Here is a 57,671-nt window from a genome sequence, read left to right on the forward strand (position 1 = left end):
TAGAGGTGGTCCTGAGACCACCTGATTATCGAGTGTCAGATAAATCCCATAGTGACACCAGCCAGCATAAAGGCGGCGACCAGCCAGACGATATGGAGCTTCAGGTGTTTAAGCAGATAAAAGCCGGCCAGCACCACTACAATATCTTGTGCAGAGTTTGCTGAGCTGGTAAATACCGGGTGATAGAGGGTGGCTACCAGTAATCCAACCACGGCGGCATTGACACCATTCAATGCGCCCGCCACACGAGGTCGGCTGGCGAGCAGTTGCCAGTTTTTTAGCACCCCCAGCAGCAGTAAAAAGCCGGGTAAAAATACCGCCAGGGTTGCAATCAAAGCGCCTGCGATGGGGTTTGCCGGCATCAATGCATAGCCCAGATAAGTGGCAAACGTAAACATCGGGCCGGGCACAGCCTGAGCGGCGGCGTAGCCAGTCAAAAAGGTATCCTGAGCGAGGCTGTCACCGACAATATTTTGCAGCAGCGGCAGCACCACATGGCCGCCTCCGAACACCAGGCTACCAGCCTGATAAAAGTCATTGAACAGGGTCACTGAAGGTGCAAGGTGGGCGACAAAAGGCAGGGCAATTAATAAGCCAATGAATACCAGCAAAGGCAGCCAGCTTGCCTTAAATGGGGGGATTGTTTGGCTTGGCTGTGGTTGTCCTTTCAGGTAAAACATGCCGATCAGGGCCGCCAATAGCAGCACCGTCATTTGGGTGCCAATACCTGGCAACAGCAGCAGGGCAGTCGCCGTGATGACGCACAGAGCGGCGGTAAGGCGACTTTGACAAAAGTTCTTGTACATCCCCCAGGCGGCATCTGCGACAACCACAATGGCCAATAATTTCAGCCCATGCACCATGCTTTGAAAGACACTGGTATCGGTCACCTGGCTGGCCATCAGCGCGAGGGCCACCATGATAATGACTGAGGGTAAAGTGAAGCCGACAAAGGCCGCGCAAGCGCCACTCAGCCCCCCGCGCTTATAGCCGAGTGCAAAACCAACCTGGCTCGACCCGGGGCCGGGTAAAAACTGGCTCAGCGCCACCAGTTGGGCATAGTCTGCATCATCCAGCCACTTGCGCTTTTCCACAAAGGTTTGCCGAAAATAGCCGATGTGCGCAGCCGGGCCGCCAAAGCTAATCCAGCCCAGCAAAAAGAAGGTTTTAAAAATAGCAAACATAGTATCGATGCTCTGTTATCACGACTGCCGCTAGGGTAAAAAATGACGTAGAATGATTCAAATTAATAGTTTTGATTGTAACTATGAATAATATAGGATTTGCGTGATGCGCTTTGATGATGTGCCGTGGCGGCAGATAGATTTAAATTTACTGGTGGCCTTTGCCTATCTGTATCGTTGTCGCAGTGTCAGTGTGGCGGCCGAGCAGGCGTGTGTCAGTCAGTCAGCAATGAGCCATTCGCTGGCGCGACTTCGCCGGTTACTGGACGATGTGCTGTTTGAGCGCAAGGGGCACAGCATGGAACCCACCGATTACGCAAACCAGGTTGCGCCTGTGATAGAGCAGCTGCTGGATATGGTGTCGGACAACTTACTGCACACGCCACAATTTGTCCCTGCCCAGTACCAGGGAGTGTGTCGCATCGGCCTGACAGATTATGCCGAGCTCAACTTCGCTCCTTTGATTTACGACCGCATTCGCGCCGAGGCGCCCCATGCTCAGGTCAGCTTTGTGAATGTAAATCGCAGCAACTATATAGCGCTGAGCGAGCAGGAAAAGCTGGATCTGGTGATTGGCAGTATCACAGAACCCGGTGCTGCATTTAGCAGTCAGGTTCTGTATACAGAACGCCATGTTTGTCTGGTCGACCCAGCTGTGTTTGCCACTGAGCTTCCCCTGAGCCTGGCTGCGTTTGCTCAGACCGAACAGGCGCTGGTGAGCCCGGACGGTCGACTCACGACTCAGGTGGATCAGTTACTTGCCAGCACCGGGCTGACGCGTCGGGTCACGGTTGCAAGTCGCAATTTCCTGACGATACAGCGCCTGCTCAGTGGGCGCCGTCTGGTGGCCATAGTGCCGTTAAAAATGGCCCAGCTGGCATGCGATGAGGCTGGCCTGACATACTTTGCACCACCGCTGCCGGTGCCGGACTTTGATATTGCTATGCTGTGGTTGAATAAACGCACCAGTGAAGAGAAAAATATCTGGCTCAGAGCGCTGGTGCAGACTGCTTTGTCCTCACCGGCCGGGCAGGCAGAGAGTGAATCATCACTGTGAATCGCGGCTAATCCAAGCCGGATGTGCCCCGACAAGCCTCCAGTAAATGCTCACTGAACAGCCCGGTTGCTATCACCACTTCTGAGCTGTGTTGTTGAATGCTGTGCAGTCGTGTCACTAATTGCTGCACTTTGGTGGCTGATATGGACGTTCGCACAGTACAGCTTCGGATCACTGACAGACTAATTTCATTAATATTGCGGGCCTGATCTAACATTGTAGCAAGTTTGTTCAGTGCAGGTGCTTGCGACAGCAGAGGAGCTAACTGGCGATAGTCTGCCTGCCAGCCTTTCAGCGTGTTTGCTATACGCTGCAACATGCTGCGGTTTCCCTGTCTGAATTGTGTTAATTGTTGATAGAGCTGGATCAGTGCCGGACTTTCTACCGGCAGAAAGTCGGCCAGTTGGGTCAATGGCGCGTTCTGATGATATAGCCCTTGCTGATATTTTATATGGTGGCGCGTGTAATAGCTGGCCGGTTCAAGTTGCTCGGCAAAGCGCAGCAGTAAAGCCAGGTTGTTCGGACTGTTGTGTTGTGCCAGTAGTTTTCTGAGCCCCTGTCTGAACTGCTTTTTATGATGCAGACCAATGGCATCGGCAAAATCAGAGACGGGTAACAACCTGTGGTACATGTGCTCTGCGTCTGTACGAGCACGCTCAGACCAAAGTCGCTCTGCGATGGCAAACAAACGTGGCCAGCTGCGTACATCCAGGTTGTGTTCAGTCACCAGCTCACTCCAGAGGGTCGCTTCGCCACCGAGAATATTGCGCTGCGCCTGTGCACTCATCGCGCTTAGAAACGGCATACTGGTCAAGTCAGTATGGGTAAAGTGCGGATCCAACTGCCCCGTTACGGGATAGACGGCATTACCGATGAGGATCCGGCCCGATAATCCTGACTCAGGACTCAGTGCGAGCTGTGCCCGGGTCGGACCCATCCAGCTGTCAATGGTGGCGTTGAGCCGCGACATACCGGCATCATAGGGTATTAAGTGGTTATCGAGTTGCGCCTGCTTAAATGGCTGGTCGTTGAGTTGGATATAGGCATGGCGCAGCGTTTTTTGCTCAGACACCAGCACCAGTTTGCCTGTCACTGCACTGCCTTTGAGCCGGGGCATAGTGAAATCCCAGGCCTGAATGCTCTCACTCTCTTCAAGCGGATGCGCGCGCTGCAAATCGGTATCAAACGGCTCATTGCGATAATGGTAGTCAGTCGGCTGTGGCTGGTCGATGTAAAAACCGGCTGACAACAGCGCTGGATAGCCTTGGGCGGCAATCTGGCTCAGGCTGGCCTTGCCGCGCCACGACTGGATCATCACATCTTTGTCCAGTGCCGGGTGGAAAATCTCATCCCAGCCCATCATTTTTTTGTCATGGCGGCGCAAGATAGCCTGCACCTTAGCGTTGAAATGTGCTTGTAAGTCGGCGCTTGTGGCGAGCTGATGTTTGCCCATATAGGCCTGCACCCGTTTGCTGTCCTGTCAGTGTTTTGGGTGGACTTCGTCTCCGCCTATGTGCAAGTAAGGGTCCGGAAAAAGCGTGGCAAGCTCAGCAACTATGGCGTCGATAAAGTCATAAACTTCGGGTTTGCTTGGGTCGAGCAAGGGTTCAAACACCCCCCAGCCATCTTCCATCTGGTAAGGCTTAACCTGAGTCATTAACTCCGGATAGGCAACCGCAATGGCAGAGGCATGTCCGGGCACATCAAACTCCGGCACCACCCGGATCCCCAGATGACTGGCGTACTGAACCACCTCTTTGATCTCTGCCTGCGTATAATACTGACCATCCGACGCAAGCTGGTGTAGTTTGGGGTACGCTTTTGAGGCGAAGCGCCAGCCCTGATCGTCTGTCAGGTGCCAGTGAAACACATTCAGCTTGGCCGCAGCCATGCCGCGCAACTGGCGTTTAATCGCCGCGACGGAAATAAAATGGCGGACGCTGTCGAGCAGCAGTCCACGCCAGGGAAATCGGGGGTTATCTTCTATCTGCAACAGAGCCAGTTCTCGGCTGTCGCGGGCGAAATACAATAACTGGCTGAGTGTTGCCAGCGCATGGAGTGCACCAAACTCAGTGGGTGCGCTGATAATAATGCCTGTTTTGCTGATACTCAGCTGATAGCGTTCATTTTGATTGAGCTGTGGATGATACGAAGAAGGGGCTTGTGACTCTCCGGCGGTGACAATTATGGGTAACGCCGCTTCAGCGGTGACAGACGGCACCTGATAACCAAAATCAGAGAATTGTTGCTGATAGTAAGCCAGAGCAAACGCGCTACGCACAGGCGACAACCCGTTGAGCGAGAGTGTCAGCGGCTTATCTAATGCCAGGGTTTGCGCCGACTGCACCAAGGAGGTGGGCATAGGCATCAAAATGGGCGTCTGGTCAAATGGTTGCGCCTGGCCGGCAGGGATCACCAGTAAGCTGATAAACACGCCGTACAGCAAAGTCTTGAGTTGAGCCATCATAGTGATCATTTCATTAAAGATAGCGCTATAAAATCGTGTTTATGGGAACAGTGCAAATGAGAGATTTTCAATCAGGTGTGTTCAGTCGCGGCTCCGGCGCTGCGATCAAGGGGAATATGCAGAACAGGCTGAAGCCCGTCTTTTCAATGGACAGAGCATCAGTCTATTCCTGAAAATTAAGGGCTATTGCATACGCTCGATTTCAATCATACCTATGTGGGCACCTGACTCGCGATGCACACCTGCCGAAAAGTCGCTGTCAGCGGGGTCACTGGTGAGCAGCATTATCGGCTCTGCAGGGCTGGTAGCTTGATTGGCCGAGCCAAAGCGTGACCCGCTGTCACTGCCTGCATCATAAACCTTGAGCTGAATGGTTTGACTCTCCAGCCACTGATTATCTGTAAATAAAGGCACGCTTTGCAGGGCGATAAACCAGTCGGGGCTTGGGGCAACCATAGACACCACGCTAAGCAGCGGAAATTGCTGACTGGCTTCGAAAGTAAAGGTAATGCTTTTGGCACTGTTTGGGACTCCCGATTCGTCAATCAGGTAATTTGAATGGCCGGCATTCTGGATGGTGCTGATCTCGTCTTTAAGCAGAGACTTGGAGCCGGTTTCGGCCATGCTGATCATACCTGCGGAGGCGGGGGTATCGGATTTAAAAATCATGCCGTCTGCATTATGGGTGAGTCCAACCAGGGGAGAGAAGTGAGAATTCGCCGGGAAGTTAGTGGCAAAGTTGTCAGCTTCCCAGGTGCGGGTAAAGGTCAGCTGATAGGTCGCAGTGTCCTCTGCCTGCTCATTGGTTGTAGTGTCAGTGTTGGTATCCGTATTTGTATCAGTGCTGGATGTCTCTGTACTTGTTTCACTGTTTGTATTGTTGCTGACATTCGCCTGGGTTGTCTCCCCACCGCCTCCGCCTCCGCAGGCCGTCAGCATAAACAGAATAAGTGCGCAAAGTGATGTGTTAGCTGTGCTCATATTAGCCTCGTGTCAGTGAGTCAGGGTCTGGTAACAAGACCTGAGCAATGGCCGTGCTATTTCACGGTTAGTGCAAAAAACATACAAAGCATGCTCGGTTCTGTGTACTTGGATAATGCAAACCGTGGTGTACCGACTTGAGAGATCCTCAACTGTTTTTCCATCTCAGATATGTAAGACTCGTAAAGACATGACGTTATTCAAGGAATTTATATGAAATCTCTGATCTTAACCGCATTAATCAGTGGCACGGCGTTGGCCAATCCACTACTGGGCAGTTGGGAATTTGTCGAAGGACAGTACGCTACAGAAGAAGGCATTGTGTCTGCCAAAGCGCCGCAGTTAACCTCGGTTAAATTGATCACCCCGACACACCATAGTTATATCACCCAGAGTCAGGGCAAGTTTAAATATGCGGGAGGTGGCACTTATGTGTTAATGGGCGACCAGTTTATCGAAACCTATGAATACGGTAACGTCACGTCATTGCTGGGCAGAACGATGGCCTTTAGCTACAAAGTAGAAGGCGATTTATGGCACCATGAGCTGTACGAAAATGGTCAGTTTGTCGAACGGGAGATCTGGAAGAAAGTCCGCTAATCTTATATCAAGGTAGGCATAGACTGTTTTGTAATTTGCAATAATCGGGTGAGCCCCTAAACTAACAGTGGGGCGCGTGTGGTACCGGGGGCGTTGTGAAACTGTGTTTACTCTTGTGTATGGTGTTGTGGCTCGCCACCGCACGGCCTGCCAGTGGCACAACCATTCAGGTCGTGACTGAGTATCTTTACCCCTACCAAATCAAAAATGACGATGGTTCATTGGGCGGCTTTATGACCGAAGTCGTCTATGCCCTGTGTCAGCAGGTGGGCGACACGCCCGACATTAGGGTGATGCCCTGGGCGCGGGCTTATCAGACCGCTGTGACGACCGAAAACGTGCTCATCTATTCTATCGTGCATACTCAGGTGCGAAGCCCACTTTTTCACTGGATAGGCGAAGTACAAACCGAGCCAATCTTCTTATGGGGACTGAAACGGCGTTTTCCCGTACAATCAGATTCTCTGATGCTGCTCAAACAGCAAAGGGTAGCCGTGTTGAGAGGCTCCAACGTGGCCCATTATCTGGCAAAGCAACAGTTTTCCGATCTGAAGCCGCTCAGTTATGAAGAGCAGTTATTACAAATGCTGGAAAAAGATCGTCTGGATCTGGTGGTTGGCACTGAAGAAACCATCTGGCAGCGCGCCAATAAGGCGGGTGTGGATTTCAATGCGCTGAGTAAGGTTGCCGAGCTCAAGGAGCTCAACACCAACCTCAGTATTGCCTTTAACATCCAGTCAGATCCTAACCTGGTAGAGCGCTATCGAGCGGCGTTTTTAGAGATAAGCGCTAACGGCCAGCTGGCAGCAATACAGCAAAAATGGTTTAACTATGTTCAGGTCGTAAAACAGTGATCCTGACCCGGCAGGTTGCCGGGTCACGGGGATTACTTCAGTGTTTCGCCTAAAGAAACCGGGGCGCTGGTCTGGGCTTTAATCGCATCGAGTACACCTACCAGCGTTGCGTGCTGGCTATCCGGGTGAGCACGCAGACTAATACTGGTGATATCTCCCTGTGCACCCAGGCGGGCGACGTTAATACTCACACTGTCGAGATCGATTTGCCGATTGTTCAGGTAGACCTGATTTTTGGCATCGATTGAAAATACCGGTGTCAGGTTAGGCATAACCGAAGTCACAGCTTGCTCGGTTCGATTGAGCGGCAGCGCGGTTTCTCGCATAAAGCTGGCCGTGACAATAAAAAAGATCAGCAAAATAAATACAATATCCAGCATGGGGTTCATATCGACTGTGACGTCAGAAGGTATACGTTGATGTGCAGTTTTTATCATAATGATAGGTCCTTTTTTATTGTTTCTCTTAGAGCCTAGACCGCAGTTGTTAGTTTAGATTTAATGTCCCGTTAATGTTTACAAACTTTTACTTTGGGCGTGCAAAGTCGGGTGTCAGCGTTGCAGCTTAGGTGTTATCGGATGGTGCCCCCTGACGCTGCACATTGCGCTCAAGTATTGCCGTCATCGGTCGATGACTTATTGAAAGTACAGCACTTTATTCGTTAGAGTGTCTTTAAACCGTACATGCCAGATATCTATAAGGAAAATAGGATGAAGGTGACTACACCCAGCAGTGGGAGAGCAAGCGCGCAGCTTGATGTGCAAAACAAGGTGTCGACCAGTACCAACCTCAAGGTGGCCAAACAGGCCGATACACCGACCGCCAACAATGACGGGCGAACGTTAGCCAAAGACGTATACCACGGTGCGCAAGCGCCATCACCGGCACTGGTTTATGAGCGGCCCTTAGCTATCACCGCTTCTGATGAGCAGGAAACGCCAGAGCAATATAGTGAGCGTATGGATGCTGCCACCGGGCTGCTGTTTGCCGTTGCTATTCCTAAAATTGCCGAGGACATGAGTGCCGAGTTTGCCAAAGTAAAGCAAGAGATAGACCAGCTCGCCCCGGGATTGAACGACAAAGCATGGGGGTTTTCCGTCAATGAGGCGGGGGCCTTGGTTGTTAGTGGTGATGATCTGACAGACAGTGAAAAGCAATTACTCGAACACAAGCTCAATGAAAGTCAGGAACTGGTGGCTCTGGCACAGACCTTTCAGGACACCATGATGGAAGGGGTTGAGCTGCTAAATGGGCCCAATGAGCGGGGAGACTATTGGGCTAAATACGATATTAACCGCAGCAATTTTGCCGACATCATTGATTTTAAAGCCCTGATAGAACAAAGCAGCCAGGATAACGAGCAAGTCAGGCTGGGTGAGGCCAGGCTCAATCAGTTTACGCTGGTGGATAACATTGGCGAGCAGTTACAGTGCAATGCCAGGCAGCGATAACGTGTGACAATCTGCTCTGCTGTGTGAAAAGGAATACATTCTAAATAGCCGGTTGAGTAACAACCGGCGGTATTATCTATATCGCTTAGCGCTTTTTCTTCTTACCCTGAACCGCTTTAAAGCGAGGGTTATCTTTGCAGATCACATATACCCGGCCACGGCGTTTAACCACCTGGCAACCCGGGCGAGATTTGGCACTTTTCAGTGAGCTGAGTACTTTCATGGTGATTATCCTTTTTTACCGGCCAGATTTTTAAAGCGGCGGTTAAACTGTGCCACCCGACCATCGCTGGCAACCAGTTTTTGCTTACCGGTATAGAAAGGGTGAGACTCGCTCGATACATCGATAGGTACGTATGGATAAGTCACGCCGTCCACCTCTACCGTGCGGTCGGTCTTGATGGTGGAGCCCACAATAAAATACTTGTCTACTGAGGTGTCGTGAAAGGCAACTAAGTGGTAATCAGGATGGATATCTGGCTTCATTTTCTTCTCCAATTCATTGAATGCGTGTGTTATATCATAACAAAATCGTAATGAAAACAGTAAATGAAAATAATTCGCAATAGTGTCTTTGTAGTTGGGGTAGGATTGGGCGGGTTGCAGCAGTGCCGGATCGGCACTACTACAACCTCTAAGGATGTTGCGTGTTAACGGGTCAGCTTTCGGGCGCGGAAATTACGGCCTTTCATTTTTCCTTCGCTGATCACCTTCACCGCCTGATTGGCGTACTTGCGCTCCACCGCAACATAGGAAGACATGGCGGTGACTTTAATCTTGCCAATCTGATCGCCGCGCATGGCCTGATTGGCCGTAAGCGCACCCAAAATGTCGCCAGGACGCAGCTTGGCCTTTTTCCCGCCGTCAATTTGTATTGTGACCATAGGCGCGCGATGCACCTGGTTCGAAAGTACCTGCTCGCCTGGCAGCGGCGTCGGCTCGATACGCAGGTTCAGGTAGTCTTCCAGCATATTCACTTTGTGAGATTCTTTATAGCTCATCAGTGAGCAGGCTACGCCGGTTTTACCTGCCCGGCCGGTGCGGCCGATACGATGGACGTGCACTTCCGGGTCGTGGGCAATGTGATAATTGATCACCATATCAACATGGTCGACGTCTATTCCCCGCGCAGCCACATCTGTTGCAACCAGCACAGTTAAACTGCGATTAGCAAAACGTACCAGGGTCTTATCCCGGTCTTTTTGGTCCAGATCGCCATGCAGTGCCGCACAGTCAAAGCCATGGTCTTGCAGCATGTCGCTGACATCCTGACATTGTGCCTTGGTATTACAAAATACTACGGCGGCATCGGGTTGATGCTGGCACAGCAATTTGTGCAGTGTGGCGTCTCGCTCGTCATTGTCGGCCACTTCAAAAAAGTGCTGCTCTATGGTGCTGTGAGCATGTTGTGCCACCACTTCAATTTTGACCGGATCGCGCATAATGTGGCCGACCAGCTGCTCTATTTTGGCCGGGTAGGTGGCGCTAAATAACAGGTTTTGTCGACGCTCAGGGCAGTGCGACACGATGCATTCAAGCGCTTCTTCAAAGCCCATTTCCAGCATCCGGTCGGCTTCATCCAGCACAAAGGTATTGACCTCGTCTAAACACAGACGACCTTTGCGCAGGTGTTCTTCAATGCGCCCGGGTGTACCCACAACGATATGGGCACCATGCTCCAGAGAGCCAATTTGAGGGCCCATTGGAGCACCGCCGCACAAGGTCAACACTTTGATGTTATGGATAGCCCGAGCCAGCTTACGGATCTCGACGGCCACCTGATCTGCCAGTTCTCGGGTGGGACAGACAACCAGTGCCTGAACCCGAAAACGTTTCACCCTCAGGTTATGGAGCAGGCCAAGCGCAAATGCGGCAGTTTTGCCTGAGCCGGTTTTTCCCTGACCGATAACGTCTTTACCGGCCAGGATCTGTGGCAGAGTCTGTGCCTGAATATCGGTCATGGTGTGATAACCAAGAGATGTCAGGTTTTCAAGTAAAGCACTAGATAGCTGAGTATCAGAAAAAGGGGTCGAATTGGGGCTGCTGGTCATAACACACTTCATATCTGGATAAAAAACCATTTTATCACGATACGGCGTCTCAAGGTGTTTTTTAGTTGGGGATCTGTTGCTACACGGCAGGCACTGTATATGTACTTGTTACGCTTATAAAGTGTATGAAGAGGCCCAGCTACACGCCAAGGGCCCCGCTGTTGCTAGGCATTAATAGTGATATTAGTTCTCACACTACCCGCATAAAGGACCGCCTTGTCTGGTGGGACAATGATGTGTCTCACAGTTCAATGCAGTGCAATACCTTGCGGATTGACAAAATTGAGGGTGGCTTTGACAGTTGTCTGTTTCTGGTTCAAACCAGCCGCCAGCAACCTGGACAGTACGTTTTGCATCGAGGGTGTTTTTGTCTTTAGACAGGTTTTTCAGTTTGGTTTTTTGTATCTGTAATTTCATGGTTAGTCCTTTGGTTTTGTATACATATTTGATACTCAATTTCCCCCAAAAAGGGAATCTCAACGTATAGCAAGCAAAGGGTGTTGTCAACTTGTAGGATTGGGTTAGCGAAATGAAACAAGCTGTGGGCGGCTGTGTAACATTACCAGCCCACAGTGTCTTATTTTTATTGTGCTTTGCGAGGGGCCGGGCGTCTTCTGCGGCGCTTTGGCGCACCTTGCTTGTCATTGCCGGATTGCGGTTTTTGGCCGTTTTTTGGCTTGTTTGCCGGTTTGTTGTGTCCCGCCTGCTCAGTGGCCGAAGTTTTCGGTTTCTTTGGCTTTTTGGGTTTTTTCGGCTTAATGGGACGCATATCCAGTTTAGACTCCGGTACCGGGTTTTGTGGCTCAAAGCCTGGCTCAACCACGCGCGGGATCACTTGTTGAATAAGTCGCTCAATGCCAAACAAGTCGCCGGCAACGTCTTCGCTGACAAAAGAAACCGCTTCGCCAGTTGCGCCGGCACGGCCTGTTCGGCCAATTCGGTGTACATAGTCTTCATAGACATTAGGCAAGTCAAAATTGACAACATGGGGGAGTTCCTGAATATCCAGGCCGCGTGCGACTATGTCAGTGGCGACCAGTACCCGTAACTCGCCACTCTTAAAACCGGCAAGTGCCTTCATGCGTGCGCTCTGGCTTTTATTGCCATGGATGGCTGCGGCGTTGATCTTACCCTTTTCCAGGTCGCGCACCAGTCGGTTAGCGCCGTGTTTGGTGCGGGTAAAGACCAGTACCTGTTGCCAGCCATGGCTTGTCAGCAGGTGTTTGAGCAAGGTGGTGCGACGACTTTTATCGACCGGATATACCCATTGGGTGACGCTTTTGGCGGTGCTGTTTGCCGGGGCGACTGAAATTTCGACCGGATCCTGGATAAGCCCTTTCGCCAGTGCACGAATGTCATCAGAGAAGGTGGCCGAAAACAGCAGGTTCTGACGGCGCTGAGGCAGCAGTTTGATCAGACGTTTGATGTCGTGGATAAACCCCATGTCCAGCATTCGGTCTGCTTCATCGAGTACAAAAAACTCCAGCTGGTCGAATTTTACCGCGTTTTGCTGGTACAGGTCGAGCAGTCGGCCTGGCGTTGCAACGAGTACATCGGCACCTTTACGCAGCTTCATCATTTGCGGGTTGATTTTCACCCCGCCATAAACAACCTGACAAGATAAAGTCAGGTGTTTACTGTACAGCTCAACACTTTGCCAGACCTGATCGGCCAGTTCGCGCGTGGGTGTCAGGATCAAAGCTCTGACTTGATTGGCCTGAACTTTGGGCTTGTTACTCAACAGCTCCAGCATTGGCAGGGTAAAGCCTGCCGTTTTCCCTGTGCCCGTTTGGGCTGCTGCCATAATATCTCGCCCCTGCAGGATGGCGGGAATGGCTTGCTCCTGAATAGGGGTTGGCGTTGAGTAGCCCTGATCGACTACGGCTTGATTAATTTCGGGAGATAAGCCAAGACTGCTGAAGCTCATGATTGTGTACTCTGAAGAATGCGGGCCGGAAGAGTACAAGATTTGCCCCAATATAGCAATTTTTGTCAGTGCCTGAATTGTGTTGACTGACGTGGATTTGCAGGCGAGCGCAAGTCTGAGTGTCGCTAACCGGATTGTTCACTGAGCAGCTCGGCAACTGGGATCTGATAAAAGCGTGCCAGATCGCCGGCGGTACGATAGTACACGCGGCTGCCGCACTCGGCCCGTTTAAGTGTCGCAATTGACACGCACAATGCCTGGTCCTGGCATGCACAGGCCAGTTTTTCCTGACTCAAACCCAGGCTTTTTCTAAGTTCCTTGAGGCGATGACAATTGAGTTTTACTCTGCCGTCCATTGACGTACTCCTGACTGAATTTGAGATCAAAGGCTAGCAGCCATCGACGTCTTTTGCCAAATGGTGCAGGTCACTTTAAGTGTTCATTTTTTGCTACGCACTGTCAGCATTTTTTCACCCTATTGTCTTAGATTTAGGGGCGGAAAAACTGATACCAAACTGATACTGAACTGATACTAACAAGCGTGTCATTCGCATCTACACTGAGTGCCAGTTGAATAAGCCCCGCATGGTGCGGGATTACTGGAAATAATAAGGAAACAATTATGTCTCAGACAGTTCATAACCTGGGTGCCTATGGTTCAGTGGTACTGGCAAAAGATTTCAGCAAAGACTTTATCAATGCGTTTGAGCACATTAATCAGCGCGATGGTGTAAAAATCACCCCACTGGCTGGTCAGTCTCAGGTGGTTAATGGCATTAACTATGCGTTCTATTGTTTGGTTGAGCCGGTTGTTGCACCGGATGTGGCAAAAGTGAACAAGTTAGAGCTTATCGTGATCCATGCACTGGATGACACGTACACTGAAACCGCAGAGCGCGTGTTAAGCCGCCCTGTATTGGTGCCACCTATCGGTTCATTCGATGGCGTTGCACTGCGTGATGAGTTCACAGAAGCAGAGCAAGCAGCAGCGGAGCAAATCGAATCGCTGATCGGTGTACATTATGACATTCTGGCTGCACAGCAGCAGGTTGTTGCGGGTCTTAACTTTGTGTTCTACTCAGTGGTTACGCCTGCGACACGCAACGGCCAGGCGTTCTTCGCTGAGATTGAAGCATTCCGCAATCTCGACGGCAGACTGGAGAACTTTAATCTTATTCCGGTTAAGCCATAACCGGTAATTGTTTGGCAACGTTGATAATTAGCCGCTCAGCTTAGTCTGCGCGGCTTTTTATGTTCCGCTTACTGAGCCTCTCGGGGCCAGCTCGGCAGTTTCAAATTATAAAGCGCATATTCGCTTTGTTATTCAGCTCTGTTTGTACCCGGGTATCTTGACCACCGCTTGCTATACTCAGTGGAAACACTGGAAGGAAGCTGACAATGAATGTGATTCTGCTATTGACCACTTTGCTATTTACCTCCCTGGCATCAGCCAATGAGAAGCAAGCGCCGCCACTGAACCCGGCATACAAGGGAGAGCATGGTATGGCACTAATGAACCGGGGGTCACGTATTTACGCAACCAACTTTCCTTCGTATGGATTACCCAACGATATTCATGTTGTTTACCGGCTTGAGAACCCGGATGTGGCTTTTCTCAGCCTGGTGCGTGACTCAAAACTGATCACCATTAAGCCAGAGCCGTTTAATTTACAGCGACTGGAACGCGGCGAAGAAGTGACGATTATGGCTGATGTGTATGAAGGCCATTACGCGCGTGGCGGCAGTCTGGTGTATCCGCAGCGACAGTTGGTGCTCAGTGATAAATTATTTGCCCGCAAGCTCAGTAAACTGGAACCCGCTTCGCAGTGGCACGAGTATGACGTCATTGAAATCAATAAAACGGAGCGAATCTACGTTCACAAAATACAACAAAGACCCAGTTTTAACCATCTAATCTTTGTTGATTTAACGGGTGCCTGCCTGCAAAAGTTCCGGGCTTCTAAACGGGTGCCCAGTGAAGGAGAGTTAGCCTATAAGTTTATCAACTGCGGCACACTGAAACCACTTTTCTATGACGCCGAGAGTTATATGTGACAAGGCAGCATAAAGCCGCCCGCAAATCGACAGTGGTGGATATTATGCTACTTTGAGGTGTACTGTTTAGGGAGCTGTGTAGCTCTGTTGCTCAGAACCATCGCCTGACGCGAGTACAGTAATCCTTGTAGTGCTCAGAAAATTTATTGTGCATGACCCTTTCTTCATGGCGAATGTACCACAGGTCGACGACCACAATAAATAACAGCGTCAACCCGAGTGACCAGAGCGTTGCGCCACAGAGTAGCGCACAGCCCAATAGTGTGGTACTTAAACCCAGATACATGGGATTACGTGAATAAGCAAAGAGGCCCTGGGTGATCAGTTTATCCGGCTCGTTAAACGTCATGATGTTTGTGTTAGCCTGCTTAAAGGTGCTTTTGGCGGATTGCGCCAGCATCAGACCACCAAGCAAGAAAGGCAGTCCGAGCAGGTTGTAGGGGGTGAGCAGAAGGTGTGCCAGTTCGCTGTACCAGCAGCCGACTATCATGATTGTTATAAAAAGTATCAGTAATATCGGGGGCAGTAATCGCTGCATTGTGAGTCTCCTTTTATTGTGAGGGCAGAGGCACTCTAGCAAGCGATTTGCAAAACGGCCTTAACCTAGGTTAAGCCCATCTGGTTTCTTATTCTGGACAAAGCAACATCCGTGATCCCCAGATACATGGCAACCTGACGCAGCGGGATTTGGTGGCAGGTTTCACTGAATTCGAGCAAAAACGTCTGATAGCGTTCAGTGGCACTTTGCATCAAAAAAGCAGCTTCGCGTTTTTCTTTTTTTATCACCAGGCGCTCATACAGACGCCGGACAAAAGTGGCTAGTTCGATGTGTTGCTCAGACAATTCGATCAGTGTGCTGTAATGGACCGACGCAGTGCTGCAGTGGGTGATGGCTTGCGTTGTAAATGGGCTGGGGCAACCGGTCACTAATGAGCTGACGCTGGTAAACGCGCCGCCTGGCTGGACCAGAGATTTATTACGCTCGTTACCTTGACGATCCAGGTAGAAATAGCGGCCAATACCGTCAAGTAAAAAAGAGACGGTCTTAACTTTGTCACCACAGGCAAAAATCGTGGCGTTAGGTGGGTAATGCTGTATGTGCATGGCGTGAGCCACGCGGCTTGTCAATGCCTGGTCGAGCGGGGAGATTTGGTTCAAAATCGTGTGTAGTAAAGCAAAATGAGGCATATCCATCGTATTTCTTATTCCATTGTTCTTAAGAGTTATTCCGCACACAAAAGTCGGCCTGGCAGATCATAGGCAGACTAGTGCGAATCGCTTTTACTATTAGAGCGCTCATTAAATTTTATGCATGTTGATGGTGAAAGCACAAGGCAAACCAGGACCATGCGGCAACCCTTTGCCCATGGCGCGGGTTGGGTCGGCGATCCGCCCCGGTGTAACGGATTTTTTACTGCCTGGCTTTCGGGCCGATAGCGCGCAGTACCGGCTATCAATGGCCTATGCCTAAGTGCGGATGAATTTTTAACAGCACGATTATTTCGTGGTCCGAAATTTGCTACGCCAAGGTAGTTTACGTTTTTACTGCGTGTGGTTAAGGGGGCGTATCCATGTGGTTAAAACGGACAAGATGAAACCTCAAAAGGAGCTGAATTGTGCAACTATCTCATTCTCACAGCATACCGGAGCAATACCATAAGCGCACTCAGGCTGGCAAGTCTGCGCAACCGAGCCAAGATGGCAGTGAAGTATCGGCAGACAAGTCTTTATCCATACGGTTAGAAGGTAAACAAAACCTGACGTACTTACTCAAGAGCGGTCACATCAGAGTTGCCAGTGAAGAAGAGATGAACAGGCTGAACCAGGATATGCATGGGCTAACTTTGGGTGCAAAAGACCTCGCGGTGCATTATCAAAGACAAGGTCAACAGCAAGACATGAGGGCAATGATCAAAATTGACGGTCAGGTCATGGCGTACCTGAGAGATGATGGTTCTTTTGCAGGCCACAAAGGCGTAGAGGATTTATTTCGACAAGCCGGCGGGGATATTAAAAAGTTGCAGTCACTGGTTGAACAGCAATACCCAAGAAGCGGTGAGGTTGAGGTTTTCGAATCAGGAGAAGGGCCGACTAATGCAGAGGTGTTTGAGCTGTTTAATGGACGTTCTTTTCAGGTTTTTATCAAAGAGCAGGTCGCAAGCCGAAAAGAGACAGAATATACTCAGCAGCTGGCGCAGGACGAGGCATACCGGCGTAAACTGATGTTCGATCAGAGCCCTCAAACGGCGGTGTTCCGTGTTGGCGGTGTAGTCGTTGGTAGCATGGATGAGAAGGGCTTCGCTGATGTTGGCCAGGCCCTGACGGCACTTGCCGATGAGCGCGGGGTTGAGCGAGCACAGCTGAAATCACTGTTCACGCTAGACTTTGACAGAACGCCGGATGAATACAAAGCCCTGCTCAGCGATGTATTTGGTGATGATGTACAGCTCGACACTTTCACTGTTGAGCAGGCGCCAAGCCGTGCTGAGGTGCGCCGTTTAAGCCAGTGAGCCCGGTAATTTTAATATGGCCCGCCTTTAGTTGACCTTATGACCGGAATTGACTCAGTGTTGAGCATCTACCGATAATATAAAAGGGCAGCTGTGGGCTGCCCTTTTATATTTGGTACGTGATTTCCATTTGGGTTACTGGCACACCTGGTGTGCCAGTAACGGTTTTGCAGGTTAGCGATAATAGGCCACTGAACACATGTCGCCAGTACAGGTTACGCCACGGTCGATGATCAATGTAAATAGTTGCTCAATGGTACTGACATCGATGTGTGACAAGGCGTTGTCGTACAAGTAGAGGTAGCTCAACTGACTGTTATTGGTTAAATCGAGAGACGTGATCCGGTTACTAGCCAGGTTTAAATCCACTAATGCATTATTACTTGAAGTGTCCAGCCCTGTTAGCTGGTTGTTTTCGGCCATCAGGGTATGCAATGCAGCACTTTGGGCGATATTAAGCTGAGCGATACTATTCTCTCTCACATCAGCGTAGGTGAGTGCAGTTTGACCTGAGACATCTAACGTACTTAGCTGGTTTTTGTAAACCGACAGGCTTTGTAAGGCCGAGTTGGCTGCCAGATTAAGCCGGGTCAACTGGTTGTAGTTGGCACTCATTGACTCGATTGCCGGATTTGCAGTGGTATCCAGTTGCGTCAGCAGGTTGCCGTCTACTTCCAGGGTAATGAGTGCCGGGGTCGATGAAAGATTAAGTTCTTTCAGCTGATTGTATACTGCCCGCAGCTCCGTGAGTGCATCATGACTGCCCAGCGTCACAGAGGACAATTGATTGTAGTTTACAAGCACTGAGCTAAGTGCAGGGTTGTTACTCAGGTCCAGTGTCGTGAGTTGGTTTGAACTTGCGCTCAATTCTTCCAGTGCTGATAACTCAGATAAGTCCAGCGATTTGAATTGATTTGAACTTATGTCTAATTCTTCCAGCTCTGACAGCTTTGATAGCTCCAGCATTGTGAGTTGGTTTGCACTTACATCCAATTTTTGTAGTTTTGAAAGCGCAGATAGATCCAGCTCTTTGAATTGATTGTTGTATATAACGAGGCTTTCGAGCGCCTCGATACCTGATAAGTTAAGCGATGTGAGCTGGTTACCGGAGGCGTAAAGCTCAGAAAGCGAGGGTGTGTTTGTAACTGATAGTGTTGTGAGCGAATTGTCTCTCAGATATAGGCCCTGCAATTCGGGTAGATCTGCAATACGTAATGTTGCCAGCTGGTTATTGCTCGCACTCAGCGTATTCAGCCTGGGATTGTTAGTAATGTCCAGCTGGGTGAGTTGATTATCAGATAAATAGGCGAATTCTAATAGCGCATTGGCAGATAAATCGATGTTGCTCAGTGGGGTTAGGCTGACGTCCAGATTGCGCAGCTTGGTATTATGTGAAAGGTCAAGGCTGGTAAGTTGTGCCCACCAGATAGACAGTTCTTCTAATTCAGGTACGCCTGACAGGTTCAAGCTGCGAAGCGGTACTTCCTGAAACCATACGTCAATGAGTTTAGGGTTAGTGGACAAATCCAGCGTTGTGATTGGCACTGAGCTCAACCCCAGAAGCTCCAGTTGTGGCAATTTGGATAGGGCCAGGTTGTCTAGGTAATAACTGCTTACCTTGAGCTCTTTTAGGTTGGGAGTGACAGAGACATCCAGCTGAGGTAGTTGCCCTGCATACACGGTCAGATGTTCAAGCTGTGTGTTATTGGATAAATCGAGCGCGTTAAGCTGCTCACTTTTAACCGACAACTTTTTAAGTAGCGGATTATGACCAATATCCAGGTTTTGTATGTCCCACGCCGTGACTTGCAGCTCTGTCAGCGAAGTCTGTTTAGAGATATCCAGAGTATCGAGTTGTGAGTCATATATTTTCAGTGTTTGCAGTGCCGTGTTGTTGCTTACGTCCAGTGCTGTGAGGGTGTTGCTTTCGATTTCAAAGTGAGTCAGCGCGGTGTTTTTTGATACATCCAGGTTCTGCAAATTATCTGCGAACACCGTGAGTGCTTGTAGGCCTGTATTTTGCTCTAGTGTAATGCTTGTCAGCTGGGCGCCCGACACCGATAGCTTTGTCAGTGCTTTGAGGTTTGAAAAATCCAGCTGGGTAAAACCATCACCAGAGACAGACAGTTCGATCAGTGCATCATTCACAGGAAAGCTCAGTTGTGTTAGCTGATTGTTTGACAGGTGAAGTGCGCCAAGCATGGGGTTGTGTGAGATATCTAACTCACGCAGCTGGTTGCCTTGTACATCGAGCTCAATGAGGTCAGGCAATCCAGACAAGTCCAGGGTGGAGAGTTGATTAAAAGCAAGCTGTAAATGGGTCAGAGCTGTATTATTGGACAGATCAATAGTGGTTAATGCATTGCCCTGCAGGTCCAGTGATTGCAGGTTCGGATTATTATTCAAATTAATGTGTGTTAGTGCATTGTCGCTAAGGGTTAGTGAGCGTAAAAGCGGGTTATTGCTCAAATTAATCTGTGTTAGTGCATTGCGCTGAAGGTCCAGTGACTGCAAGTGTGGGTTATTATTCAAACTAATGCTTTTTAGCGCGTTACCGGCCAGGATGATGCTTTCCAGCGCGGTATTTTTGCTGAGGTCAATTTCAGTAAGTTGATTATTGGTTACCCATAAATAGGTCAGTTGTGTTGCATCAGTGAGATCCAGGCTGGTCAGTGGGACGCTGATAAGAGAGAGCTCACGCAGCGCTGGGTTGTGCGACAAGTCGAGTTGACTAACTGCCACACTGCCTAGCCACAGATAGTTCAGCTTGGCATGGTCAGAGAGATCCAGGGTTGTTATTAACGTATTACTAAGACTCAAACCTTCAAGGTTTATATTCGTACTGAGATCGAGATTCGATAGCTCCTGACTGGTTACTGACAGAAAGGTTAGGTCCGGGTTGTTAGACACATCCAGCGCTTGCAATTGAGCAGAGTGCACTGATAGATCAGAAAGTTGCTCGCTCTTAGAGATATCCAGTACTTTAAGTTGCTCACTGGTTACTCTTAGATTTCTCAGAGCAAGGTTTTTGGATATATCTAATGACTGAAGTTGACTATCGTTTACGTGCAGGAATTCAAGTTTTGTGTTGTTTGATACATCAAGTGCCTCAAGCAGTGGGCTTGTGATTATTAATGTATGTAACGCTAAATTTTCTGAGATATCCAGATTTGTCAAACTGTCGCTAGACACGTCTAAAGACTGAAGCTTTCTAAAGTGCTTGATAGTGCCAGCGTTACTGATGGGTTGGTCACAGTATAAATTAGTCACTTCGTCAGCGTACTGATGGTCATTCTCGCGTGCTAAACATTGCGCAAGTGCCGGGTCCATATCCAGCTCGCTGAGTTTAAGACGGGGCTTAAACTGAATGTCAACAGTACAGGCAGCCTGCATGTTTTCAATGATATAGAGATTGCCATCCAGTGTGCCGCCACATCCGGTGGCTGAGTCTGTGTAATAGCCTTCGTCAGGTTCGAGCATTAAATTGATATAATCACCTTTGCGTACCGATTGTGTCGCGGGAGTGACTTTGCCAGAACCGCTAACATTGGTAGTCAGAGCAAGGGATTCAGCAGGTGTAGTGGGTGTTGGTTGGTTTGTGTTATCTGCGCTGTTACTGCCACCGCCACACCCACTCAAAATAAGGGAGAGTAGGGCGGCCGCAGGGAAAGTTCGTCTGTATGTCACTGGGTGCTCCAAAGACTTTTGTTGGTAAGTTGCCGCTTCACAGCTATCTGTAGGGCGCTGGTTTGGCAGTGTTTTTTGCTTATTGTAAGCGTGTCCCTGAAAATAAGATACCGTAAATGTAACGGTTTTGGGGTGTTGATTGGCTAATTGTTGGTTTCAGGGCGCTTTAGTGTAACATTTCTGGTTGGCTGGCTGCTCTAATGCCTACATACCATGCATTTGCAGTAAATCTCGCAGCTGAGATATCGCGTGCTGGCTAAACACTTTAATGCCGCTACGCGCCAGTAACGCTGCGGTTACCCCTGCGCCATTGGTTTTGACACCACTAAATGTACCGTCGTAAATTTGTGTACTGCCGCAAGAAGGGCTTCCCTGAGCAAGTACCGCATATTTTATTTGCTGCTGCTGGCACAGCGCCAATGCGTTTTCTGCCCCCTTAATAAACGGCGCTGTGACATCACTTCCATTACTTTCAACGACTCTGGCTGAGCCGTTGAGCACGTCCAGGCCTTGCCCTGTGATGATCTCCGCCGGGGCTCTTGGCGTGGGTAACCCTGCCGATACTTCGGGGCAAAGCACAACCAGCTTCATATTGGACTGCAGCCAATGTAAATCGGATTCGGGGATCGACAAACAACTGGCATTGTAGCGAACTTTGTTACCAAGCAGGCAGGCACTAACGAGTACTTTTTCCATCGGGGATTCCTTTTAAAACAGTCAGCGCAATATATGAATTTGGTAGGTTTTTTGTGTTGTATTGCAGTTAAAAATGCCCGACCGGTGCGAGCTTTTAAATGGCTTAGGGGTGTACGCTGGCTCCACCAAATTCTTCTGCCAGATAGTTGATTATCTCTATGGGATCAGTAATCGTATTGTCTTTGTCCAAAACCAATACAGGCAACCACTGCCTCTGTTCACCCAAGATCGCAACAACTTCACTACGCGGTTTTGGAAAGTCGATACGATGAATATCGATAGCACTTTCCCAATGCGGATTGACCGATAGCGCACCTTCTATTAACGCACAATGGGAACAAACCCACATTTTCCCGGGTCCATCCTCGAACGGCATTTTCAGCACAAATAATTTTGCTTTCATTGACTTAAATCGCATTGACACAAGTAATCATGGGGTAATCCTAACATGCTGATAAAACCAATAAAACAGCTGGTCGAAAAGCCCGATATTGATTAGCGTAGCTCACGGTTGCTTTGTTTCGCAGGGAGAATTAAATCAGTGAGCCCACAGATTATGTGGGCTCATCGTTTTGCATAAGAATGATAGATTGCCCTCAAGCAGGTTCACAGTGGAATTTTTTGTAATATCAGGTTGTACAGGTAATGATTTTCTCGCTCAGTTCGTCTGACCGTCATCAGCGCCTGCTCTTGTGCGCTTTTACGCGTAAACAGACCATCTTTTTGATTTAATGGATGATCCGGAAAGTACAACTGAGTCAGTAAGGAGTCGTAACCCAGCTTGGTAGCTTTCAGGTGAATGTGGGGCGTGCGCTGGCTACGGGCATTGAGCGGGTAGGCGCCGGGAAATACGGTTTTGAAGCGAAATCGCCCTTGTTTACCACTTTGAATTATGGCCCATGCCTGGAAGTGCTCATCGACAGGGGCTTCGCTGGTATCGTGAGGATGATGGTACTTTCCAAAGGTATTGGCTTGCCACAGGTCTAACGTGACATCTTCAATGGTATTTCCCTCATGATCAAATACTTGTCCGGCAATTTCAATATGCGTACCCTGAGCTACACCCGTTTTTCCCGCCACCCGGGTCAGGTCGGCATCTTGGTCTTTTTGTGGGGTTATGGGGTAGTAGGGTCCCTCCATTTCTCTGGGAGTCAGTATCGTTTGCGCTTGTGCAGCGCCTGCAAATGCACCTGCCAGCGTGCCCGTGGCAAGGTTTTTAATAAAGTGACGTCTGGAGTTATGCGACATAAAACACCTGAGTTTGCGTTGTTATTTACTAATCAGCATAGAGTGCTGCGAACAGAGGTGTCTTATCAAAAAGCTATTTTTACTTAAAATAGATTTATATTTGGAGTAGATCTGACAATAACAAATTGTAATATATAGTTTTATTTTTTAACTATGCTATTTGTACGAACGACTGAGTCTGAGAGTCAGTTTAGGTTTTGCCTCAATAAAATGTACTTTTCTATGTGTTTTTGTCCTTAACGTATCCACAGTTCAGGCTTTTTCGGCTACCAGATAAGTGTGAACCTCTGGATATTGGTCGAACTCTAAATGTCTGATAATGCAGCCTATGTCTATGAGCAATTGTAAGAATCCAGTGACGCCAAGCGACGAATAGTAAACCTCTGGCCCCATAGCATTATTTGTGTGACAACCTACTTGTGTTGTGCCACCAAATGAAAATATAAACACGCCTCCAGGGTTGAGACTGTCTACTATCTTAGTCAGCACCTGCCTCTGCGCCGACAAAGGTATATGCCAGATACTGTCCCATGCTGTTATAAAATCATATTTATGTGGCAACATGTAGGTGCAAATATCACCCTGGACAAAAGAAATATCTGGATGCTTACGCCTTGCCAGAGCGAGCATCTCTTCTGAAATATCTAACCCAGTTGGCTTAAAGCCTTCATTGATCAGTAACTCGATAAAACGACCTGTGCAACCGCAGCCAATATCCAGCGCGTTGCCGCGATGTTTAACAAAACTAATCGCCCTTTTATGTTGTGCAATGCCATTGTTCATATCAAACTCCTCACGCTCCCAGAGGTGGGTTATTTGATTGTAGGCTTTTCCTATTTCTTTTGGTTTCATGGCTGGTTTCCTGAAAATAAAACGACCTATTAAAGAACACAGGTTTAGTTGTAATTGCTTCAAAGAAGTCAAAACAACTAATCAGGTGCCTCCAAATCCGCCTATAACAAGCTGTGACGAGGGCTGAAATACCGTCAGGAAGGACGGTGTTTGTTGTGGTCTTTGTCAGAGATAAGAACCCATAATGAGATTTCACAACTAAGTTGGCAACACTTTAGCGTATCGATAGTGACTTAGCCTGGCTCGGTCGTTTCTTGTCTCAAGCACCCGGAATCCAGCTTACCCTGCGGGCTAATTACACAACGCACGGCAATAAACAAGCATACGGTAATAGACACACTCATCATGACCCAGACGGCTATCATGATCATCACTTGGTATTTGATGGCGACCATGGGGCTGGCGCCGCCGAGGATCTGGCCGGTCATCATGCCGGGTAACGACACCAGGCCGGTGGTGGCCATGGTCGCCAGAATGGGCGCAAGTGCCTTTTGCAGCGCGTTTTGTACAAAGGGTAAAGTGGCATCGCGTACCTGTGCCCCCAGCGACAGTGCAGCCTCATATTCAGGCCAGCGGGTTTTAAAGGCGTCGAAAAAATGTTGCAGGCAAACGATGTTGGCATTAAGACTGTTGCCCAGCAACATGCCCGCCAGCGGGATCAGGTACTGAGCATGGTAATAGGGCGTTGGCTGGATAATCACCAGAGTGACAAAGCTTAACAGGGGTAAGAGTCCGGCACACAATCCGGTAAACACGGCCACAAATAACGGACGCCTGGGCAGGCGGGCTTTACTGAGAATAGCGCTACTGCCGATGAGCAGCATCACCAATAACCAGATGAGGTTCACCCAGAGATTATTGAGGGTAAACAGGTATTCCAGATACAGGCCGACCAGTAATAACTGAACGACCATGCGGATCAGTCCAATAACGGCTTCTTTGCCATTATTGAGCTGATACAGCGCGTTGATGGCAAAGGGCAGCAGCAGGGTCAGGCTAAACAAGCCCAGCTGCCACCACTGAATGTCGATTACCTGTTGCATCTGGGTGTCTGGCTATTATAAGTGTTTTTATTACAGTCGATTATTACACAGACAGCCATTTAAAATCATCCAGTGACTTTGCTTGCTAAAACCACGGTACGCGCTGTTATTGCAAATCACTCTGCCAGTAGCCTGCTTACCCGGGCATGCTCGGCTTTCGCTTCAGCCATGATTCGGTCGATCAAGACCTCAACGGGTTCGATGTCGCGGATCATCCCCTGTGACTGGCCAATAAACTGGACGCCGTGTTTCAGGTCGCCCCTGATGGTGGCGGCTTCCAGCTTTTCGGTGGCGGCGCCAAAGAGGGTCAGCATACGGATTTTGTCGAACTGCGCCAGTAAGCCCAGTAGTAATTTCCACAGCGGCATATCGACCATTTTTGAGGCTTTAAAGGACTTAAAAACGGCCACTATGGGATTCATCGGGCGGCGGGTGGCTGTTTCTGCCATCGGGGTTTTCATTACCCGGGCGTAGAGGCCATCGAAGTTTTTAGAGTAAATGGTGTCGGCGACCTTTTTATCGACCACCGCCTGTTTAACATTCTGGTGCACCGGGCTTTGTGTGCTGGTTGCCAGACGGGAGCCCATGGCAACGGCATCGGCCCCCAGTGCCAGAGCAGCCAGCAAGCCTTTGCCATCGGAAAATCCACCTGCTGCAATCACCGGAATATCGACCAGCTCAACAATGTTGGGTACCAGGCACAGGGATGTGACTTCACCCCCATGTGCGGCGGCTTCGTGGCCAGTTACCAGCAGGGCATCTGCGCCACTTTTTTGCGCGGCCAGCGCATGCTTTTCGGTCACGACGGTGGCGATGGTTTTGCCGCCATAGCGTTTTACGCCTTCCACTATCCAGTCGCCTTTACCCAGCGAAAAGTTAATCACCGGCACTTGCTCTGCCAGCGCGACTTTGGCGTTTTCTTTTGCGCCGGGCATCAACAAAGTGATCCCAACGCCAAAGGGCTTATCGGTGAGGGTGCGAATTTTGGCAATGGCCTGACGGGTTTGTTCCTGGGTCAGTGGCCCGGTGGCTAAGATCCCCAGGCCACCGGCGTTCGAAACTGCTGCAACAAGTTCAGGGACTGAGATCCAGCTCATGCCGGGTAAGATGATGGGTTTGTTTATGCCCAGTAGGTCGGTAATACGTGTGTTCATGTTGATGACTTAAACTGGTCTGATGTGTTGTAAGCATACCGGGAAAATCGTTTGGAATAAAAGCGAATAATGTGCCAAAGCGCACATTTAATGGCTAGGGCGTTTTCTCTTGCACAGATAGTTGTCTTTCTTTTTGAGTATCCGCCTTTTTCTTTCGCTTCTTTTTTAGCCGTTTGAGCTCGGCTTTCTTTACATGTTTTGCAATCCATTTCGTCATTTTTCCCATCAGCATGGGCGGAAAGTCATGACCCAATCCTTCAACCACTTTAAGCCGTGCTTTGCGGATCTCTGCAGCAGTTTGCTCTCCTGCTGTGAGCGGAAAAATCGGGTCGTGGGTACCGTGGATCACTAAGGTGGGCGCTTTAATCCGGGTCAGCAGATGACGTCGGTCGCCACTGGCGGTGATGGCGGCCAGCTGGCGTTTAAATCCCGCCGGATTGTGGGCCCGGTTGATATGCATAGTTGCCTGTTCACGCAGGGTGTGTTCATCGCGCGGATAGGCCGGACTGCCAATCAGCTGGTTGAGCCTGACATTATAAGAAATCGCAGCCTGCCGGCAGTTGTTGCGAGGTGTAATACGTGCCAGTTTAACCAGTACGCCCAGGCTCTTACCGGAGATTAACTGGTTGTTGGAATTAGACATAATCGAGGTCAGGCTGAGTATTTTTTTGCGGTGTTTGGCGGCCAGGATCTGCGCAATCATTCCCCCCATTGAAGCGCCGACCAGATGGGCCTTTTTGATTTTCAGTGCTTTCATCAGTGCCAGCACATCGTTCGCCATATCTTCGAGCGAGTAGGGGGCTTGTTTACCAAAGGGAACCTTGCGGCGCAGCCAGGTTTTAAACAGATTAGGGGTGCCGAAGTCGTCAAGGTGACTCGATAACCCGCTGTCGCGGTTATCGAAGCGGATCACTCTGAAGCCTTTGTCTGCCAGGCCAAAATACAGTTCATCGGGCCACACCGTCATTTGTGCACCCAGCCCCATTATCAGAATAATGGCTGGCGCATGTCGGTTACCACAGTCCTGATAGCTCAGGGTCAGGCCGGTTGACGTTTTAATGCTGCGCATAACGTTTTTAGTGCGACTCTATAGTTAAGAAAAAAGTATAGCCCATAGAGAGTTACAATCTTTAGCTGAAAGCGAAATGAACAGAAAATTTTTTACTTAAAAAGTAAAAAATAGACTTGCGTAGGACAGAGAATACATCAATAATCAGCGCGCCACAATTGGTGGTTATTTAAACTAATATCAGGAGTAAAAAAAGTATGGCAAGCAAGCGCAGCCAGTCGCACGAACATCTGCGTGGCGACATTAAAGACAATGCCTTAAAAGCATTGGTAACCAGCCCACTGTTTAAAAGTAAAGTAGAGAAGAGCAAAAAGGGTAAAGGCAGCTACCGCCGTAAAGACAAACATCAGGGCCGAGAGCCTTACCTTATGGCAGCTTAGGCGAGCAATAAGATAAGGCTTTCGACAAACGAGCGTTATGTGACTAAGCTTGTGGCTGACTAAATAATAAGGAGCAACCAGATGGGATTATTAAGTGGGTTATTAGGCAATGCCAGCGAAGTTGATAGCGACGAGTTGGATAAGCTACTCAACGATACCCTGATTGACGGGGAAAACGTGGCACAAGCGTATAAAGTGATCCGGGATATGTTTGTGTTTACTAACAAACGCCTGATCCTTATCGACAAACAGGGGGTCACTGGCTCTAAGGTCGAGATGCTGAGTATTCCGTACGGTAAAATCACCAAGTTCAGTAAAGAGTCGGCGGGCCATTTCGACCTGGATGCGGAGCTAAAAATTTGGATAGGTTCTGAGCCCGAGCCGCTGACTAAAGAGTTCAAAGCCGGTGATAACATTAATCAGGTTTATAAAATTATTTCACAATATTGTTTGTGACATGCCAACAGTTTATTGGCAGGCCGCTATGCTAAGGCAGAAGATCTGCTGTACTGTCATAAACTCATCGCTAAGTACGACACTCTCTCCAAATTAAGCAGCCAGCATCATTTTCTCAAAAACTGAAGTTGGCTGCATAAATATCAATCGCTGTATTTGGCTTATGGTGTGTACATAATACCAATTGCACTTAACATCTGTTCAATTTTAAGGAGCAAATATGACGCTAACGGCGTTAAAAATTTCGCATTTAGAACAACTAAATAGCAAAATTTTCTCCTGGTTAGCGACGATATTTTCTCGCCTCAAAATAGAACACTCAATTAAGCAAATTGGTATAACATTGCCAGACCAGTATCAGCCCTCGTTTATTGCTTTCTATATCTTGTCTCAGTAAAGACGTAGCGTAAATCTTAGCATGCACTTGGCTGAGTGACCTGTATGTAATTAAAGCTTATATATGGGCGCCGGTTATGAGCAAGCAGGCGGAACGACTCACCTGAATTAAAGCGAATACCGTCATCGCTGTGGCCATGATGATAGAACAACAGCTGAAGTGGCAGACCACACACCCTTCATCAGATCCATGTGGACATTTTGGTGGTGAAATTTTAGTCAAAAATTGCGGCTGAATGTTTGTAATTGGGCCGAAATAGACTAATACTTTAGTTGTTCTTAAATTGCTTATTTTTGTTAAAAAGAGGATAGTTGAGCGATGCAGATATCAGGTGGAAATTAATTTTCTTTTTATTTCATTGGTTTACATTTTTTATTGTATCTGTGGCTAATTTTAATTGCGATATTGTAATTGAGTATTGATAAAGGATGTAGATTAATTTACATTGGTAGGGATAACTTGATTATTGTTAATTGTACAGTTTTTGTCAATTATGTTGTTGATATTTGAGGAAAAATATGGAAAACCTTGCGCTCGAGAGCATATTGGTCTCTGAGTTGAGCACTCATGGTGGTTCTGAAGTCTTAAAACGGGATGACTTCGAGTATAAAACGCTGTTCTTAAACTCGATCGAAATGGATCCTGAGAATCCTCGTTATTTACCCGTTAAGTTAATTTCAGATCATCACGCTAAGAGTTACTTGAAGCGCATGCTTAGTAAGGCAAACTTGATTGAAATATATAAGCCCAGGGAACAGGTTTTAGTTGGCTATGGTTGCTTGGTGAACTGCATTGAAAGCGGCACTTATGAACACAGCCTGGCGCATAAAAACTTTAAGTCTATTGCCGATTTGGCGGACAATATTCAACGTTCAGAAGTGATCCAGGTGCCAACTGTCTATCCCCACAAAGATGTGTATCGGATTTTAACTGGGCACCGGCGGTTTCTGGCCATGGTCTACAGCCAGGGCATTGAAGGTGTTGGCCAGTTTAAAGTTTATGACTCTGAACCATTATTTAAAAAGGTTAAGCAATTTCAGGAGAATACCAGTCGGGAAGATCTGGATGCCTATGGTAAATTGAGTGCTTATATCGATGCAAAACTTGAGTTGGATACCTTATCTCAGGCGCGTCTGAAAGTCGGTGAGAAAGCGCTTACGGTCAGAAGTCAGGTTGCAATGCTAGGCGTTTCAGCTGGCAAGTTTGATAATTACAATGTACTAACCAGGTACCCATGCGTTGTTTCGCTTTATCAAAAAGGGTTAAGCAAATCCTTTAAAGCAGTAAAAAAAGTCGTACTGAGAATTGAAGAAGAGTATCGCGCTAAGTCTGGTTTTGATAAGAAAGTGTTCAACAAAACCGAGAAAGACGAAATAAATGATTTGATTTACAGCGCACTGACTGGTAGTAAGTCAACGCAAAGAAATATCATTCGAACAAAACCCATTCATTCTCCCTTAGTGGTTAAGCAGTTACTACAATCGGATATTACCGCCATGGACATGGGGGTCGACTGGTCCCAGGTGAATTGGCACTGCTCTCAGGAAGTTGATGATGTACTTGGGAAAGTTATTAAGAAACTTGAGCAGCTGCAACTAACAGTCGAATAAGATAGGGAGCAGGTCTGATTTCAGACGGCTTCAGTATGACATTCAGGGGTTTTCATAAAAGAACAGCGCCACGACTCACGGCGTGACGTTTTCCTGTCAAGGAGAACACATGCCATGAGGTTTCTGTTGTCAAGCGGTGGCGAAAGGTACCAGGTGTCGCATCTTGGATGGCAGGACACGCTCTCAGTACCTGCCAGGTATGTCATATGCCATCGCTTGACCATTTCACCTTGTTATCGCTGTGGTTTGATCTTCTCCAGATTGGCTACTGAATTAAGTGGTTCAGGATAAGAGTCGAACGATACACCCGCAGCGAAGCATTTTCGGTTTACACATTTACCTTTGCCTCGTCAGCGAATAAATTTTTCCGTACATGCTCATAGACTTCAATGTCAAGAGCCTGCCAAGCCTTCATATCAAGCAACGCATTGAGCTGCAAGAGAACTTGTAAAGTCACAACCAAAACGCTTGGTCAAGAAGTGTTTCGGTTGTGAGAGTTCATGGAATTTGAAACGGTCATGTATGCCTTCTTTAGGGCGATGTGTTGGACCTCAGACAAGCCCGAAGTGCGGATCGAGCTTTGCGGCTAAATTTTCAGTTCACCTGCTAACACGGTAATACTCATGAAATAAAAAAGGTACAGTATTACCTTACATATTAGACGAATCAAGGTTTCGAAATCACCACACTGATGTCATGTGTGGTGCTGCATTTCGAGGGAAAAGCTCCGCTGAGCAGAGAGATAGTTGCCAAATTTAGCGGGCTCGTTGTTGCCTTCTAAGTGTGAAAGAAACAATGATATACGAAAATTACTATTGGCCAAAAGTCTAATATTGGTTGCTTTGTTTTGTCGGTAGAGTGTTTTTCAGACAATTATTTGCAATATGCGGCCCGTCATCAAAATTTAATAGAGTACAGGATGTGAGTTCTTACTAAGGCGGAAAGCGTATGATTACTAGGTATTACCTAGTCAATTGTTACTTAATGTTTGCATTAGATGTTCTTTGTGTAAATAGTATTTGCAATAATGTGTTGGCATGTTTATATTACTTTGGTAGTATCGTTTCAGGGAATTTTTTGATGTTACTGCTAATAAACGCAACGCGATTCCCATTGGTATGTTCGAAAATATTCATCAAACATTAGCAAAGGAAGTGTGTCATGAATAAAGATTGTATGTATCAGTTATTGAAAATGGCATACGAGTTTGGCTATTTGGATTGTGAGAATGGCAACATGTTAAGCTCTGGTCTGTTAGTAGAACATTTCCTGGAATGTGCTCACGACATAAATGAAATTGAACATTTAGAAACACAACTACAGCAATTAAAGAGTACAAGTATGTCTCACCGGTGAGACAAATCTAGATAATGCAAATGCTGAGTCATTCTACCTCAGGGATGTTGCAGGGGACCATAAGTCGTCAAGACAATAAATGCATCACGTGATCTGAACAATGGGATTTAGGTTGAGATGTGACTTGTTGGTTATCCATTTATGTTCTGTCAGGAATTGATTGATGAGTCAAGAAGGATACGAATTGTGAAAAATGAAAAAGTGCAACCCCTTCATCTGGCTTCTGTTTTATTGGAGCGTGTTAGGCATCGGGAACGGAATGATAGCCCTTTGTTTATTGATGATAATAATGAGATATCAGGTGCAGCATTTGTTGGGAATCTTAACCTTTTAACCACGAGCTGTTTAGCTGACACAGCAGACCATCGAGTCGTGATTTGTATGAATGACTCAATTGCACTGGCGTTAAGTTTTTATGGCGTAATGCTGGCCGGTGGTATCCCCATTGTGATTAACCCCAGGCTTAGAGCTGAATCTATATCTTATATTCTCGCGGACAGCGACGCCAGATTGATTATTTCTGATGAAGAGTATCGTGAAAAATTTGAAAATATGCAGCATAGCTCAGCTTTGTTGCTACACAAAGAAAATAACTTCTTTCGACACTCACAATTAATATTTTCATTGGACTGTCAATTAAACGCAACACAAAATCCAATAAATGGAGTTGTTTCGACACAAGGACATTGCTTTTGGCAGTATACCTCGGGAACTTCCGGAGACCCTAAAGCCGTGATGCACACGCATGAGGGGATACTGGATATGTGTGAGCAATTTGCAGGTCACTATTTACAAATAAATGAAGAAGATATCATCTATTCCATACCTAAAACGTTTTTTGGGTATGGAATGGGAAATAGCCTGATATTTCCACTTTATGGAAATTGTACAGCCTTACTTACTCAGCAATGGCCTTCTGTTGATAAGATCCTTTCCAATATTAAACAGCATAAGCCTTCATTGCTTTTTGGCGGTCCGGCGATATATAAAATGATGTTGGATGATCCCAGAACTGCCGAAGTTGTCAATATTCCAAGGTTATTTTACTCTGCAGGTTCGCCATTATTAAAACAATTGCACGAAGAGTGGTTTGCAAAATATGATAAATATATTATAGATGGCATTGGTGCAACTGAAGTTGGACATGTATTTATTGGAAACGATATCAGTAGTCCAAAATTTGGTAAAGTGGGTAAATGTTTACCTGGATATGAGTGTAAGTTATTGGCAATAGAAGGTTACCCAAAGCATACTGGGATTCTGTGTGTTAAAGGCGGATCTGTTGCGGCGGGGTACTGGAACAAAGCCGATAAGCAGGAGGAAAAGTTTTCTGACGGTTGGTATATAACAGGAGATATTTTTTCGGTTGATGAAGAGGGAAATTATGAATTTATTGGTCGTGAAGATGATTTATTCAAAGTTAAAGGAAGATGGGTTGAACCCGTAAAGATAGAAAACTGGTTGTTGAGTAAATATTCATGTATTTCGGAAGCGGCTGTTGTACCTTTCCATGAAAATTATGATGTTCAGTGTGCTCTATTTATTGTACTGGGTGAGAGTGCGATTTGTAGCACTCAATTTGAGTCCGAGTTGAGGGGAGATTTGTCAAACGGACTGCACTCATTTGAAGTCCCGAGACAAATACATTTCTTAGAGTCACTCACAAAAAATGACAATGGAAAATTAGAACGCAAGAAGTTAATTGAAAAAATAACTCTACATAATTAATGACTAACACGGTGATATCAGAAAATGTTATTTGAAGAAAATAAAATAAAAACAATTCAAAGTGATGACTCGATTGGTGCGGGTAACTTTATACACAAACTATTGGAGTACAGCACCGATCCGGACGCTACTTGTATTTATCAAGACAAAGCAATACTTGATCATAACGGCAAATTGAAATCAGAATTTTCCTTAAATGAAATTGTAGAGAACGCCAACTATTGGTCGAACCTATATTACTCTCAGGGGATCAAGAAAAGAGAACCTGTGTGTTTATATTTGAACGATAACTTCAACTACTTTATTCATTATTTAGCATTAAATCAGATTGGTGCCATCCCTGTTTGCATTAATCACAATCTAAGTACAGAAGTGACAGCTGAATTTATAAAGAGAATTGGCTCAAAGGTATTAATTACCGAGCAGTCGATCAATGAGCAAGCTGAATCTATTAGACATGAAATAGGCACAGATTTTAAAGTGCTCAGATTGGAACTCTTGCTTATCGGTGAATCAATTGACTTTAAAACCGAGTTTAATCATAACGATGATGATGTAGTCCTCTTAGCTCACACTTCAGGTACAACCGGAATTCCAAAAGGTGTTATCTTTACACATAATAGCTTGTATTTTGGAGTCAAAGAGCAGCTGCATAAACAGGTAGGTACCAGAATATTAAGTAGTTTGCCGCATTCACATAGCTCTGCGATTTCAGTGTTGATGTCGAGCCTAATGCGTGGCGCTACCGTCTATATTCAAAGCAAGAGAGAGCCAAAGGAAATTGAATCCAGCGTGGCAAGCTTTAAGCCTGATATGGTAGTTGCTTTTCCAAAAACTTTTGTAGACCTATGCCGGGTAGAGTTGAATGCAGAGAATTTTGATTCTGTATCATACTGGTTAAGTACTGGTGATGCGAATCATGAGCCACATATTCGTAAGTTAGTTGCCTTGGGAAATTGTACGATAAAGGGTGAAAAACTAGCGGGTTCCATTTTTATTGACAACCTGGGCTCGTCCGAATTTGGTTTCGCCATGTTTAGAAATATTCACACGCCAAAGTCTAATAATTATAAGCGTTATATTGGTAAGCCATTTGACTGGGTGCAGGCTGAAGTGCTGGATGAGCATGGTAATGCACTAGAGCCAAATGAAGTGGGTATGTTGGGCGTATTGTCTGAAAGTGTGACTGTGGGATACTGGAATAATCACTTGCTTACCGAGCAAAATAAGGTAAATGGCTATTGGCTTACAGGCGATTATGTCTATAAAAACAAAGTGGGTGAGTTTTTTCATGTGGACAGAATATCTGATAAGTTAGAAACCCGTGAAGGTCCAATGTACAGTTGTCAGGTTGAAGAGCTAATTCTGGGGCAATATGACTGCATTTTTGAGTGTAGTATTATAGGTGTACCTGATGGTGGTCAATACCAAAAGGCTGTCTTATTGGTTGAACCCAAATCCGGTTGTAGTTTGAGAGATACTTTACTACAAGAATTGAATGAAATGCTGGTCAAGGAAAATATTCCGACTTTGAGTGCGATTAAGCTGGAACCCGGCTACGAGAATATAGGTGCGACCGGCAAAAAGCTAAAGCGTGTACTAAGAGAATCAGTATCAATATGAATGCCGTTCTCGAAGCCAATACCCAATATACATTAGTTAACTTTAATATATGTCCCTACGGGCAACGTGTATTACTGGGACTAGCGTTAAGTGGTGTTTCCTATAAGCACATCAGTTTGCATATCTATGAAGAGAAACCTGATTGGTTTATAGATAAAGTGAAGTGTGGAAAAGTACCGGCTTTATTTGTAGAGAGTCAAAATGGAAAAGATACGGATAAGAGTGCATTTACAATTTCTGAATCACTTGCGATTTTGTATTATTTGATGGAGTTGACACAATGCACTTGGTTTCCAGGTAGGCTGGAGCAAGATTGCAAGCACAGAGAACTGATATTTTTTGCCGATGATATTCACTCGAGTCTAAAGTCTTTTTTTACGGCTGAAGAGAGTCAGCGAAAATCACAGTTAGATAAAGTGCATCGTCAACTCTCAACTCTTGAAAATGTTTTTACCGATTTATCAAATTATGAACCATGGATGATGATAGACATTGTATATGCGCCACTGTTCAATTTGATAAAAGAGTTAGAAGAAATTTTTAATGTTGAGATGCTAGCTCAGTATCCGGAACTTGAACACTGGTCAAACAATTTGTTAATGAGTGAAGTTTTTAACTCTATATCTGATGTAAGCTTTTCTCAAAACTTACGCGGGTTTATCTCAAATTGTAGGGCGTAAAATATGACAGGGCGTGATGGAAAATATGCAAGTTAACATAATAGAAAAACAAGACATTTCCAGTGTCGAACCCGAAAACCTTTCGGATTATAAGGAGTATGGCGAGCTACTTAATTCTTCTTCTAAACTGGTAGAGTCATTAGTTAGTAATGCTGAGTGTGCAAAGTTAGAAATATTAGCGAAGAGCGATCAGGAACTAGAAGAAGCCGTTATAAAAATAGCACAAGGGGTTGCTGAGTTATCCGAAGAATTTGTCAATGAAGAGTATCAGCAGTCAAAAATCGGTAATATTGTAGATAAGACTCATAAACTCTCAATAGTCACTGATTTAGCAAGTAAAGATTTGTTGGGTATTAAAACTTTTGGCGCGATCTCTGAGCAAGATGGAGTCACTGAGTATGCCAGTCCTGTGGGTGTCATATTTGCGATAGTACCTTTGACGAATCCGATCCCCAATTCGCTGTACAAGATACTTAATGCTATCAGGACAAGAAACTCAATCATTATCAGCTATCCCAAGAAAACGGTTTCTATCGGTTTACGGCTTATTAAGCTCGTTAACTCGATTTTGTCCAACCTGAACTTCCCGAAAGACCTGGTTCAGGCATTACCTTTAACTTCAAGTCGAGAGCTTGTGCAACAGGTGATGTCTCACCCTGGTATTGATTTAATTCTTGCAACGGGAGGCTCTTCTTTGGTCAAAGCGGTTTTAAGTTCTGGTAATCCAGCCTATACCGTAGGACCGGGAAATGTCCCAGCCTTGATTTTCGACGATGCAGACTTAGGCCATGCCAGTCGCTGTATTGTAAAAAGTAAAGCGTATGATAATGGCATTATATGTGGTTCAGAAAGTAACTTGATTGTTGATAGCCGAGTGTATACGGCATTAATAAAGGAACTTGAACAGAGCGGGGCAGCGGTACTTTCTGAATCTGAAAAAGAAAGAGCAACGCAAATGTGGTTTGAGGAGCAAGGCGGGTTGAAAACCTCTATGGTTGGAAAGCCTGCGCAATATCTCGCTGTGATTGCGGGCATTGAACGTGATTATCTGATCAGAACATTGGTTATTCCATGCCGGGCGAAGGAAGTGGAATATTACTGCTGGGAAAAGCTTGCGCCAGTTATGTCGATATTAAATGTTCATCAATCACAGTTAATCAGTGTCGCCGAGAAATTGTTGTCTATGGATGGTGAAGGCCATACCGCTGCGATCCACACGATGAATAAAGAGACCGAGTTAGAGTGCGCTGAAAGGTTGTCGGCAGGAAGAATATTGGTCAACTGCCCTGCAACATTCGGAATGATGGGTGTCACGAGTCACTTACCCATTTCGTTTATGCTGGGGAGCGGCACTTGGGGAAGTTGTATTTCAACTGATGCGATTACTTGGCGTCATTTATTAAATATTAAGCGTCTTTCTCACTATAAAGAAAATCCGATTGTAAACTTATATTAATACGAGAGAAAATAACAATGGAATCCGTACAAGCACTTAATAAGATAAATCGCATTGCATTTAGTTTCTATACGGCAGGTACATTTGCTGCTGCAAGTAACTTAAAAGTATTTGAGCACCTTGCAAAGCCTGGTTTGAGGCCAACTGAACTCAGTGAGAAAGTGAATATTCACCCACAAGCTGCTCAATATCTGCTGAGTGCGTTAGAGTCACTTGAGTTAGTAGAACAGGCTGACGGGGTATATTCAAATTCAAAATTCGGTCAATATTTACATTCACAATCTGAAGTTCCCATGTCATTTGCCCAACATGACTATTATTTTTATCGTATGTGGGAAAACTTACCTGATGCACTGAGAGAGTTTAGTCCTCGTCACGAGCAGACATGGGGAAAAAGCGCGTCAGACCTTTATAAGTCTATATATGGTGATGAAGAAAAACTTAGAGACTTTTTTAAGTTGCTTGACTCATATAACGTTCCAATTGGCCGGCTAGCAGCTGAACGCATTGACTTTAGCAAATATAACAAAATTCTCGATTTAGCTGGGGGGACTGGCTCTTTCTCCGCGGAAGTTGTTAAGCACTATGAGAACTTGTCAGGAGTGGTATTGGATTTGGAACCAGTACGCATGTTGTCAGAGGAGCTAATTGAGCGGAATGAATTACAGGGACGATTTGAATTTACTGTAGGCGATATGTTCAATGGTGAATATCCACAGGGCGTCGATGTGATATTCCTCAGTTATATCTTACATAACTGGGATGATGAAAAGTGTGTTGAACTATTGAAACACTGTTATAACAATTTACCTGAAAACGGCATATTAGTTATCAGTGAAAAAGTGCTTAACAATGATCACTCCGGAGATTGGTGGGGTGTGATGATGTCCTTACAAATGCTGATTGCCTTTGAACCTGGTGCAAAAGAACGCACATTAGAAGAATACCAAGATTTGCTCCAACAGGCAGGTTTTAAACATTCAGAGCTGGTTCAATTGGATGCGCCTAGAGATCTACTAATTATTTATAAATCAATATAGGAATAGGAAACGACAATGAGTAGTCAACCAAAATTGAGCCGTATTGGCGTACCATTTGATATGAAACCTGAAGATGAAGGGGTATTGCTTCCTTGGTCTCGAGCCAGCGAACAGCTAAACGAATCGGTTATTTACTGGGTATGCACAAGTCGCAAAGATGGACGTCCACTAGCGGTCCCTGTTTGGGGCGTATGGAAAGATGAAACCTTTTATATGCGCATGAACCCCTATACCCGGACAAGAACTAATCTGGATGAAAATCCGAATGTCGTTGTCCATCTTGAAAGTGGCGAAGATGCCGTGATTTTTGAGTCTGTTGCGGAAAAAATCACGGATGAAGAACTACGAACCAAGGTCGCAGAAGCATTCGATGAAAAGTATGACTTCCCACAACCTAGTGCTGTGTTTTATCAGGCAAAACCAATTACAGCGATGTGCCAGCTATGTCATGGTGTCGGAGAGACCGCAGCAAATGAATACAGAGCCTCAGGTACTAAGTATCGCTGGGAATCTGGTGAAGATCGCACATAATCATACTGGGAATGAGAACGAATGAATAAACTAATCGATTTTGCCATTAATTACCCAAAGCGAATTTTTTTGCTTATGGGACTAATTATTTTTGGTATTGCTGCAACAGGTACAAATCTGGTCATTGATACCGACCCTGAAAACATGTTACCTGAAGACAATTATGCGCGTGTTATGCATAACACAGTCAAAAAAGAGTTTGATATTCATGACGTAATTGTCGTAGGTGTTGTCAATAAAACACACCAAAATGGTATTTATAACCCAGAGACGCTGAAGAAAATAGAGCATTTGACACGCAACATTGAAAAGATCGAGGGTGTTGTTAGAAAAGATGTGATGTCTCTATCTACTTCAGATAATGTCACACAGGGAGCCAATAAAGAACTGGTCTTTAAGTGGTTGATGAAAACAGCACCCGTCACAAATGATGATGTTGCTGCATTAAAACGCTATGTCGACCGCCTGCCTTTGGCAAGAAACACCATAGTATCTGGCGATGATAAAGCGGCAGGGATATTCGTTCCTATTGTTGCGAAGAAAGAAAGTTATCGTATATCTCAAGAAATTCAGGCAATTATCGAAGAGCTAAGCGGTGGTAACGAAGAGTTCTACTTCACTGGTATACCTGTTGCCCAAGACACGTTTGGCGTTGAAATGTTTGAAGAAATGGCGGTAGCAGTACCCGTTACTTCTGTTTTACTGGTACTGGCCATGTTCATCTTCTTCAGAAACATAACGCTTGTATCTGGCCCGGTATTAATGGCTCATGGTGTTGTAATTGCAACGATGAGTTTATTAGTTGCAACGGGTAACACGGTTGCGATTATGAGTTCACTGATCCCGATCTTCCTAATTCCAATAACGATTGTTGATTCTGTTCATATTATTTCCGAGTTTTCTGACCGTTATGATCCTCAGAAAAAAGTGAAAGAAGTTATCGGCAAAGTGGTTAAAGAACTCTTCCGTCCTATGCTATTTACTTCGCTGACTTCAGCTGTTGGTTTCGCATCACTGGTGTTTACACCTATTCCTCCAATTCAGGTATTCGGAATCTTCGTTGCCTTCGGTATTATGCTGGCCTTTATTTTTTCCGTGACTTTCATTCCTGCATTCATTGTGAATATGAAGGAAGAGAGCCTACAAAAAATGGTGCAGAAACGCCGCGAGCAAGGTAATAAAGTTGGCATCATCGGTGGAGTATCTCGGAATATCGGTAATCTAAGTGCTGGCATGCCGAAGTTTTTGCTTGTAACCATTTTGGCGTTAGTTGGTATCAGTGTGGTGGGTATTCAAAAGATTCAGGTTAATGATAACCCTGTTCACCAGTTTGGTCCTGAGCACAAAATACGTATAGCTGATAGAGTGTTAAATGAGCACTTTTCAGGCACCTATAATGCGTTCATGGTACTGCGTAAGCCAGTAAGCAAAGATGTTGAACAAGCGTATCTGACTTCCGCTTCTAACATTGCTCAATCCGCTCAAATCGGTAGCCAGTGGCAGCAAGTTTTAGATCAGGCTAAAAATGAAGATGGCCAGCTATATGCGGCTAACTTACTGCCATTGATCGAAAACCAACTGGACACTGCCAATGGTACTGCACAAGGCTGGGAGCGTATCCTGGATCTGACGGAGACGTATGTCATTGAGACAAGCTACTTTAAGGATCCGGAACTATTAAAATATGTAGAGAATCTTCAGGCTGGCCTGATGGAAAGTGGTTTGATCGGAAAGATCAATTCTCTGCCTGACTTGGTGAAAACGGTTAACCGTGAACTAAACTCTGGCGCACAACAAGACTTTAAACTTCCAGCAACGGCGCAGGGTGTAGCGCAAACGCTGGTAAGTTTTCAAAGTTCGCACAGACCTTATGACTTATGGCACATGGTGACACAGGATTATCAGTCTACTATGTTGTGGCTGCAGCTGAAAAGCGGTGAGAATAAAGACATGGAACAAGTACTTGCTTATGTTGATGAGTACTTGATTAAGCATCCTTTACCTCAGGGAGTTGTGGTTGACTGGGGTGGTCTGGCTTACCTGAATGTGGTGTGGCAAAACGCGATGGTTGACGGAATGCTGGACAGCCTTAAAACTGCATATGTTGTGGTCTTCCTGATGATGGTCTTCCTTTTCCGTTCATTGAAGTTCGGTATTCTGGCGATGTTACCACTGACAATCACGATTGTTTTAATTTATGGATTAGTAGGATTAACCGGTCGAAACTATGATGCACCTGTAGCCATTTTATCTTCACTTATCCTCGGGTTAACGGTTGACTTCGCTATCCACTTCATTGACAGGGTCAGAGAATATAAAGAGCGTACAGGTTCTTGGGTGCTAGCTTTACAAAACATGTTTGAAGAGCCAAGCAGGGCCATTATCCGTAATGCATTGGTAATTTGTTTAGGTTTCGCACCATTGTTTACATCTGTACTGACTCCTTATCAGACGGTGGGGCTATTCTTATCCTCAATCATGTTGTTATCTTGTCTGGTGACGCTGGTATTTGTTCCTGTAGTGATTAGGCTCTTCTTTAAGTCAAAAGAAGCTGAGAGTGATAGTGACGGAGCGATAGTAAATGCCGGTTAATGACCTAGTTAAAAAGGTATCTACTGGTATTCAACTGGTAGCGGGCTTGTGCCTGCTATCGGTTGGTACAGCTGGATATGCAAACACCCCACTCGATGCTCAGTCTATTGTAAATAAAAGCAATCTGGTTGCTTTTTACCCGGGACAGGACGGTCGAGGGTCGGTAAAAATGCTGATCGTTGACGAGCGAGGTAAAAAACAACGTCGTCAGTTTTCTATGGTTCGAAGAAACGCCTCAGAGCCTGGAGAGTTTGGTGGAGAGCAGCAGTTTTTTGTTAAGTTCTCTCGCCCCAGAGATATCAAAAATACCACTTTTAGGGTGGAGAAGCATATTGATCAAGATGATGACCGGTGGCTATACCTACCAGCTTTAGATTTAGTGAAAAGGATATCAGCTGGTGATAAACGTACCAGTTTTATGGGAACTCACTTGTTTTATGAAGATCTGACTGGGCGATCACCCAAAGAAGATGTACATGTTATTTTGGAGGATGGTAAATCATTTTACAAAATCAAGAGCACTCCCAAAGAACCCAAGCAAGTTGAATTTACGCATTACCATGTTTGGGTAGACAAGAAAACGTTCATGCCAACAAAGTTTGAATATTTTGATAATACCAACCAGGTGTATAGAACTATTGAAAACGTCAAGTTTGAGAACATTGAAGGATATGTAACGGTTACAAATCAGAAAGTATCTGACTTAAGAAATGGTGGATATACATTGATTAAGTTCCAGGATATTGATTACGACGTTGGTGTTCCAAGTGCTGTTTTCTCAGAAAAGTCACTTAGAAGCCCATCTGTTAAGTGGTTCTAGCTTAGTTTTCTGTTTTTATTAGGTGCTCAATGTTACTCAAAGAATATCGTTATTTAATGGCTTTTTTGTTCTTATTCTGTTGTTTTGAATCTCTAGCCAATGAGGTTGATGATGAATTTTCTGAATGGGATGAGTTTGAATCAGCAGAAGAGCAGAATGATTTAGAGTTGTATGGATTCTTAGAATTTCTTGGTAGCCGGTTTCTAGATCCTGAAGATCGATATAGCTATAAGGACTATGGAATATATACAGCGAGGGTGTCAGGGGATTTTACATTTGATGAGTCTCTGTTCAAATTGAAAGCTGATGTTAGTTATAACGACAGGTTTCAGGAAACTGATTTTGAGTTAAGAGAAGCTTACTATCAAAAGTATGTCCTGGATAACCTTCAGGTTAAGTTAGGTAGGCAGGTTATTTCTTGGGGAACAGGGGATCAAGTCTTCTTAAATGATCTCTTTCCAAAAAATTGGAGAGCACTTTTACTTAGTCAAGATATCGACTACTTAAAGAAACCGATAAATGCACTCAGATTGGATGGCGGTTTTAGTTACTTCAATCTAGATCTGGTTGCTATTGAGAGTTTCGAACCAGACGATTATATCAATGGTGAATACTTTAGTTATTTTAATTCTGAAAAATCAGATGTCGTTGGCGAAAATGATATCTTGCATGCTGAAGTAAACGATAAGAGAGAATATGCGGCAAGGATTTATGGGAATCAAGGTTCAGTTGAATGGTCGCTGTACTTTCATGACGGATACTTAAAGCAGCCATTTGGTACTGAGTTAAGCACCTCTGAGCGCTTTTTTCCAGCGCTAAATAGCTTTGGAGCCAGCATTAGAGCGCCTTTATTTGGGGGCCTGGCTAATATTGAAGTAAGTGACTACTCCGTTTCTGATACAGAAAATCAGAACAAGATCCATATGATTAACTCTCAGTTAAGGGCATTGGCTGGTTATGAGTTTGAGATTTTTCCGGAGGTTAACTTTGCAACTCAGCTCTATGTAGAGAAGGACAGTGGGAGTGAGGTGATCGATAGGCTGGGGCTTGATATTGATAAAACACGGAGTCAGGTCTCTTTTAAATTGTCATTTGGAGGGTTAAATGATGAATATAGTGGTTATATATTTATTCAGGCATCTCCAAATCAAGATGATGCATATTTACAAGGGAATTTGCAGGTTAGAGTCAATGATAGATTGAGAGGTGTGTTAGGTTTTAATGTTTTTGATGGCGAGCGTAATAACACTAAGTTTTCTCAGTTTGATTATAATGACAATATTTATCTTAGAGTTCGTTATTACTGGTGATTTATGGATGTTTTAATACCAATTAAGAATCTTAAATTTGTAAAATCTAGATTGTCATCTCATCTCTCATTAGGTGAGCGGAGAAGAATCGTCATCGGTATGCTCGATGGGCTTGTCAACGAGTTAAAAAAGTTAGATGCAATAAATGATATCTATATAGTGAGCGATGATGGCTTTGTTATTGAGATGTGCAGAAAAATCAATGTGAGTTATATAGAGAGTAATGTGTTTCAAGGGCTTAATGAGTCAATTGAATATGCGCTATCTGTTTTGTCTAAACGTAAGGTTAGTGAAATTATCATATTACCAGGTGATCTACCTTTGGTTAATGAATTTGATGTGCTGTCATTGGTTAATTATTACTTATTTAATAATAATGATGTAATAGTTGTTCCGGATAATAAAAAAATAGGCACCAATGCTCTGGTTTTGTCTCTTCCTACAAAAATGAAAATGAGATTTGGAATTGATAGCTTTGCTAAGCATGTTGATTTTGCTAGAAGTAATGGTGTTAAAGTTGGTGTTTTTGAAAATTATAATATCTCCATGGATTTAGATAATGTAAGTGATATTGAATTCATTATGAATGGGGGTGTTTTGAATGACGAAGTTGGGCTTGTTTTATCCGAGGTTGTTAGTAGGGAAATGGTTTTCTAAAATTCTTTTTTAATTATAACTATATAAATAGAAGTGCTAAGAGGTTCATATGCAAGGGCAGGGAATTGAGTTGTGGCAGCAAGAATTGTCATGTGAAGAGTTAAATAAATATCTGCAAGATGATAATTTTGAAGAATTACTCAATCGCTCTCAGCAACTGAGAGATCTTAACTATAGAAATGTAATTACTTATTCAAAGAAGGTATTTTTACCTTTGACTAAGTTATGTCGTGATGTTTGCCACTACTGTACATTTGCCAAGTCACCTAGAGTCATCGAGCAAGCATATATGCCTGTCGAAGAAGCGGTTGAAATCGCCCTCAATGGAGCGAAGTTGGGATGTAAAGAAGCCCTGTTTACACTGGGCGAAAAACCCGAATTAAGGTACAAAGTGGCTCTCCAGGCGCTGGAAAATATGGGCTTTACTTCAACCCTGGATTACGTTGCTCATGTTGCCAATAAGGTATATGAATCAAGTGGCTTATTGCCCCACCTGAATGTGGGTTGCATGACTGAAGAGGAAATGATCAAGCTCAGATCGTGCTGTGCTTCAATGGGGTTAATGTTGGAAAGTGCCTCCGAGAGGTTGTGCGAGAAAGGCATGCCTCATTACGGTTCTCCAGACAAGCATCCCAGTCGCCGACTTGAGACAATTGAAACCGCTGGAAAGCTAAATATTCCGTTTACCACTGGAATACTGGTCGGTATCGGAGAAACTCGTAAAGAACGCATTGACTCATTATTAAAGATCAAGGCATTAAATGATAAATATCATCATATCCAAGAAGTAATAATTCAGAACTTTAAGCCAAAAGCTGACACCAAAATGCATGCCGTTAAGGCACCGAGTGCCAGAGAGCTTTGCTGGACGATTGCGATAGCGAGATTGATTTTAGGACCTGATATTTCAATTCAGGCCCCACCCAACTTGTCACCAGATAGCATGGAACAGATTATCAAAGCGGGTATTTCTGATTGGGGGGGAGTGTCACCGTTGACACCGGATCATGTTAACCCAGAAGCGCCCTGGCCTGAGTTAGAAATGCTCAGCCTGAATACTGCGCATGCTGGCAAGTTGTTACAGGAGCGGTTGACCATATATCCGGAATACATCATGCAGCTGGAAAAGTGGAGTGATGAAGCGATTCGACCTGGAATTTACAGGTTCAGTGACAGCCAGGGTCTGGCAAGAGCTGAGCAATGGCATGCTGGTTCAGAACTTAATATGTCAAGGTCAACCCTGGCACAGATGAACGCTGATTCAGATCAGGATATTTCTCCGAAGCTCAAGGATATCATTGCCAAATGCATAGATCGTAAACCCATTACGGAACAAGAGATTGCTTACCTGTTTGCGAGTCGGGGCGCGGAATTTACCTATGTATGCAGCGCAGCAGACAGGATGCGTAAAGAGATAGCGGGAGAATCGGTTAGCTACGTAAATAATAGAAATATTAACTATACCAATATTTGCTTTTATAAATGTAAGTTCTGCGCTTTCTCAAAGGGAAAGGTCAGTGAGGAGTTACGAGAGCGTCCTTATGATATGAGCTTCCCTCGCATTGTAGAACTGGCACAAGAGGCGTGGGAGAAAGGGGCCACTGAAGTGTGCTTACAAGGAGGGATACACCCCAAATATACCGGATCGCATTATCTGAACGTGTGTGAAGCCATTCATACAGCGCTTCCCGATCTTCATATTCACGCTTTTTCACCACTCGAAGTATTTCATGGGGCCCAGAGCTTAGGGGTAAGTGTAAGTAGCTTTATTAAGATGCTTAAACAAAGAGGGTTAGCGAGTTTACCCGGCACTGCTGCTGAGATTTTGGACGATGAAGTCAGAGAAACCTTATGCATTGACAAAGTCTCATCTCAGCAGTGGCTGGACATCATTGAGGCGGCACATCAACAAGGGTTGAAAACCACATCAACAATCATGTTTGGTCACATTGAGCGTTACGCGAGTTGGGCGAAACACCTGTTAGCTATTTTAAGGCTACAACAAAGAACCGGTGGTTTCACCGAGTTTGTGCCTTTACCTTTTGTTGCACAGGAGTCTCCAATGTTTAAACGTGGTGAAGCAAGAAAAGGGCCGACAACCAGAGAAGTTATTTTAATGCATGCAGTTTCGCGTCTGGTTTTTGCCGAAACTTTGCCAAATATACAGGCTTCTTGGGTCAAGTTGGGAGAGGAAGGTATCAAAGCTTGCCTGAATGCGGGCGCAAATGATCTGGGTGGCACGTTAATGAGTGAAAGTATAACACGCGCTGCGGGCGCTAAGCATGGTCAACTTTTTTCGGAAGAGAGAATGCTAAGCATTATTTATGAAATGGGCAGGGTGCCAGTAAAAAGAAACACGCTTTATGGCGTAATAAATGATGTTTTTCCATTAAATAAGCAAGTGGAAAATAGCTTATATACGTTTAAATTGTAGGAGGTCCTGTGAGTGATAATGTAAAAGCAAAGCCGTTTGGCAAATCTCAAGAAAAAATAGTTTTAAATTTGGTTAAATGGATGGCCAAGCTACAAGTTTTTGTATATCGAAAAACCGGCGGAAGGTTAATGAATACTTTCATGGGAGCGCCCGTTGCCATTTTGACAACGGTTGGTCATAAGAGTGGGGCTGAACGTCACACGCCGCTGATATACATAGAAGATAAAGAATATGTCGTTATAACGCCTACTAAGCTGGGAATGAGGAAACCACCTGTATGGCAGTTAAATGTTGAGAAGCAACCAAATGTTTCAATGCAGATAGGAAGTTTAAAGAGGAAGATGCTTGTGACAGTTGCTGATGAAAATGAGGAGAAAAAATATTGGCCTAAATTAATTGAAGTGTTCTCAGAATATGAGAATTGTCTTTCACGTGCAGAAGGTGTTAGAAAAATACCACTTTATGTCTTGAAACCAGTAGAGTAAAAATATAATGAATAAAATTTCTATAATAGGTGGAACTGGTAGTTTGGGAAAAGGGTTAGCATATAGGCTACTTAAATCAAATTACCAAGTTTGTTTAGGGACAAGAAGTCAAGAAAAGGCTGATTCCACAATCGAGTTTCTTAAAGAAAAATTACCGAAAGAATGTGGTGAGAATGCGTTTGCATCAGATTATGTAGGCGCTTGCAGATTTTCTGATGTGGTATTTTTGACAGTTCCTTTTGCTTCCCAATTAAGTGTATTGGAAATGGTGAGCGCGGAGCTACAGGGCAAGATACTTGTTGATACGTCTGTTCCATTGGAGCCTAAAAATATAACCAAAGTTAGAATTGTCAGTGCAGGTTCTGCAGGTAAACAGGCTCAGTTGGCGCTTGGTGACAACGTTAAGGTCGTATCCGGGTTCCACAATGTCGCCGCAGCAAGTCTGTTCAGTGACCAGGGAGTTTCATGTGATGTGCTCATTACTGGAGATGAATTTGATGCCTGTGATGAAATTATTAATATTTCGAAGTCTATTGGTATTAATGCACTTTACGGCGGTGGAATAGATAACTCAGTAGCGTCTGAAAGTTTGACTCCAATCTTGATTGGGCTTAACAAACAATACAAATCAAAATCAGCGGGTGTTGCGTTTAACTTATAAGGGGGCTGATATGGAAGTTATACCAATTAAAAGGATGCCTTTTATAAAATGTGGAGATGTAATTTCTTCCATTATATTGGATTCATGCAAAGAGGAAGGGATTTCAGTAGAGGATGGAGACATAATTGTTATCGCTCAAAAGATAATTTCTAAGAGTGAAGGAAGGCAAAAGCGTCTAGGTGATTACACGGTCAGTGAAGAGGCGTTTAGCTTAGCTGCTAAAACAGGGAAAAGCCCTGAATATACTCAAGCTGTACTGGAGGAAAGCAAGGAGTTGGTTGTTGTTAGCAATGGTCTGATTATTGTCGAGCATAAACTCGGCTATGTGCATGCAAATGCGGGTATCGATCAGTCAAATATCAATAGTGAAGATGAAGTTTTACTGCTTCCTTGCGACCCAGACTCAAGTGCTAGCGAAATTAGAGAGTCTATTTATAAAATGAGTGGAAAAGAAGTGGCTGTAATTATAAATGATTCCAGTGGTCGTGCATTTAGAAATGGGGTGACGGGTTTCTCTATTGGCAGTGCAGGGATTGAGGCTTTGTCAGATCTATCTGGGGAATCGGATATTTATGGTCGGCCCTTAAAAAATACTCAGGTTGCAGTAGCGGATGAGGTTTCTGCAGCGGCTTCACTGGTAATGGGCCAGTCAAATGAAAGTATACCCGTTGTTATTGTAAAGGGATTAAATTACTCAAAATCTCAGGAGGGTTCTCAGTCGCTTATCAGAACCAAAGAAATGGATTTAATCAGAGGTGCGATGGATCGTGAGTGATTATGTTGTTGCTCTAACTGGCGGAGTTGGAGGCGCTAAACTGGCCTATGGATTAACACAAGTCTTTGAAAAAGAAAGAGTGAAGTTTGTTGTTAATACAGGTGATGATTTTGTTTATAACGGACTTTATATTTGTCCAGACATAGATACTTTGATGTATACCTTGTCTGGCTCTAATGATCAGGATAAAGGTTGGGGACTCCAAGATGAAACCTGGACGTTACACAATCAACTTGAAAAGTTGGGAGTAACATCTTGGTTTCAAATTGGTGATAAAGACGCAGCTACACACATAGCCAGAACAACACAATTATCAGAAGGAAAGTGTTTGACCAGTATAACAAGGGAGTTATGTGATGCATTTGGTGTTGAAAATGAAATATACCCATTAAGTGACTTAACCATATCAACAAAAGTAGTTACTAAAGAATTTGGTGAGTTGTCCTTTCAGGATTATTTTGTAAAAAATAAATGTGAGCCTAGTGTTGAAGAAATTAGATTTGAAGGTGATGGTTTAGAGTTTCCTAATCCTCAATTTTTATCCCTACTGGAAAGTGATAATTTAAAAGGGGTGATTGTTTGTCCTTCAAATCCATACCTTAGTTTGGAGGCATTTTTTCTATGCAAGGACGTAAAGAAAATGCTATCAGAGTTAAGTGTTCCGGTGGTAGTTATCTCTCCGATAATTCAAGGTGATTCAATAAAAGGACCAACAAAAAAGATCATGTCTGAATTGGGGTTGGATACTTCAGTTTTATCCATTGCTGAACATTATAAGGAGATGGCTACATGTATTTTTATCGATAATAAAGATTTAAATTTAAAGTCAGAAATTGAAAAGTTTGGTATAGATGTTTCTGTAAGTAATATTTATATGGATGATGCTGCCAAAAAAGTTGCTTTGGCAAATGAAGTTAAAAACTACATATTTAACTATAATAAATCGGAGTAATGTTGTGGATAATGCAAAAATAATAAGTGAAAGAAAAATTGGTGACAGGTTCAAGGATTTTGTTTCAAAGCACCCACTGTGGGAGAATCCTTTAATTGTTGCTAGCCAGAAGGGGTTATTATCTGTTGAAGATTATGGTTATGTCATATCTCAGCACTTTTATTATTCCAGGAACTTCTCTCGCCTTTTGTCTGCGCTGATGGTTTCTTGTGAGAGTGACCTGTATCGTGCCGAAATTTCTCATAACTTGTGGGAGGAAGCCGGCGAAGAAGATATGGAGAACCGTCACTCTAATCTAATTCGTAAAATGCTGAAAAATGTATTTTTGGTCAATGAACCAGACGAGGTAGATTTTAAGGACTATACAGTAAACTATCTGAATGATTGTTTGGATTTCCTTAAAAATGGCAAATGTATATCGGCAGCGGCATTTCTTGGTTGGGGAACTGAAGGGATCGTACCAGATATCTACAGTGCTTGGTATAATGGCCTATTAGAGTTAGGTGTTCCAGACGAAGAACTATTGTATTTAAGCCTGCATATTGAATGTGATGATGGACACGCGGAAATCATAGAAAATATCGCTCTGGATCAGCTAAACGATGAAGAGAATGATAGCCAAGAATGCATGCGATTGATCGAAGAGGCAATTAACAAAGCCTTATCTTTGAGAGATAAATATTTTGCTTCATTGTACGAAGATTTACAACATCGTAAGCTTGAGCCATTGTTCCAGAATATAAAAGGGGCTTTGCCGTATGCCAGATTGGACAATGTAGAACGTTTCACTACAGAGCTAAGTTCTGAAAACGGTATTAATCTTTACAGCAGAAGTTCAGACTCGCAAGTAAACTTTAATGTTACCAGATTTGATGTCGGGTGCGAAGTGATGGACCCAAGGTTATTAGAGATCCCTGTTGGCGCAAAAAATGAAAATCACAGACATGCACATGAATCTGTGTTTTACATTTTATCTGGAAAAGGCCGAGTACATATCGGGGATAAACACGTCGATGTATCTGCAGGGCAGTTGGTGTACGTTCCGCGCTGGGTGAATCACCATAGTGAGAATACCGGTGAGGTAACACTCCAGGTGTTCGCTATCACGGATTATGGCCTGACAGGTAAATTTTCAGGTAACAGCGAATCCAGCTATCGGGCGAACCCTGAAGGTTTAGGGGCAGAAATTGCCAAATAAGTGCTAAATTGTGATGTTGCAGATCTTAACCGGTGCACTTAGGTGGGCCAGTTAAGATCTTTTTTATTGCCGTAACCATACGACAAGGCGGTGCATTGCAGGCCCTGTGCTGCTTGTGTCTGGCGAGTTATTGCGAATAAATATGGCTCACTGAAGCGCTATGCCTTAAATAATTGCCTTTAAGTTTTTCCCCTCCGACTGATATATTCAATGACATAACAAGCTGCTATTACTAATCTACTTCGCAGGAGTACAAGTGTCAGGTAAATGTTGTAGTTTGTATGTGTTAATAAACTGACGCTGTCCAAACTTGGTAAACTGAATAGCCCTTGAGTTGGGTACTCTTATCAGCCAGCCCTTATCGAGTGCATCGGTTAACACCCAGTGTCCCAGACTACCGGCCAGGTGGTTTCGTCTTTCGCTCCAGTCCAGGCAAGATCTACAAAGCGGCCGTTTGTTGCGCGCAAGTGTATTAAAACATACGCCCAACCCGGAGAAAAAATGATAACCGGCATCAGTCAAACGAGTTTGTGCTTGCTGATCCTGAAGATATTGCGCCGCGACCAGAGCGTCATACAGTTTTACCCCCAGCTCACCGGCGATGTGATCATAGCAGATCCTGGCTCGTCTGAGATAAGGGTCCCGGGGACCCAGCGTCGACTTCAATGCCGGAATTGTATTACTCAGAGACAATAGCTGTTCTATTAACTCGGCAATAGCGTGATTTTTTAACTGAAAATATTTATGTCTGCCCTGCTTGCGGACGGTGATTAGTTCTCCGTCGACGAGTTTGGCCAGGTGACTGCTGGCAGTCTGGGCTGTGATTTCGGCTTCTAAAGCCAGCTCCGTTGCTGTCAGAGCTTTACCCGACATGAGAGCGGTGAGCATACGGGCTCTGGCGGGCTCGCCAATTAAGCTGGCAATCAGGGTGATGTCGGGTTCGTGCATAGGAATAGTTCGATGTGGGCCGAAGCATAAGCATTAGGTGATCGGTATAGTGCCTAAAAACGCTAAAGGAGACAATGCACTATGATCACTTGTTTTATCGAATATCAGTTAGACCCGAGCAAACTGGCGCTGTTTGAGCAATATGCCCGAAACTGGGGGGAGATCATCCCACGATGCGGGGGAGAGCTGATTGGTTACTTTTTGCCACACGAAGGCACCAATTTTGTGGCTTATGGCTTGATCAATTTTGCCAGCCTGGCCGAATACGAGGTGTATCGGGTTCGGCTCAAGGCAGATCAGCAAGGCCGGGATAATTTTAACTTTGCGCTTAAAGAGCGCTTTATTTTGCAGGAAAAACGCAGCTTTCTATCCTGTGCTCCGCAGACGTTTTTGCAGGGAGTGAATGTACAGTGATAGCCGTTATTTTTGAAGTGACCCCGCACAGAGAAAAACGACAGGTTTATCTGGATGTTGCGGCGGATCTTAAATCCAGGCTACAAGACATAGACGGGTTTATATCCATAGAAAGGTATCAAAGCCTGAGCGACTCCGGCCGGTTACTGTCACTCTCGTTTTGGCGGGATGAGACGGCGGTGCAGCAATGGCGAACGCAGGTAGAGCATCGAGCAGCCCAGCAACAGGGGCGGGAGCACATCTTTGAGCATTATCGCATTCGCGTGGCTACGGTGTCGCGCGATTATGGCAGCCATGACCGGGCGCAGGTGCCTTAGCTAACCATCTTAGGCAATTCAATCACCATTTTCAACCCGCCCAGCTCACTGTGCTGGGCACAAATGGTGCCCTGATGTGCTTCAATCAGGCTTTTACAAATAGCCAGACCTAAACCTGAGCCACCAGTGCGACGGCTGCGAGATTTTTCGACCCGGAATAGCCGTTCAAATATGTCGCTCAGGTGCTCATCTGCAACGCCCGGTGCGGTATCTTCCAGGGTAATGTGGATGTGCTGGCGTTGCTGCCAAACCGTTAGCCGCTGTTTACCTGGCTTATCTGTGTATAAGGTGCTGTTGGCGATCAAGTTGGTGAGCACCTGCTTGATGCGATCGACATCCCAGCTGATTGTGACTTCGCCGCTGAGCTGAATATGCGCTTCCCAGTCAAAGCCTTTGCCGTGCGTAAACTGAGCAAACTCCTGCTCCCACAGTGCCATCACTTCGGTCAGGTTACATTGCACCAGATTCAGGTGCAAACTTTGTGAGTCGGCCATTGCCAGCTGGTGAATATCTGAAATAAGACGGTTGATATCCGACAGCTTACGGTTGATGGTGTTGTAGGAGGCGTCTACATCCTGAGCGATGTTGAATTGTAATGCCTCAACCTGTAACTGTAAGGCAGTCAGTGGTGTGCGGATCTCATGGGACACATCCGCCAGCATCGCATTCTTTTTATCCACCACTTCTTGTAATAGGGTTGCCCGCTCCGCCGCCAGTTTGCGCTTTTTAACCTGCCGATAGGCAAGTGCCGAAATCAGAATAAACAAGGCAGCAGACGCCAACCACCAGGCGCGCAGCTGCCACTCTCTCTGGCTGAGTTCAGCCTGATGAAGCGCTCTGTCCAGGTTCAGGCTTTCAATTTCTTGCTGCTTGCGCATAAACTCAACTTTGCTTTGCAGGGCTGCAAGAGTGAGATTATGCTGGTTCTGCCCCAGGGCATCGCTCAATGTGTGGTAAGCCTGAGTTTCGGCCAGTGCCTGCTGGTGTAACTCGAGCGCCTCAAAAGAGATTGCGCGCAACTCATGGAGTTCAAGTCGATGTTTTTTGTCCTGCATTGAAGTGGCGGCAGCCAGTGCTGTGTCGCTCAGTTCGATGGCATCTTCATGGCGTTGTTGTGCCTGCGCCAACTTGATAGTGCTGATCTGCAACAGGACCACAATTGACTCAAACTGGTGCTGGCTGGCCAGTGCCAGCCCCTGCGCCAGATGTGTTTGTGCTTCACTGAGGTTATTTTGCTTCAGTGCAATTAAGCCTTGCAGATTAAGTACTCTGGCCTGGCCGGTTTTTGAGTCGACCTCCAGATACAGCGCGTATGCTTTGCGTGCATACTGCAATGCAGTCTCATATTCCTGACGTTCCAGTTGGATATAGCCTATCTTCATGGCACTGTTGCCAATGTGTAATTTATTACCGCCCTGTTCATCAAGTGTATGAGCCTGTTGAAAATGTGGCAGAGCTTGCTCGAAGTTACCCATTTTCCGATACACTTCACCCGTCTCGTATAAGGCATCGGCAATACTCGCTCTATCATCCAGTTTAGTGGCCAGCTCAAAGACCTGAGTCAAAGTCGCCAGAGCGGTGGTGTAATCACCTAAAATAGCCTGGATAATCCCCAGGTTTTGCAATGCGCTGAGGTAGAGTAAGTCTTCACCGAGATCCCGTAACACATTGGTTGAGCGCTGAGCGATTTGCAGTGCCTCGATATATTTATCCTGACGCCGAAGAACCGAAGATATTCGCTCATATGACCTGGCCATTAACTCGTTATGACCAATTGCCAGAGCATCCTCAAGTGCATTTCGGTAGTGCTGCTCAGCCTGGGGAAAATGGTTTTGCTGGTCTTCTATGTAACCTAGCAAAAGCTTCGAAAACACCGGGTAGTATGTATCTCCGAGCCGCGACGAGCGGGTGGAGAGCTGACTTGCTGTGGCCTTTGCCGCCTCATAATCCCCTTGCCGTATATACAAAAAAAACAAGGATTCAAGGGCCTGAAGGTGGATATCGGGCGCTTCGGGCACGGGCATGTCGAGCAGTGACAAATAGGCGTCTATGGCAGCTTGTGTACTGAGCGTTTGAGCATGGGCGAATTGCTGGCGTGCGACCAGCACCGCGTCTGAGGGCGGGGTTGCTGAGCTGTTTTGAGCCTGCACTGGCGGCATGCCGGACAGTGTCAACAGCAGCATTAACGTGCCTGCACGCAGCCATGCCAGCGGACAAAAAAAGCCAAATTTACGACGGGTATGACAACTATCCAGCATGGTATCCTCAGAGCAACACGCGATGGTGCAAACCAATTATGCTGTCATACTAACCCGATTTATCCTGCGCTCTCAATAGTTAAAGCTTTTCCAGTCGCGCAACCAGCTCCCTGGCCGGTACGTAGCCTGGTAAGGCTTCTCCATTTGGCAGCAAAATGGTTGGCGTGGACTGAAAGCCAAATTGCCTGGCCAGTGCGACCTGGGTATCCAGTGAGTGTTTACACTGGGCATTTTGCAGCGGTGCAGGCGTGCTGCGCATGGCGGCATCCATGGCCTGATTAGGCCGCTCGGCGCACAGTGTTGCCGCCGTTTTTTCATAAGCCGGGCTGCCGGCACGACCTCTGGGGAGCATCACATAATGAACGGTGACGCCGAGCTGATTGAGCGCGGGTAATTCTTTGTGAAACTTACGACAATAAGGGCAGTCGATGTCGGTAAACACGGTAATGCTATATTGCTCGTTGTTTGCCGGGTAAGTAAGTAGTTGCTCATAGGGAATGTTGGCCATGCTCTGCTGGTTGGCGATTTGCTGTATTTTGGCAATATGATCCACCCGGCTGCGCACATCGATAACACGGCCGCTGAACAGGTAATTGCCATCTTTTGACAGCAGTAAGTGTTCATTGCCCAGATTGAGGCGATAAAAGTCATCCGAGTAGGGGTGCAGTTCAAAGTCAATGTCTGTGCCCGTCAGCGCCCGCAATTTTGTTTTTGCTTGTTCTATTGGGCTGGCTGGTGTTGCAGAGGCTCGGTGCTCGGGGTCAGCTGCCAGGGGAGAGGCACTTAGCAGGGCGGTACCAAGCAGCAAAGTCGAAAATGTACAGGACAAAGTCATGGTGATTATTCCGGTTGTGATTAAGTGACACCGGTTATAACGCGTGCTGCTAAATAGGGCTTATAAATTCGTCTTAAGCTATCTATAATCTTCTATCAAAGAAATAAAATCAGAGGGTTAAGCTAGCTTCTCTCGAGCGGCCTGAACCTCGTGACTTGCAGGGCATAGGTGCATCGAAGTCGGCCCCGGCTGGGTCAGCTGCTTGCACAGCGTGGCCTGCTGTGAGTGTGTATCGGGTGTTGTGAGCAGCTGCACTCTGGTATTTTGCAATGTGGGGGAGTGCAAGGGTGCCGGCTGCGCTAAGATCAAATCGGCTATGCGCTGTTGCATGACCACAGCGCTGCAAATCGCCTGCTCATCGATTGCTTGTTGTCCCTGAATGGCAAAGTCCAGCGCTTCGGAAAAGCGGGCCTGGCTGGCATAAAGGCGGCTCAGCACGTCAGCTGCCTGCGAAAAGTAATAACTGTTAACGGGGCTTTGTTGCACAACCTGGCTGGCATAATGCTGTGCCTGTGTTGTTTCATCTAATTGCAGCAAGGTTTCGGCCATCAGCAGTTGTGCTTCAACGGAATCCGGATTTTCTTGCAGGCTGAACGTTAGCCATTGTTGTGCATGGCCATAATCCTGCTGCTCAAAGGCCACAATGGCCTTGTGATAGGCCGACAATGCCGGCAGCATGGCCGATGTGGCAGCAGGCGGGTTCAGCTTACCCAGATAAGCGGTGGTAACAGCGCCCAGTATAAGCGTGACCGAAGCCGCCATGGCAATGAGAGGGCGTGAAGAGGACGATGAAATCACGGTCGTTTTGACTTGCCAGCAGTAACCCTGATTCGGGAAGGTGCGGATCATATCCTGCTCGGGGGCGAGTTTTCTGAGTTCGCTGATCAGCTGAAATAAACGATGGTCCTGAACCTGTGTATGGCCCCAGACGGCTTCGATGATCTCCTGTTTGGTCACCACAGTGTTGGCATTTTGTAGCAGGTAACACAGCACTTTGGCGGCTTTCGGGCGCAGTTCCTGTAGCTGTTTGCCTTGTTTTAACGTGTGTGTCTGGCAATCAAAACGATAAGATAAAAAGCGGTACTCGGCCATGTCAGTCCTTCGCATAAATCCACGATACTGGACCTAACTCTATCACACAGGGTAAAAAATACGAGCGCAGAGGCAGGATTTGTTTTGCACGGTAATTGCGGTATAACTGAACCACCTTAACTGCCAGACAGAGCGCCTTATATGCTGCGTTTAACCATCCAACTGTTTCCGCTCTGGGCGATTTTGCTCAGTGCCTTTGCCCTTTATACTCCCGAGCCGTTTGTGGCGCTCAAAGCCAGCATCATTCCTTTGCTCGCCGTTATTATGCTGACCATGGGATTAACCCTGACCCCGGCGGACTTTCGTCATGTACTAAAGCAACCCAAAGCGGTGCTGATTGGCCTGGTGTTGCAGTTTAGCGTCATGCCGCTGGTGGCTTTGCTGGTAGCCACCTTGTTGCAGTTTGACGCCGATTTGACCTTAGGCATGGTGCTGGTGGGGTGTGTGGCTGGCGGCACGGCCAGCAATGTAATGTGTTTTCTGGCCAAAGGCGATGTCGCCTTGTCTATTTCCATGACGGCCATCAGCACCCTTGCTGGCGTGGTACTGACCCCGTTACTGGTTGAACTGCTGGCCGGGCAGGTGGTGGATATTCCGATCACCGGCATGATGCTGAATCTGTTTAAAATTGTCCTGATCCCGGTGGTACTGGGTGTGCTGCTGAACCACTTTTTTCGTGCCCCGATACAGCGCCTGGCGCCACTTTTACCTTTGTTTTCAGTCGCGGCCATTGTGTTGATAATTGCCATTGTGGTGGCACTGAATGCGGCGACCTTACCAACCATAGGGCCAATCGTGGCACTGGCTGTGGTGCTGCATAATACGACGGGGTTAGCACTTGGCTATCTGGTGGCCAGGCAGTCGGGGTTACCAGAGAAAAGCTGCCGAACAATTGCGCTGGAAGTGGGGCTGCAAAACTCCGGGCTGGCGGTTGCCCTGGCAATGAAGTTCTTTGCCCCGGCCAGTGCACTGGCCGGCACCTTGTTTTCTGTGTGGCACAATGTCAGCGGCTCTGTGCTGGCCAGCTGGTGGCGTAAAAGCAGCAGCGAAGGTTCGTCTCAGCCAGCCGCGTCGCCACATGAGGTGCCAGACGCTTAGAGTGAAATCATGATCAGGCCCAGCGCACAGAGTATGGTCAGGCCAATAAACAGGTTGGCGATGTTGCTGGTGTCGCCCACCGGCTCTATGCGTACTTCTGGCTCTGGCATTTCTTTGTGGGTCATATTGTAAAAGTCAGGATGGCCCACCTGCTGCTCCAGCGCTTGATCTTCTGCCCAGTCAAAGTGCAGGTTCAGAAACACCAGGATCTCAATATCCAGCGGGGTGACTTCCGCGCGCGCTGATTTTTGAAAATCCAGTACAGCATGAAATACCCGATGAGATGCCGTGCGGCGGTTTTGCATATCCACACAGGCCGGGTGCTCAATCAGCAGTTGCCAGGCACCTTGCTGGTTGCGCCGGTAGGCGTTATCCAGCAGCTCTGTCAGTTCTTTTTCGAACGCCTGCATTTGTTGATCACCGTCATCGGGTGCTGATAAGTGTGTCTGCACAGGCTCACTATGAGGTTGTACAGTTATATCAGGTAAAACTACTGGAGGGTTGCTCTGTGGGGTTACCTGTTCGATGGCCTGAACCGGTGGCTCCTCCTCCGGACCAAGCTTTACGCGTTGCTGTGGTTGTTGTTCCAGTTGGGCCAAAGCTTCGTCATAGGCTGCCCTTAGTCGCTGAAACCCTTCGGGATCTTCATCGGGTTTGCATAGCTTGAGCTTGCTCGTATAAG

The 57,671-nt window shown here is 46.0% G+C and carries 53 protein-coding genes and 1 pseudogene (1 of these 54 running past the window's edge); 29 read left to right on the forward strand and 25 right to left on the reverse strand.

Annotated features, from left to right (window positions below):
• Positions 1 to 35: 35 nt before the first annotated feature.
• Positions 36 to 1,184 (reverse strand): chromate efflux transporter, encoded by a 1,149-nt coding sequence (gene chrA, locus MHN33_RS06150; RefSeq protein WP_239397137.1) that lies wholly within the window; start codon positions 1,182 to 1,184, stop codon positions 36 to 38.
• Positions 1,185 to 1,290: 106 nt separating this feature from the next.
• Between chrA and MHN33_RS06155 the strand changes: the two genes are divergently transcribed.
• Entirely contained in the window at positions 1,291 to 2,241 is a 951-nt protein-coding gene (locus MHN33_RS06155) for a LysR family transcriptional regulator (RefSeq protein ID WP_239397138.1), read from the forward strand.
• A 7-nt stretch (positions 2,242 to 2,248) separates the two neighbouring features.
• Here MHN33_RS06155 and MHN33_RS06160 read toward each other — a convergent pair whose 3' ends face one another.
• The 3 genes and pseudogenes from MHN33_RS06160 to MHN33_RS06170 all read right to left on the reverse strand — a co-directional run bounded on the left by MHN33_RS06160 (position 2,249) and on the right by MHN33_RS06170 (position 5,689).
• Positions 2,249 to 3,358, reverse strand: coding sequence for a family 20 glycosylhydrolase (locus tag MHN33_RS06160; RefSeq protein ID WP_343224832.1), 1,110 nt, complete (start codon positions 3,356 to 3,358; stop codon positions 2,249 to 2,251).
• Positions 3,359 to 3,373: 15 nt separating this feature from the next.
• Positions 3,374 to 4,717, reverse strand: a pseudogene (locus MHN33_RS06165) (family 20 glycosylhydrolase); the annotation flags it as partial.
• A gap of 174 nt (positions 4,718 to 4,891) precedes the next feature.
• Entirely contained in the window at positions 4,892 to 5,689 is a 798-nt protein-coding gene (locus MHN33_RS06170; RefSeq protein ID WP_239397139.1) for a spondin domain-containing protein, read from the reverse strand.
• A 213-nt stretch (positions 5,690 to 5,902) separates the two neighbouring features.
• On the opposite strand from MHN33_RS06170, the gene MHN33_RS06175 reads away from it, so the two are divergent.
• Both MHN33_RS06175 and MHN33_RS06180 read left to right on the forward strand, forming a co-directional pair.
• Positions 5,903 to 6,289, forward strand: coding sequence for a hypothetical protein (locus MHN33_RS06175; protein WP_239397140.1), 387 nt, complete (start codon positions 5,903 to 5,905; stop codon positions 6,287 to 6,289).
• Positions 6,290 to 6,384: 95 nt separating this feature from the next.
• On the forward strand, positions 6,385 to 7,143 hold the full coding sequence (locus tag MHN33_RS06180) for a transporter substrate-binding domain-containing protein (protein ID WP_239397141.1): 759 nt from the start codon (positions 6,385 to 6,387) through the stop codon (positions 7,141 to 7,143).
• A gap of 32 nt (positions 7,144 to 7,175) precedes the next feature.
• Here MHN33_RS06180 and MHN33_RS06185 read toward each other — a convergent pair whose 3' ends face one another.
• The gene (locus MHN33_RS06185) at positions 7,176 to 7,580 is read right to left on the reverse strand and encodes a biopolymer transporter ExbD (protein WP_239397142.1); all 405 of its coding nucleotides are present in this window, start codon (positions 7,578 to 7,580) and stop codon (positions 7,176 to 7,178) included.
• 273 nt (positions 7,581 to 7,853) lie between these two features.
• Between MHN33_RS06185 and MHN33_RS06190 the strand changes: the two genes are divergently transcribed.
• A complete protein-coding gene (locus MHN33_RS06190; protein WP_239397143.1) occupies positions 7,854 to 8,594 on the forward strand; it encodes a hypothetical protein in 741 nt (246 codons plus the stop codon).
• 85 nt (positions 8,595 to 8,679) lie between these two features.
• Here MHN33_RS06190 and ykgO read toward each other — a convergent pair whose 3' ends face one another.
• The 5 genes from ykgO to MHN33_RS06215 all read right to left on the reverse strand — a co-directional run bounded on the left by ykgO (position 8,680) and on the right by MHN33_RS06215 (position 12,928).
• Positions 8,680 to 8,817: a type B 50S ribosomal protein L36 gene (gene ykgO, locus MHN33_RS06195; protein ID WP_046003577.1), complete on the reverse strand. Its 138-nt coding sequence runs from the start codon at positions 8,815 to 8,817 to the stop codon at positions 8,680 to 8,682.
• A 5-nt stretch (positions 8,818 to 8,822) separates the two neighbouring features.
• Positions 8,823 to 9,080, reverse strand: coding sequence for a type B 50S ribosomal protein L31 (locus tag MHN33_RS06200; RefSeq protein ID WP_010384175.1), 258 nt, complete (start codon positions 9,078 to 9,080; stop codon positions 8,823 to 8,825).
• A 164-nt stretch (positions 9,081 to 9,244) separates the two neighbouring features.
• The gene (gene dbpA, locus MHN33_RS06205) at positions 9,245 to 10,645 is read right to left on the reverse strand and encodes an ATP-dependent RNA helicase DbpA (protein ID WP_239397144.1); all 1,401 of its coding nucleotides are present in this window, start codon (positions 10,643 to 10,645) and stop codon (positions 9,245 to 9,247) included.
• Positions 10,646 to 11,228: 583 nt separating this feature from the next.
• Positions 11,229 to 12,572, reverse strand: a complete 1,344-nt coding sequence (locus tag MHN33_RS06210; RefSeq protein ID WP_239397145.1) for a DEAD/DEAH box helicase — start codon at positions 12,570 to 12,572, stop codon at positions 11,229 to 11,231.
• Between the two features lie 125 nt (positions 12,573 to 12,697).
• Complete coding sequence (locus MHN33_RS06215; protein WP_239397146.1) at positions 12,698 to 12,928, reverse strand: helix-turn-helix transcriptional regulator; 231 nt, start codon at positions 12,926 to 12,928, stop codon at positions 12,698 to 12,700.
• A gap of 266 nt (positions 12,929 to 13,194) precedes the next feature.
• On the opposite strand from MHN33_RS06215, the gene MHN33_RS06220 reads away from it, so the two are divergent.
• Complete coding sequence (locus MHN33_RS06220) at positions 13,195 to 13,764, forward strand: hypothetical protein (protein ID WP_239397147.1); 570 nt, start codon at positions 13,195 to 13,197, stop codon at positions 13,762 to 13,764.
• Between the two features lie 206 nt (positions 13,765 to 13,970).
• Positions 13,971 to 14,627: a hypothetical protein gene (locus MHN33_RS06225; RefSeq protein ID WP_239397148.1), complete on the forward strand. Its 657-nt coding sequence runs from the start codon at positions 13,971 to 13,973 to the stop codon at positions 14,625 to 14,627.
• A gap of 91 nt (positions 14,628 to 14,718) precedes the next feature.
• On the opposite strand, the gene MHN33_RS06230 is transcribed toward MHN33_RS06225, so the two are convergent.
• Together MHN33_RS06230 and MHN33_RS06235 are read right to left on the reverse strand one after the other, a co-directional pair.
• Positions 14,719 to 15,165: an isoprenylcysteine carboxylmethyltransferase family protein gene (locus MHN33_RS06230; protein WP_239397149.1), complete on the reverse strand. Its 447-nt coding sequence runs from the start codon at positions 15,163 to 15,165 to the stop codon at positions 14,719 to 14,721.
• 65 nt (positions 15,166 to 15,230) lie between these two features.
• Positions 15,231 to 15,821 (reverse strand): Crp/Fnr family transcriptional regulator, encoded by a 591-nt coding sequence (locus MHN33_RS06235; RefSeq protein ID WP_239397150.1) that lies wholly within the window; start codon positions 15,819 to 15,821, stop codon positions 15,231 to 15,233.
• A gap of 422 nt (positions 15,822 to 16,243) precedes the next feature.
• Here MHN33_RS06235 and MHN33_RS06240 point away from each other — a divergent pair, with 422 nt between their 5' ends.
• Positions 16,244 to 17,137, forward strand: a complete 894-nt coding sequence (locus MHN33_RS06240; protein WP_239397151.1) for a hypothetical protein — start codon at positions 16,244 to 16,246, stop codon at positions 17,135 to 17,137.
• 174 nt (positions 17,138 to 17,311) lie between these two features.
• On the opposite strand, the gene MHN33_RS06245 is transcribed toward MHN33_RS06240, so the two are convergent.
• The 8 genes from MHN33_RS06245 to MHN33_RS06280 form a co-directional block, all read right to left on the reverse strand.
• Positions 17,312 to 20,824, reverse strand: a complete 3,513-nt coding sequence (locus tag MHN33_RS06245; RefSeq protein ID WP_239397152.1) for a hypothetical protein — start codon at positions 20,822 to 20,824, stop codon at positions 17,312 to 17,314.
• A gap of 204 nt (positions 20,825 to 21,028) precedes the next feature.
• Positions 21,029 to 21,520 carry a DUF523 domain-containing protein gene (locus MHN33_RS06250; protein WP_239397153.1) on the reverse strand — a complete coding sequence of 164 codons (492 nt, stop codon included), beginning with the start codon at positions 21,518 to 21,520 and terminating at the stop codon, positions 21,029 to 21,031.
• Positions 21,521 to 21,623: 103 nt separating this feature from the next.
• Positions 21,624 to 21,923 carry a DUF3088 family protein gene (locus MHN33_RS06255; RefSeq protein ID WP_239397154.1) on the reverse strand — a complete coding sequence of 100 codons (300 nt, stop codon included), beginning with the start codon at positions 21,921 to 21,923 and terminating at the stop codon, positions 21,624 to 21,626.
• 203 nt (positions 21,924 to 22,126) lie between these two features.
• A complete protein-coding gene (locus MHN33_RS06260) occupies positions 22,127 to 22,768 on the reverse strand; it encodes a protocatechuate 3,4-dioxygenase (protein ID WP_239397155.1) in 642 nt (213 codons plus the stop codon).
• 252 nt (positions 22,769 to 23,020) lie between these two features.
• Positions 23,021 to 23,620: a class I SAM-dependent methyltransferase gene (locus tag MHN33_RS06265; RefSeq protein ID WP_239397156.1), complete on the reverse strand. Its 600-nt coding sequence runs from the start codon at positions 23,618 to 23,620 to the stop codon at positions 23,021 to 23,023.
• Positions 23,621 to 23,853: 233 nt separating this feature from the next.
• Positions 23,854 to 24,663 (reverse strand): ABC transporter permease, encoded by an 810-nt coding sequence (locus tag MHN33_RS06270; protein ID WP_239397157.1) that lies wholly within the window; start codon positions 24,661 to 24,663, stop codon positions 23,854 to 23,856.
• Positions 24,664 to 24,779: 116 nt separating this feature from the next.
• On the reverse strand, positions 24,780 to 25,817 hold the full coding sequence (locus MHN33_RS06275) for a nitronate monooxygenase (RefSeq protein WP_239397158.1): 1,038 nt from the start codon (positions 25,815 to 25,817) through the stop codon (positions 24,780 to 24,782).
• 94 nt (positions 25,818 to 25,911) lie between these two features.
• The gene (locus MHN33_RS06280) at positions 25,912 to 26,886 is read right to left on the reverse strand and encodes an alpha/beta hydrolase (protein ID WP_239397159.1); all 975 of its coding nucleotides are present in this window, start codon (positions 26,884 to 26,886) and stop codon (positions 25,912 to 25,914) included.
• A 197-nt stretch (positions 26,887 to 27,083) separates the two neighbouring features.
• Between MHN33_RS06280 and MHN33_RS06285 the strand changes: the two genes are divergently transcribed.
• The 19 genes from MHN33_RS06285 to MHN33_RS06375 all read left to right on the forward strand — a co-directional run bounded on the left by MHN33_RS06285 (position 27,084) and on the right by MHN33_RS06375 (position 50,027).
• Positions 27,084 to 27,266: a ribosome alternative rescue factor ArfA gene (locus MHN33_RS06285; protein ID WP_239397160.1), complete on the forward strand. Its 183-nt coding sequence runs from the start codon at positions 27,084 to 27,086 to the stop codon at positions 27,264 to 27,266.
• A gap of 81 nt (positions 27,267 to 27,347) precedes the next feature.
• The gene (locus MHN33_RS06290; RefSeq protein WP_239397161.1) at positions 27,348 to 27,722 is read left to right on the forward strand and encodes a PH domain-containing protein; all 375 of its coding nucleotides are present in this window, start codon (positions 27,348 to 27,350) and stop codon (positions 27,720 to 27,722) included.
• Positions 27,723 to 28,637: 915 nt separating this feature from the next.
• Entirely contained in the window at positions 28,638 to 29,729 is a 1,092-nt protein-coding gene (locus tag MHN33_RS06295; protein WP_239397162.1) for a hypothetical protein, read from the forward strand.
• A 1,542-nt stretch (positions 29,730 to 31,271) separates the two neighbouring features.
• A complete protein-coding gene (locus MHN33_RS06300; RefSeq protein ID WP_239397163.1) occupies positions 31,272 to 32,813 on the forward strand; it encodes an AMP-binding protein in 1,542 nt (513 codons plus the stop codon).
• A gap of 24 nt (positions 32,814 to 32,837) precedes the next feature.
• Entirely contained in the window at positions 32,838 to 34,436 is a 1,599-nt protein-coding gene (locus tag MHN33_RS06305; protein ID WP_239397164.1) for a class I adenylate-forming enzyme family protein, read from the forward strand.
• Positions 34,433 to 35,116: a glutathione S-transferase family protein gene (locus MHN33_RS06310; protein WP_239397165.1), complete on the forward strand. Its 684-nt coding sequence runs from the start codon at positions 34,433 to 34,435 to the stop codon at positions 35,114 to 35,116. Before MHN33_RS06305 ends, MHN33_RS06310 begins: the two co-directional genes overlap by 4 nt.
• Before the next feature lie 16 nt (positions 35,117 to 35,132).
• Positions 35,133 to 36,572 (forward strand): aldehyde dehydrogenase family protein, encoded by a 1,440-nt coding sequence (locus MHN33_RS06315; RefSeq protein ID WP_239397166.1) that lies wholly within the window; start codon positions 35,133 to 35,135, stop codon positions 36,570 to 36,572.
• 17 nt (positions 36,573 to 36,589) lie between these two features.
• On the forward strand, positions 36,590 to 37,612 hold the full coding sequence (locus MHN33_RS06320; RefSeq protein ID WP_239397167.1) for a methyltransferase: 1,023 nt from the start codon (positions 36,590 to 36,592) through the stop codon (positions 37,610 to 37,612).
• Between the two features lie 15 nt (positions 37,613 to 37,627).
• Positions 37,628 to 38,143, forward strand: coding sequence for a pyridoxamine 5'-phosphate oxidase family protein (locus tag MHN33_RS06325; protein ID WP_239397168.1), 516 nt, complete (start codon positions 37,628 to 37,630; stop codon positions 38,141 to 38,143).
• Positions 38,144 to 38,164: 21 nt separating this feature from the next.
• Complete coding sequence (locus tag MHN33_RS06330; protein WP_239397169.1) at positions 38,165 to 40,735, forward strand: efflux RND transporter permease subunit; 2,571 nt, start codon at positions 38,165 to 38,167, stop codon at positions 40,733 to 40,735.
• On the forward strand, positions 40,725 to 41,555 hold the full coding sequence (locus tag MHN33_RS06335) for an outer membrane lipoprotein-sorting protein (protein WP_239397170.1): 831 nt from the start codon (positions 40,725 to 40,727) through the stop codon (positions 41,553 to 41,555). The genes MHN33_RS06330 and MHN33_RS06335 overlap by 11 nt, the downstream gene beginning before the upstream one ends.
• Positions 41,556 to 41,584: 29 nt before the next feature.
• A complete protein-coding gene (locus MHN33_RS06340) occupies positions 41,585 to 42,865 on the forward strand; it encodes a DUF1302 domain-containing protein (RefSeq protein WP_239397171.1) in 1,281 nt (426 codons plus the stop codon).
• Between the two features lie 3 nt (positions 42,866 to 42,868).
• A complete protein-coding gene (cofC, locus tag MHN33_RS06345; RefSeq protein ID WP_239397172.1) occupies positions 42,869 to 43,522 on the forward strand; it encodes a 2-phospho-L-lactate guanylyltransferase in 654 nt (217 codons plus the stop codon).
• 49 nt (positions 43,523 to 43,571) lie between these two features.
• Positions 43,572 to 45,956, forward strand: coding sequence for a 5-amino-6-(D-ribitylamino)uracil--L-tyrosine 4-hydroxyphenyl transferase CofH (gene cofH / locus MHN33_RS06350; protein ID WP_239397173.1), 2,385 nt, complete (start codon positions 43,572 to 43,574; stop codon positions 45,954 to 45,956).
• 8 nt (positions 45,957 to 45,964) lie between these two features.
• Positions 45,965 to 46,441, forward strand: a complete 477-nt coding sequence (locus tag MHN33_RS06355; protein WP_239397174.1) for a nitroreductase/quinone reductase family protein — start codon at positions 45,965 to 45,967, stop codon at positions 46,439 to 46,441.
• Positions 46,442 to 46,448: 7 nt separating this feature from the next.
• Positions 46,449 to 47,102: an NADPH-dependent F420 reductase gene (gene npdG, locus MHN33_RS06360; RefSeq protein ID WP_239397175.1), complete on the forward strand. Its 654-nt coding sequence runs from the start codon at positions 46,449 to 46,451 to the stop codon at positions 47,100 to 47,102.
• Between the two features lie 10 nt (positions 47,103 to 47,112).
• Positions 47,113 to 47,877: a coenzyme F420-0:L-glutamate ligase gene (locus MHN33_RS06365; protein ID WP_239397176.1), complete on the forward strand. Its 765-nt coding sequence runs from the start codon at positions 47,113 to 47,115 to the stop codon at positions 47,875 to 47,877.
• Complete coding sequence (gene cofD / locus MHN33_RS06370; protein WP_239397177.1) at positions 47,870 to 48,829, forward strand: 2-phospho-L-lactate transferase; 960 nt, start codon at positions 47,870 to 47,872, stop codon at positions 48,827 to 48,829. The genes MHN33_RS06365 and cofD overlap by 8 nt, the downstream gene beginning before the upstream one ends.
• A gap of 4 nt (positions 48,830 to 48,833) precedes the next feature.
• On the forward strand, positions 48,834 to 50,027 hold the full coding sequence (locus MHN33_RS06375; RefSeq protein WP_239397178.1) for an iron-containing redox enzyme family protein: 1,194 nt from the start codon (positions 48,834 to 48,836) through the stop codon (positions 50,025 to 50,027).
• 237 nt (positions 50,028 to 50,264) lie between these two features.
• Here the strand turns inward: MHN33_RS06375 and MHN33_RS06380 are convergent, their stop codons facing one another.
• On the reverse strand, positions 50,265 to 50,975 hold the full coding sequence (locus tag MHN33_RS06380; protein WP_239397179.1) for a helix-turn-helix transcriptional regulator: 711 nt from the start codon (positions 50,973 to 50,975) through the stop codon (positions 50,265 to 50,267).
• An 81-nt stretch (positions 50,976 to 51,056) separates the two neighbouring features.
• Between MHN33_RS06380 and MHN33_RS06385 the strand changes: the two genes are divergently transcribed.
• Together MHN33_RS06385 and MHN33_RS06390 are read left to right on the forward strand one after the other, a co-directional pair.
• Positions 51,057 to 51,389 (forward strand): NIPSNAP family protein, encoded by a 333-nt coding sequence (locus MHN33_RS06385; RefSeq protein ID WP_239397180.1) that lies wholly within the window; start codon positions 51,057 to 51,059, stop codon positions 51,387 to 51,389.
• Entirely contained in the window at positions 51,386 to 51,706 is a 321-nt protein-coding gene (locus tag MHN33_RS06390; RefSeq protein ID WP_239397181.1) for an antibiotic biosynthesis monooxygenase, read from the forward strand. The genes MHN33_RS06385 and MHN33_RS06390 overlap by 4 nt, the downstream gene beginning before the upstream one ends.
• On the opposite strand, the gene MHN33_RS06395 is transcribed toward MHN33_RS06390, so the two are convergent.
• The 3 genes from MHN33_RS06395 to MHN33_RS06405 form a co-directional block, all read right to left on the reverse strand.
• Positions 51,703 to 53,964, reverse strand: coding sequence for a tetratricopeptide repeat protein (locus tag MHN33_RS06395; RefSeq protein ID WP_239397182.1), 2,262 nt, complete (start codon positions 53,962 to 53,964; stop codon positions 51,703 to 51,705). The genes MHN33_RS06390 and MHN33_RS06395 overlap by 4 nt on opposite strands.
• Positions 53,965 to 54,043: 79 nt before the next feature.
• On the reverse strand, positions 54,044 to 54,799 hold the full coding sequence (locus tag MHN33_RS06400) for a DsbC family protein (protein ID WP_239397183.1): 756 nt from the start codon (positions 54,797 to 54,799) through the stop codon (positions 54,044 to 54,046).
• Between the two features lie 117 nt (positions 54,800 to 54,916).
• Positions 54,917 to 55,891, reverse strand: coding sequence for a winged helix-turn-helix domain-containing protein (locus tag MHN33_RS06405; protein ID WP_239397184.1), 975 nt, complete (start codon positions 55,889 to 55,891; stop codon positions 54,917 to 54,919).
• A 141-nt stretch (positions 55,892 to 56,032) separates the two neighbouring features.
• Here MHN33_RS06405 and MHN33_RS06410 point away from each other — a divergent pair, with 141 nt between their 5' ends.
• Complete coding sequence (locus MHN33_RS06410) at positions 56,033 to 56,989, forward strand: bile acid:sodium symporter family protein (protein WP_239397185.1); 957 nt, start codon at positions 56,033 to 56,035, stop codon at positions 56,987 to 56,989.
• Here the strand turns inward: MHN33_RS06410 and MHN33_RS06415 are convergent.
• A protein-coding gene (locus MHN33_RS06415) for a J domain-containing protein (protein WP_239397186.1) crosses the window boundary here: on the reverse strand, positions 56,986 to 57,671 show its 3' portion. 76 nt of this gene lie beyond the right edge of the window; only the last 686 of its 762 coding nucleotides appear in the window; its start codon lies off the right edge, out of view; its stop codon occupies positions 56,986 to 56,988. The genes MHN33_RS06410 and MHN33_RS06415 overlap by 4 nt on opposite strands.

This window comes from Pseudoalteromonas sp. OOF1S-7 (assembly GCF_022347765.1).
Classification (GTDB): domain Bacteria; phylum Pseudomonadota; class Gammaproteobacteria; order Enterobacterales; family Alteromonadaceae; genus Pseudoalteromonas.

Excerpts from the sequence above, each read along its gene's own strand:
- MHN33_RS06280 (WP_239397159.1), bottom strand. The coding sequence starts at position 26,886 with ATGCGCAGCATTAAAACGTCAACCGGCCTGACCCTGAGCTATCAGGAC.
- MHN33_RS06160 (WP_343224832.1), bottom strand. The coding sequence starts at position 3,358 with ATGCCCCGGCTCAAAGGCAGTGCAGTGACAGGCAAACTGGTGCTGGTG.
- MHN33_RS06215 (WP_239397146.1), bottom strand. The coding sequence starts at position 12,928 with ATGGACGGCAGAGTAAAACTCAATTGTCATCGCCTCAAGGAACTTAGA.
- MHN33_RS06310 (WP_239397165.1), top strand. The coding sequence starts at position 34,433 with ATGAATGCCGTTCTCGAAGCCAATACCCAATATACATTAGTTAACTTT.
- MHN33_RS06385 (WP_239397180.1), top strand. The coding sequence starts at position 51,057 with ATGATCACTTGTTTTATCGAATATCAGTTAGACCCGAGCAAACTGGCG.
- MHN33_RS06255 (WP_239397154.1), bottom strand. The coding sequence starts at position 21,923 with ATGAAAGCAAAATTATTTGTGCTGAAAATGCCGTTCGAGGATGGACCC.
- MHN33_RS06155 (WP_239397138.1), top strand. The coding sequence starts at position 1,291 with ATGCGCTTTGATGATGTGCCGTGGCGGCAGATAGATTTAAATTTACTG.
- MHN33_RS06220 (WP_239397147.1), top strand. The coding sequence starts at position 13,195 with ATGTCTCAGACAGTTCATAACCTGGGTGCCTATGGTTCAGTGGTACTG.
- MHN33_RS06290 (WP_239397161.1), top strand. The coding sequence starts at position 27,348 with ATGGGATTATTAAGTGGGTTATTAGGCAATGCCAGCGAAGTTGATAGC.
- MHN33_RS06185 (WP_239397142.1), bottom strand. The coding sequence starts at position 7,580 with ATGATAAAAACTGCACATCAACGTATACCTTCTGACGTCACAGTCGAT.
- MHN33_RS06210 (WP_239397145.1), bottom strand. The coding sequence starts at position 12,572 with ATGAGCTTCAGCAGTCTTGGCTTATCTCCCGAAATTAATCAAGCCGTA.
- MHN33_RS06235 (WP_239397150.1), bottom strand. The coding sequence starts at position 15,821 with ATGGATATGCCTCATTTTGCTTTACTACACACGATTTTGAACCAAATC.
- chrA (WP_239397137.1), bottom strand. The coding sequence starts at position 1,184 with ATGTTTGCTATTTTTAAAACCTTCTTTTTGCTGGGCTGGATTAGCTTT.
- MHN33_RS06230 (WP_239397149.1), bottom strand. The coding sequence starts at position 15,165 with ATGCAGCGATTACTGCCCCCGATATTACTGATACTTTTTATAACAATC.
- MHN33_RS06305 (WP_239397164.1), top strand. The coding sequence starts at position 32,838 with ATGTTATTTGAAGAAAATAAAATAAAAACAATTCAAAGTGATGACTCG.
- cofC (WP_239397172.1), top strand. The coding sequence starts at position 42,869 with ATGGATGTTTTAATACCAATTAAGAATCTTAAATTTGTAAAATCTAGA.
- MHN33_RS06330 (WP_239397169.1), top strand. The coding sequence starts at position 38,165 with ATGAATAAACTAATCGATTTTGCCATTAATTACCCAAAGCGAATTTTT.
- MHN33_RS06270 (WP_239397157.1), bottom strand. The coding sequence starts at position 24,663 with ATGCAACAGGTAATCGACATTCAGTGGTGGCAGCTGGGCTTGTTTAGC.
- MHN33_RS06200 (WP_010384175.1), bottom strand. The coding sequence starts at position 9,080 with ATGAAGCCAGATATCCATCCTGATTACCACTTAGTTGCCTTTCACGAC.
- ykgO (WP_046003577.1), bottom strand. The coding sequence starts at position 8,817 with ATGAAAGTACTCAGCTCACTGAAAAGTGCCAAATCTCGCCCGGGTTGC.
- MHN33_RS06225 (WP_239397148.1), top strand. The coding sequence starts at position 13,971 with ATGAATGTGATTCTGCTATTGACCACTTTGCTATTTACCTCCCTGGCA.
- MHN33_RS06410 (WP_239397185.1), top strand. The coding sequence starts at position 56,033 with ATGCTGCGTTTAACCATCCAACTGTTTCCGCTCTGGGCGATTTTGCTC.
- MHN33_RS06405 (WP_239397184.1), bottom strand. The coding sequence starts at position 55,891 with ATGGCCGAGTACCGCTTTTTATCTTATCGTTTTGATTGCCAGACACAC.
- MHN33_RS06285 (WP_239397160.1), top strand. The coding sequence starts at position 27,084 with ATGGCAAGCAAGCGCAGCCAGTCGCACGAACATCTGCGTGGCGACATT.
- MHN33_RS06335 (WP_239397170.1), top strand. The coding sequence starts at position 40,725 with ATGCCGGTTAATGACCTAGTTAAAAAGGTATCTACTGGTATTCAACTG.
- MHN33_RS06325 (WP_239397168.1), top strand. The coding sequence starts at position 37,628 with ATGAGTAGTCAACCAAAATTGAGCCGTATTGGCGTACCATTTGATATG.
- MHN33_RS06275 (WP_239397158.1), bottom strand. The coding sequence starts at position 25,817 with ATGAACACACGTATTACCGACCTACTGGGCATAAACAAACCCATCATC.
- MHN33_RS06400 (WP_239397183.1), bottom strand. The coding sequence starts at position 54,799 with ATGACTTTGTCCTGTACATTTTCGACTTTGCTGCTTGGTACCGCCCTG.
- MHN33_RS06380 (WP_239397179.1), bottom strand. The coding sequence starts at position 50,975 with ATGCACGAACCCGACATCACCCTGATTGCCAGCTTAATTGGCGAGCCC.
- MHN33_RS06265 (WP_239397156.1), bottom strand. The coding sequence starts at position 23,620 with ATGAAACCAAAAGAAATAGGAAAAGCCTACAATCAAATAACCCACCTC.
- MHN33_RS06295 (WP_239397162.1), top strand. The coding sequence starts at position 28,638 with ATGGAAAACCTTGCGCTCGAGAGCATATTGGTCTCTGAGTTGAGCACT.
- dbpA (WP_239397144.1), bottom strand. The coding sequence starts at position 10,645 with ATGACCAGCAGCCCCAATTCGACCCCTTTTTCTGATACTCAGCTATCT.
- MHN33_RS06260 (WP_239397155.1), bottom strand. The coding sequence starts at position 22,768 with ATGTCGCATAACTCCAGACGTCACTTTATTAAAAACCTTGCCACGGGC.
- MHN33_RS06250 (WP_239397153.1), bottom strand. The coding sequence starts at position 21,520 with ATGGAAAAAGTACTCGTTAGTGCCTGCCTGCTTGGTAACAAAGTTCGC.
- MHN33_RS06190 (WP_239397143.1), top strand. The coding sequence starts at position 7,854 with ATGAAGGTGACTACACCCAGCAGTGGGAGAGCAAGCGCGCAGCTTGAT.
- MHN33_RS06340 (WP_239397171.1), top strand. The coding sequence starts at position 41,585 with ATGTTACTCAAAGAATATCGTTATTTAATGGCTTTTTTGTTCTTATTC.
- MHN33_RS06175 (WP_239397140.1), top strand. The coding sequence starts at position 5,903 with ATGAAATCTCTGATCTTAACCGCATTAATCAGTGGCACGGCGTTGGCC.
- MHN33_RS06395 (WP_239397182.1), bottom strand. The coding sequence starts at position 53,964 with ATGCTGGATAGTTGTCATACCCGTCGTAAATTTGGCTTTTTTTGTCCG.
- MHN33_RS06315 (WP_239397166.1), top strand. The coding sequence starts at position 35,133 with ATGGAAAATATGCAAGTTAACATAATAGAAAAACAAGACATTTCCAGT.
- cofH (WP_239397173.1), top strand. The coding sequence starts at position 43,572 with ATGCAAGGGCAGGGAATTGAGTTGTGGCAGCAAGAATTGTCATGTGAA.
- npdG (WP_239397175.1), top strand. The coding sequence starts at position 46,449 with ATGAATAAAATTTCTATAATAGGTGGAACTGGTAGTTTGGGAAAAGGG.
- MHN33_RS06320 (WP_239397167.1), top strand. The coding sequence starts at position 36,590 with ATGGAATCCGTACAAGCACTTAATAAGATAAATCGCATTGCATTTAGT.
- MHN33_RS06365 (WP_239397176.1), top strand. The coding sequence starts at position 47,113 with ATGGAAGTTATACCAATTAAAAGGATGCCTTTTATAAAATGTGGAGAT.
- MHN33_RS06170 (WP_239397139.1), bottom strand. The coding sequence starts at position 5,689 with ATGAGCACAGCTAACACATCACTTTGCGCACTTATTCTGTTTATGCTG.